The 55,552-nt window shown below is 71.5% G+C and carries 55 protein-coding genes, 1 tRNA gene and 1 pseudogene (1 of these 57 cut by a window edge); 30 read left to right on the top strand and 27 right to left on the bottom strand.

The genetic code is table 11. The features are described 5' to 3' along the window. The 3 genes in view from ABZU91_RS04375 to ABZU91_RS04365 are tightly spaced (at most 36 nt apart) and all read right to left on the bottom strand, a layout consistent with a single transcriptional unit that may run on beyond the window. Window positions 1–458: the 5' portion of a universal stress protein gene (locus ABZU91_RS04375; protein WP_355233804.1), read on the bottom strand. It extends 388 nt beyond the left edge of the window; only the first 458 of its 846 coding nucleotides appear in the window; it begins with the start codon at window positions 456–458; its stop codon lies off the left edge, out of view. A gap of 11 nt (window positions 459–469) precedes the next feature. Continuing rightward, complete coding sequence (locus ABZU91_RS04370) at window positions 470–2,863, bottom strand: phosphoketolase family protein (protein ID WP_355233802.1); 2,394 nt, start codon at window positions 2,861–2,863, stop codon at window positions 470–472. A gap of 36 nt (window positions 2,864–2,899) precedes the next feature. Next, on the bottom strand, window positions 2,900–3,760 hold the full coding sequence (locus ABZU91_RS04365; RefSeq protein ID WP_355233800.1) for a universal stress protein: 861 nt from the start codon (window positions 3,758–3,760) through the stop codon (window positions 2,900–2,902). A 193-nt stretch (window positions 3,761–3,953) separates the two neighbouring features. Between ABZU91_RS04365 and ABZU91_RS04360 the strand changes: the two genes are divergently transcribed. The 7 genes from ABZU91_RS04360 (at window position 3,954) to ABZU91_RS04330 (ending at window position 10,377) form a co-directional block, all read left to right on the top strand. Next, window positions 3,954–4,190, top strand: coding sequence for an HTH domain-containing protein (locus ABZU91_RS04360; RefSeq protein WP_278151289.1), 237 nt, complete (start codon window positions 3,954–3,956; stop codon window positions 4,188–4,190). Beyond that, complete coding sequence (locus tag ABZU91_RS04355; RefSeq protein WP_355234782.1) at window positions 4,190–4,768, top strand: Clp protease N-terminal domain-containing protein; 579 nt, start codon at window positions 4,190–4,192, stop codon at window positions 4,766–4,768. Before ABZU91_RS04360 ends, ABZU91_RS04355 begins: the two co-directional genes overlap by 1 nt. A 93-nt stretch (window positions 4,769–4,861) precedes the next feature. Beyond that, on the top strand, window positions 4,862–5,866 hold the full coding sequence (locus tag ABZU91_RS04350; RefSeq protein WP_355233798.1) for a diacylglycerol kinase family protein: 1,005 nt from the start codon (window positions 4,862–4,864) through the stop codon (window positions 5,864–5,866). After that, entirely contained in the window at window positions 5,859–6,860 is a 1,002-nt protein-coding gene (locus tag ABZU91_RS04345; RefSeq protein WP_355233796.1) for a YihY/virulence factor BrkB family protein, read from the top strand. Before ABZU91_RS04350 ends, ABZU91_RS04345 begins: the two co-directional genes overlap by 8 nt. A gap of 70 nt (window positions 6,861–6,930) precedes the next feature. Next, window positions 6,931–8,421 carry a phosphatase PAP2 family protein gene (locus ABZU91_RS04340; RefSeq protein ID WP_355233794.1) on the top strand — a complete coding sequence of 497 codons (1,491 nt, stop codon included), beginning with the start codon at window positions 6,931–6,933 and terminating at the stop codon, window positions 8,419–8,421. A gap of 9 nt (window positions 8,422–8,430) precedes the next feature. Continuing rightward, window positions 8,431–9,231, top strand: a complete 801-nt coding sequence (locus ABZU91_RS04335) for an endonuclease/exonuclease/phosphatase family protein (protein ID WP_355233791.1) — start codon at window positions 8,431–8,433, stop codon at window positions 9,229–9,231. A gap of 48 nt (window positions 9,232–9,279) precedes the next feature. After that, the gene (locus ABZU91_RS04330) at window positions 9,280–10,377 is read left to right on the top strand and encodes a hypothetical protein (protein ID WP_355233789.1); all 1,098 of its coding nucleotides are present in this window, start codon (window positions 9,280–9,282) and stop codon (window positions 10,375–10,377) included. A gap of 113 nt (window positions 10,378–10,490) precedes the next feature. Here ABZU91_RS04330 and ABZU91_RS04325 read toward each other — a convergent pair whose 3' ends face one another. Both ABZU91_RS04325 and ABZU91_RS04320 read right to left on the bottom strand, forming a co-directional pair. Further along, window positions 10,491–11,348, bottom strand: a complete 858-nt coding sequence (locus tag ABZU91_RS04325) for an alpha/beta fold hydrolase (protein WP_355233787.1) — start codon at window positions 11,346–11,348, stop codon at window positions 10,491–10,493. Next, window positions 11,345–12,307, bottom strand: a complete 963-nt coding sequence (locus tag ABZU91_RS04320; protein ID WP_355233785.1) for a TIGR03557 family F420-dependent LLM class oxidoreductase — start codon at window positions 12,305–12,307, stop codon at window positions 11,345–11,347. Before ABZU91_RS04320 ends, ABZU91_RS04325 begins: the two co-directional genes overlap by 4 nt. 377 nt (window positions 12,308–12,684) lie before the next feature. On the opposite strand from ABZU91_RS04320, the gene ABZU91_RS04315 reads away from it, so the two are divergent. Next, window positions 12,685–14,079, top strand: a complete 1,395-nt coding sequence (locus tag ABZU91_RS04315; protein WP_355233783.1) for a cellulase family glycosylhydrolase — start codon at window positions 12,685–12,687, stop codon at window positions 14,077–14,079. Window positions 14,080–14,157: 78 nt separating this feature from the next. Here ABZU91_RS04315 and ABZU91_RS04310 read toward each other — a convergent pair whose 3' ends face one another. The 7 genes from ABZU91_RS04310 to ABZU91_RS04280 all read right to left on the bottom strand — a co-directional run bounded on the left by ABZU91_RS04310 (window position 14,158) and on the right by ABZU91_RS04280 (window position 21,669). Next, window positions 14,158–14,481, bottom strand: a complete 324-nt coding sequence (locus tag ABZU91_RS04310) for a multidrug efflux SMR transporter (protein ID WP_355233781.1) — start codon at window positions 14,479–14,481, stop codon at window positions 14,158–14,160. Between the two features lie 71 nt (window positions 14,482–14,552). After that, window positions 14,553–15,851, bottom strand: coding sequence for a sigma-70 family RNA polymerase sigma factor (locus ABZU91_RS04305; protein ID WP_355234779.1), 1,299 nt, complete (start codon window positions 15,849–15,851; stop codon window positions 14,553–14,555). A gap of 3 nt (window positions 15,852–15,854) precedes the next feature. Next, on the bottom strand, window positions 15,855–16,256 hold the full coding sequence (locus ABZU91_RS04300) for a YciI family protein (RefSeq protein ID WP_355233779.1): 402 nt from the start codon (window positions 16,254–16,256) through the stop codon (window positions 15,855–15,857). Between the two features lie 96 nt (window positions 16,257–16,352). Continuing rightward, a complete protein-coding gene (locus tag ABZU91_RS04295; protein WP_355233777.1) occupies window positions 16,353–18,488 on the bottom strand; it encodes an alpha-galactosidase in 2,136 nt (711 codons plus the stop codon). Beyond that, a complete protein-coding gene (locus tag ABZU91_RS04290) occupies window positions 18,485–19,366 on the bottom strand; it encodes a carbohydrate ABC transporter permease (RefSeq protein WP_355233775.1) in 882 nt (293 codons plus the stop codon). The genes ABZU91_RS04295 and ABZU91_RS04290 overlap by 4 nt, the downstream gene beginning before the upstream one ends. After that, a complete protein-coding gene (locus ABZU91_RS04285) occupies window positions 19,363–20,319 on the bottom strand; it encodes a sugar ABC transporter permease (RefSeq protein ID WP_355233773.1) in 957 nt (318 codons plus the stop codon). Before ABZU91_RS04285 ends, ABZU91_RS04290 begins: the two co-directional genes overlap by 4 nt. A gap of 21 nt (window positions 20,320–20,340) precedes the next feature. Further along, entirely contained in the window at window positions 20,341–21,669 is a 1,329-nt protein-coding gene (locus tag ABZU91_RS04280) for an ABC transporter substrate-binding protein (protein WP_355233771.1), read from the bottom strand. A 284-nt stretch (window positions 21,670–21,953) separates the two neighbouring features. On the opposite strand from ABZU91_RS04280, the gene ABZU91_RS04275 reads away from it, so the two are divergent. Further along, the gene (locus ABZU91_RS04275) at window positions 21,954–23,945 is read left to right on the top strand and encodes a beta-galactosidase (protein WP_355233769.1); all 1,992 of its coding nucleotides are present in this window, start codon (window positions 21,954–21,956) and stop codon (window positions 23,943–23,945) included. A 37-nt stretch (window positions 23,946–23,982) separates the two neighbouring features. Beyond that, window positions 23,983–24,756 (top strand): DeoR/GlpR family DNA-binding transcription regulator, encoded by a 774-nt coding sequence (locus tag ABZU91_RS04270; RefSeq protein ID WP_355233767.1) that lies wholly within the window; start codon window positions 23,983–23,985, stop codon window positions 24,754–24,756. A gap of 84 nt (window positions 24,757–24,840) precedes the next feature. On the opposite strand, the gene ABZU91_RS04265 is transcribed toward ABZU91_RS04270, so the two are convergent. After that, a complete protein-coding gene (locus ABZU91_RS04265) occupies window positions 24,841–25,098 on the bottom strand; it encodes a hypothetical protein (protein ID WP_355234776.1) in 258 nt (85 codons plus the stop codon). A gap of 92 nt (window positions 25,099–25,190) precedes the next feature. Next, window positions 25,191–25,439 (bottom strand): DivIVA domain-containing protein, encoded by a 249-nt coding sequence (locus tag ABZU91_RS04260; RefSeq protein WP_355233765.1) that lies wholly within the window; start codon window positions 25,437–25,439, stop codon window positions 25,191–25,193. A 335-nt stretch (window positions 25,440–25,774) separates the two neighbouring features. Here ABZU91_RS04260 and ABZU91_RS04255 point away from each other — a divergent pair, with 335 nt between their 5' ends. From ABZU91_RS04255 to ABZU91_RS04240, 4 genes are all read left to right on the top strand, one after another. Beyond that, window positions 25,775–26,644 carry a helix-turn-helix transcriptional regulator gene (locus ABZU91_RS04255; RefSeq protein WP_355233763.1) on the top strand — a complete coding sequence of 290 codons (870 nt, stop codon included), beginning with the start codon at window positions 25,775–25,777 and terminating at the stop codon, window positions 26,642–26,644. Next, window positions 26,641–26,862, top strand: coding sequence for a DUF397 domain-containing protein (locus ABZU91_RS04250; protein WP_355233761.1), 222 nt, complete (start codon window positions 26,641–26,643; stop codon window positions 26,860–26,862). The genes ABZU91_RS04255 and ABZU91_RS04250 overlap by 4 nt, the downstream gene beginning before the upstream one ends. A 118-nt stretch (window positions 26,863–26,980) precedes the next feature. Then, the gene (locus tag ABZU91_RS04245; RefSeq protein ID WP_355233759.1) at window positions 26,981–28,012 is read left to right on the top strand and encodes a HEAT repeat domain-containing protein; all 1,032 of its coding nucleotides are present in this window, start codon (window positions 26,981–26,983) and stop codon (window positions 28,010–28,012) included. Between the two features lie 206 nt (window positions 28,013–28,218). After that, complete coding sequence (locus ABZU91_RS04240; RefSeq protein WP_355233757.1) at window positions 28,219–29,181, top strand: sporulation protein; 963 nt, start codon at window positions 28,219–28,221, stop codon at window positions 29,179–29,181. Between the two features lie 71 nt (window positions 29,182–29,252). Here the strand turns inward: ABZU91_RS04240 and ABZU91_RS04235 are convergent, their stop codons facing one another. Beyond that, complete coding sequence (locus tag ABZU91_RS04235) at window positions 29,253–29,624, bottom strand: hypothetical protein (protein ID WP_355233755.1); 372 nt, start codon at window positions 29,622–29,624, stop codon at window positions 29,253–29,255. A 429-nt stretch (window positions 29,625–30,053) separates the two neighbouring features. Here ABZU91_RS04235 and ABZU91_RS04230 point away from each other — a divergent pair, with 429 nt between their 5' ends. After that, on the top strand, window positions 30,054–30,479 hold the full coding sequence (locus ABZU91_RS04230; RefSeq protein ID WP_355233753.1) for a hypothetical protein: 426 nt from the start codon (window positions 30,054–30,056) through the stop codon (window positions 30,477–30,479). 55 nt (window positions 30,480–30,534) lie between these two features. On the opposite strand, the gene ABZU91_RS04225 is transcribed toward ABZU91_RS04230, so the two are convergent. Both ABZU91_RS04225 and ABZU91_RS04220 read right to left on the bottom strand, forming a co-directional pair. After that, window positions 30,535–32,754, bottom strand: coding sequence for an ATP-binding domain-containing protein (locus tag ABZU91_RS04225; RefSeq protein WP_355234773.1), 2,220 nt, complete (start codon window positions 32,752–32,754; stop codon window positions 30,535–30,537). A gap of 257 nt (window positions 32,755–33,011) precedes the next feature. Continuing rightward, window positions 33,012–34,115 (bottom strand): sigma-E factor regulatory protein RseB domain-containing protein, encoded by a 1,104-nt coding sequence (locus ABZU91_RS04220; protein ID WP_355233751.1) that lies wholly within the window; start codon window positions 34,113–34,115, stop codon window positions 33,012–33,014. Between the two features lie 97 nt (window positions 34,116–34,212). Here ABZU91_RS04220 and ABZU91_RS04215 point away from each other — a divergent pair, with 97 nt between their 5' ends. Then, on the top strand, window positions 34,213–34,869 hold the full coding sequence (locus ABZU91_RS04215) for a response regulator transcription factor (protein ID WP_355233749.1): 657 nt from the start codon (window positions 34,213–34,215) through the stop codon (window positions 34,867–34,869). 80 nt (window positions 34,870–34,949) lie between these two features. Continuing rightward, entirely contained in the window at window positions 34,950–36,308 is a 1,359-nt protein-coding gene (locus ABZU91_RS04210) for an ATP-binding protein (protein WP_355234770.1), read from the top strand. Between the two features lie 12 nt (window positions 36,309–36,320). On the opposite strand, the gene ABZU91_RS04205 is transcribed toward ABZU91_RS04210, so the two are convergent. Both ABZU91_RS04205 and ABZU91_RS04200 read right to left on the bottom strand, forming a co-directional pair. Then, on the bottom strand, window positions 36,321–37,934 hold the full coding sequence (locus ABZU91_RS04205) for a tetratricopeptide repeat protein (RefSeq protein WP_355233747.1): 1,614 nt from the start codon (window positions 37,932–37,934) through the stop codon (window positions 36,321–36,323). Window positions 37,935–37,991: 57 nt separating this feature from the next. Further along, on the bottom strand, window positions 37,992–38,453 hold the full coding sequence (locus ABZU91_RS04200; protein ID WP_355234767.1) for a MarR family transcriptional regulator: 462 nt from the start codon (window positions 38,451–38,453) through the stop codon (window positions 37,992–37,994). A 49-nt stretch (window positions 38,454–38,502) separates the two neighbouring features. Between ABZU91_RS04200 and ABZU91_RS04195 the strand changes: the two genes are divergently transcribed. Together ABZU91_RS04195 and ABZU91_RS04190 are read left to right on the top strand one after the other, a co-directional pair. Then, entirely contained in the window at window positions 38,503–39,024 is a 522-nt protein-coding gene (locus tag ABZU91_RS04195) for a VOC family protein (RefSeq protein WP_355233745.1), read from the top strand. A 24-nt stretch (window positions 39,025–39,048) separates the two neighbouring features. After that, window positions 39,049–40,038: a hypothetical protein gene (locus tag ABZU91_RS04190; RefSeq protein ID WP_355233743.1), complete on the top strand. Its 990-nt coding sequence runs from the start codon at window positions 39,049–39,051 to the stop codon at window positions 40,036–40,038. Window positions 40,039–40,269: 231 nt separating this feature from the next. On the opposite strand, the gene ABZU91_RS04185 is transcribed toward ABZU91_RS04190, so the two are convergent. Continuing rightward, window positions 40,270–40,449: a DUF4236 domain-containing protein gene (locus ABZU91_RS04185; protein WP_355051826.1), complete on the bottom strand. Its 180-nt coding sequence runs from the start codon at window positions 40,447–40,449 to the stop codon at window positions 40,270–40,272. Between the two features lie 249 nt (window positions 40,450–40,698). On the opposite strand from ABZU91_RS04185, the gene ABZU91_RS04180 reads away from it, so the two are divergent. The 3 genes from ABZU91_RS04180 to ABZU91_RS04170 are packed head-to-tail and all read left to right on the top strand — an operon-like array spanning window position 40,699 to window position 42,205. Further along, a complete protein-coding gene (locus ABZU91_RS04180) occupies window positions 40,699–41,040 on the top strand; it encodes a hypothetical protein (RefSeq protein ID WP_355233741.1) in 342 nt (113 codons plus the stop codon). Continuing rightward, on the top strand, window positions 41,037–41,597 hold the full coding sequence (locus ABZU91_RS04175; protein WP_355233739.1) for a flavin reductase family protein: 561 nt from the start codon (window positions 41,037–41,039) through the stop codon (window positions 41,595–41,597). Before ABZU91_RS04180 ends, ABZU91_RS04175 begins: the two co-directional genes overlap by 4 nt. After that, complete coding sequence (locus ABZU91_RS04170) at window positions 41,594–42,205, top strand: malonic semialdehyde reductase (protein ID WP_355233737.1); 612 nt, start codon at window positions 41,594–41,596, stop codon at window positions 42,203–42,205. Before ABZU91_RS04175 ends, ABZU91_RS04170 begins: the two co-directional genes overlap by 4 nt. A 7-nt stretch (window positions 42,206–42,212) precedes the next feature. On the opposite strand, the gene ABZU91_RS04165 is transcribed toward ABZU91_RS04170, so the two are convergent. Both ABZU91_RS04165 and ABZU91_RS04160 read right to left on the bottom strand, forming a co-directional pair. Beyond that, window positions 42,213–42,668, bottom strand: a complete 456-nt coding sequence (locus ABZU91_RS04165; RefSeq protein ID WP_344356913.1) for an Rrf2 family transcriptional regulator — start codon at window positions 42,666–42,668, stop codon at window positions 42,213–42,215. Window positions 42,669–42,675: 7 nt separating this feature from the next. Beyond that, window positions 42,676–43,659, bottom strand: a complete 984-nt coding sequence (locus ABZU91_RS04160; RefSeq protein ID WP_355233735.1) for an AraC family transcriptional regulator — start codon at window positions 43,657–43,659, stop codon at window positions 42,676–42,678. 189 nt (window positions 43,660–43,848) lie between these two features. Between ABZU91_RS04160 and ABZU91_RS04155 the strand changes: the two genes are divergently transcribed. Beyond that, a complete protein-coding gene (locus ABZU91_RS04155) occupies window positions 43,849–44,625 on the top strand; it encodes a glucose 1-dehydrogenase (protein WP_355233733.1) in 777 nt (258 codons plus the stop codon). Between the two features lie 102 nt (window positions 44,626–44,727). Here ABZU91_RS04155 and ABZU91_RS04150 read toward each other — a convergent pair whose 3' ends face one another. Further along, window positions 44,728–45,159 (bottom strand): SsgA family sporulation/cell division regulator, encoded by a 432-nt coding sequence (locus tag ABZU91_RS04150; RefSeq protein ID WP_007457244.1) that lies wholly within the window; start codon window positions 45,157–45,159, stop codon window positions 44,728–44,730. 273 nt (window positions 45,160–45,432) lie between these two features. Here ABZU91_RS04150 and ABZU91_RS04145 point away from each other — a divergent pair, with 273 nt between their 5' ends. Then, a complete protein-coding gene (locus ABZU91_RS04145; RefSeq protein WP_355233730.1) occupies window positions 45,433–46,011 on the top strand; it encodes a TIGR02611 family protein in 579 nt (192 codons plus the stop codon). Window positions 46,012–46,061: 50 nt separating this feature from the next. Further along, a tRNA-Val gene (locus tag ABZU91_RS04140) sits at window positions 46,062–46,133 on the top strand. Between the two features lie 58 nt (window positions 46,134–46,191). Here the strand turns inward: ABZU91_RS04140 and ABZU91_RS04135 are convergent. Beyond that, the gene (locus ABZU91_RS04135) at window positions 46,192–47,175 is read right to left on the bottom strand and encodes an FAD-dependent monooxygenase (RefSeq protein WP_355233728.1); all 984 of its coding nucleotides are present in this window, start codon (window positions 47,173–47,175) and stop codon (window positions 46,192–46,194) included. Window positions 47,176–47,271: 96 nt separating this feature from the next. On the opposite strand from ABZU91_RS04135, the pseudogene ABZU91_RS04130 reads away from it, so the two are divergent. Then, window positions 47,272–47,616: pseudogene (locus tag ABZU91_RS04130) on the top strand (MarR family transcriptional regulator); the annotation flags it as partial. A gap of 204 nt (window positions 47,617–47,820) precedes the next feature. On the opposite strand, the gene ABZU91_RS04125 reads toward ABZU91_RS04130, so the two are convergent. The 3 genes from ABZU91_RS04125 to ABZU91_RS04115 are packed head-to-tail and all read right to left on the bottom strand — an operon-like array spanning window position 47,821 to window position 50,851. Further along, complete coding sequence (locus ABZU91_RS04125; protein ID WP_355233726.1) at window positions 47,821–48,591, bottom strand: ABC transporter permease; 771 nt, start codon at window positions 48,589–48,591, stop codon at window positions 47,821–47,823. After that, window positions 48,588–50,105 carry an ABC transporter permease subunit gene (locus ABZU91_RS04120; RefSeq protein WP_355233724.1) on the bottom strand — a complete coding sequence of 506 codons (1,518 nt, stop codon included), beginning with the start codon at window positions 50,103–50,105 and terminating at the stop codon, window positions 48,588–48,590. The genes ABZU91_RS04125 and ABZU91_RS04120 overlap by 4 nt, the downstream gene beginning before the upstream one ends. Then, window positions 50,102–50,851, bottom strand: coding sequence for an ATP-binding cassette domain-containing protein (locus tag ABZU91_RS04115; RefSeq protein ID WP_355233722.1), 750 nt, complete (start codon window positions 50,849–50,851; stop codon window positions 50,102–50,104). The genes ABZU91_RS04120 and ABZU91_RS04115 overlap by 4 nt, the downstream gene beginning before the upstream one ends. 117 nt (window positions 50,852–50,968) lie before the next feature. Between ABZU91_RS04115 and ABZU91_RS04110 the strand changes: the two genes are divergently transcribed. The 4 genes from ABZU91_RS04110 (at window position 50,969) to ABZU91_RS04095 (ending at window position 55,458) form a co-directional block, all read left to right on the top strand. Continuing rightward, entirely contained in the window at window positions 50,969–52,120 is a 1,152-nt protein-coding gene (locus ABZU91_RS04110) for a HAMP domain-containing sensor histidine kinase (RefSeq protein ID WP_355233720.1), read from the top strand. After that, a complete protein-coding gene (locus tag ABZU91_RS04105) occupies window positions 52,117–52,788 on the top strand; it encodes a response regulator transcription factor (RefSeq protein ID WP_355233718.1) in 672 nt (223 codons plus the stop codon). The genes ABZU91_RS04110 and ABZU91_RS04105 overlap by 4 nt, the downstream gene beginning before the upstream one ends. Before the next feature lie 1,005 nt (window positions 52,789–53,793). Continuing rightward, complete coding sequence (locus ABZU91_RS04100) at window positions 53,794–54,324, top strand: hypothetical protein (RefSeq protein WP_355233717.1); 531 nt, start codon at window positions 53,794–53,796, stop codon at window positions 54,322–54,324. Between the two features lie 291 nt (window positions 54,325–54,615). Continuing rightward, window positions 54,616–55,458: a hypothetical protein gene (locus ABZU91_RS04095; RefSeq protein WP_355233715.1), complete on the top strand. Its 843-nt coding sequence runs from the start codon at window positions 54,616–54,618 to the stop codon at window positions 55,456–55,458. The last annotated feature ends 94 nt before the right edge of the window (window positions 55,459–55,552 follow it).

Below are 55,552 nucleotides of genomic sequence, written 5' to 3'. Positions count from 1 at the left end.
TCGGCCGGGCCGTGGGCCGTGCCGTCGCGGACGATCACGACGGGACAGTGCGCGTGCGCGGCGACCGCCACCGCCGTCGATCCGGCCAGCAGCCCGCCGAACCCGCCGTGGCCCCGGCTGCCGAGCACCAGCATTCCCGCCTCGGCCGAGCGTTCCTGCAACACCAGGGCGGGCGGCCCGTCGTACACCTGGCCGGTGACCGTCAGGTCGGGATGCGCGGCGGCTGCGTCCGCGGCGGCCTTGCGGACCAGGTCGTCGGCCTGACGGCGGGCGGTGTCGTCCGGCCAGATGCCGGGCGCCACGCCTGGGCCGACCCAACTGGCCACGGTCAGCCATTCGAAGATGTACGCCAGCCGCACCGGCTGGCCGCTGTGCTCGGCCTCGTCGAGCGCCCAGTCCAGGGCCACCGACGCGTCGGTCGAGCCGTCGTAGCCGACCAGGGTCTCCGCGTCCCGCACGTCGTCCTCCTTCAGGGGTTGGTCAGGTCGGTCTCGCGGACCCACCGCCACTCGGCGACCTGCGGGTCGTCCTCGCCGAACCGGCGGGTGTAGTCGCGGGCCGCCTGCCGGGCGTCGACCATCCGCTGGCGCAGGTGCGCGGCGCGTGCGCCGAGCCCGGGCACCCGGTCGATGACGTCGATGACCAGGTGGAACCGGTCCAGGTCGTTGAGCATCACCATGTCGAACGGTGTGGTGGTGGTGCCCTCCTCCTTGTAGCCGCGTACGTGCAGGTTGTCGTGGTTCGAGCGGCGGTAGGTCAGGCGGTGGATCAGCCACGGGTAGCCGTGGTAGGCGAAGATGACCGGTCGGTCCGCGGTGAAGATGGTGTCGAACTCGTTGTCGGGCAGGCCGTGCGGGTGTTCGGTGTCGGGTTGCAGGCGCATCAGGTCGACGACGTTGACCAGCCGCACCCTGAGCTCCGGCAGGTGTTCGCGCAGCAGGTCGGCGGCGGCCAGGGTCTCCAGGGTGGGTACGTCGCCGCAGCAGGCGAGGACGACGTCGGGCTCGCTCTCGTCGTCGTTGCTGGCCCACTCCCAGATGCCGAGGCCTCGGCGGGTGTGCTGGATCGCCTCGTCGACGGTGAGCCAGTTCGGCGCTGGCTGCTTCCCGGCGACCACGACGTTGATGTAGTGCCGGCTGCGCAGGCAGTGGTCCATGGTTGCCAGCAGGGTGTTGGCGTCCGGCGGCAGGTAGACGCGTACCACCTCGGCCTTCTTGTTGACCACGTGGTCGATGAAGCCGGGGTCCTGGTGGGAGAAGCCGTTGTGGTCCTGCCGCCAGACGTGGCTGGACAGCAGGTAGTTCAGCGACGCGATCGGCTGTCGCCAGGGAATGGCTCTGGTCACCTTGAGCCACTTGGCGTGCTGGTTGAGCATCGAGTCGACGATGTGGATGAACGCCTCGTAGCTCGTGAAGACGCCGTGCCGGCCGGTCAGCAGGTAACCCTCCAGCCAGCCCTGGCACAGATGCTCGGACAGCACCTCCATGACCCGGCCGTCGGGGGAGAGGTGGTCGTCGCCGGGGACCGTGGCGGCCATCCAGGCGCGGTCGGTCACCTCGAAGGCGGCGCCCAACCGGTTGGACGCGACCTCGTCCGGGCCGAACAGCCGGAACGTCTGCGGGTTGGCGGCGATCACGTCGCGGATCCACGGCCCGAGCACCCCTGTCGCGCCGGCCATCGGCTGACCCGGCTCGGGGACGTCCACGCCGTAGTCGCGGAAGTCGGGCAGGGCCAGGTCGCGCAGCACCACTCCGCCGTTGGTGACCGGATTTGCGCTCATCCGCCGGTCGCCGCGCGGCGGCAGCGTCCGCAGTTCGTCGACCGGCGCGCCGGTGGCGTCGAACAGCTCCTCCGGTCGGTAGCTGCGCAGCCAGCGCTCCAGTTCGGCGAGGTGCGCGGGGTTGTCGCGTACGCCGGACAGGGGCACCTGGTGGGCGCGGTAGGTGCCCTCGACCTCGGTGCCGTCGACCTCACGCGGGCCCGTCCAGCCCTTCGGCGTCCGCAAGATGATCATCGGCCAGCGGGGACGCTCGACGACTCCGCCGGAGCGGGCCCTGCGCTGGATCGCGGCGATGTCGTCCAGCGCCCGGTCCAGGGTGGCCGCGAGGATGCGGTGCACCACGCCCGGGTCGTCGCCGGCCACCACGTACGGCTCGTAACCGGAGCCCCGCATGAGGTCGAGCAGGTCCGCCTCGGGTATCCGGGCCAGCACGGTCGGGTTGGCGATCTTGTAGCCGTTGAGGTGCAGGATGGGCAGCACCGCACCGTCGCGCGCCGGGTTGAGGAAGACGGTGGAGAGCCAACTGCCGGCCAGCGGGCCGGTCTCCGCCTCACCGTCGCCCACCACGCAGGCGACCACGAGATCCGGGTGGTCGAACGCGGCGCCGTAGGCGTGGCTCAGGGCGTACCCCAGCTCGCCGCCCTCGTGGATCGAACCCGGCACGTCCGCCGCGACGTGGCTGGGGATGCCGCCGGGGAACGAGAACTGCCGGAACAGCCGGGACATCCCGGCCTCGTCGCGTGCGACGTCGTGGTAGCGCTCCGACCAGGTGCCCTCCAGCCACGTGTTGGCCACGATCGCCGGGCCGCCGTGCCCGGGACCGGTGACCAGCATGGCGTTCAGGTCGCGGGCGACGATCACCCGGTTGAGGTGGGCGTAGATCAGGTTGAGCCCGGGACTGGTGCCCCAGTGCCCGAGCAGCCGAGGCTTGATGTCGTCGGGGGTCAGCGGCTCGCGCAGCAGGGGATTGTCCAGCAGGTAGATCTGCCCGACGGTGAGGTAGTTCGCGGCGCGCCAGTAGGCGTCCAGCCGGCGCAGCTCGTCGTCGGTGAGTGCGCGCTGCACGTCGAGAGCGGTGTCCATGATGCTGCCTCTCGCGGGTAGGGGGTGGGTGTCCGGTCAGGGTCGTCGGTCCCGGGTCGGGCGGGCGGCGGGCCCGGTGAGCGGCACCTCGGCGAGACCGCGTACGACGACCACCGGGGCGGGGGAGTGGTAGAGCAGGGACTGGGCGACCGCGCCGAGCATGGCGCGTCCCGGTTCGTCGCCGCGGGCGGCGACCAGTGCCACCTGGGCCGACCGTGAGGTGTCGATGAGGACCTGGGCGGGGTCGCCGCGCACGACCCGGCACTCGGTGGGCACCCCGGTGTTCCGGTCGACGTGGCGGGCCAGCGCCTCGCCGAGCTGCTCGGCGACCGCGTCGGTGTCCTCGTCGCTCTCCACCACCCGCAGGGCCACGAGGCGCGCTTCGCGTTTGGCGGCACACTCCACAGCCCACCGTAGGGCGAGGTGGGAGCTGGGCGAGCCGTCCACCCCGGCCAGGACCGGGCCCTGCGGCGGCGGTTCGCGGCGGACCACCAGAAGCGGGCAGTTGGCCCGCGCGGCCAACTGCACGGCGGGCGTCTCCGCCGGGACGCACTGACCACTGCCGGCCATTCCGCTGTCGCCGACCGCCAGCAGGAAGGCCGTCTCGGATCGGCGGATGAGGGTGGGCAGCATGGCGCTCTCGACGATCTCGGCGCGCACGGTCAGACCCGGTTCGACCTGGTGGGCGAGCTGGGCCGCACGGGTGATCAGACTCTCGGCCGCGTCGCGGGGCGCGGCGACGCTCTCCGCCGCGAAGGCCGCCTGCCAGTCGAAGGTGTGCACCAGGTGCAGGGGCCGACCGTGACCGGCGGCCTCCTGGGCGGCCTGCTCGACGACCGGGAGGTCGCCGTCCGAGCCGAGGCCCACCAGCACCTCCGCGCCGGCCGATGCCGCCATCCGATACCACCTCCCGGGCGTCGCGCCCGGCACGACCGCGCTGTTCCTTTACCGAGGGTAGTCGCGTGGTCGCGGTGCGCGGGCCGGATCGGTCCGGGCCGCCGAAGGGTCCAACCCTCGTGGAGTACGCGGACCCGAGGCGTTCTGTCAACAAATGTTGACAGCAGTGGCGTTGTCAACGTATGTTGACGACATGAGTCAGGCGACGGAACTCGCGGCGGCAGCCGGCAGCACCGACCCTCGGGTCGGGCTGCGTGCCGTCCGCGCGCTGCGCCGGCTGCTCGAGCGACTTGAGGTGGTGCAGGTGGACAACGCCCGTCGACAGGGCTGGTCCTGGCAGGAGATCGCCGACGCGCTCGAGGTCAGCCGGCAGGCCGTGCACAAGAAGCACGCCGGGCGACCGGCGGTCAACACATCCTGGGAGGCGTGATGTTCGAACGGTTCACCGACCGGGCACGTGACGTGGTCCGGCGGGCGCTGGAGGAGGCGCGGGCCGAGGGCCGGCGGCCGATCGGCACCGAACACCTGCTGCTCGCCCTGCTCAGCGACGAGGACGGCCTCGCCGGCCGCGTGCTGGCCGACGCCGGGGTACGCGCCGACGACCTGCGCGACCGGGTCCGCCGGCACACCACGGGCGGGGGTGCCGGCCTCGGCGACGCGGACGCGGCCGCGCTGCGCGAGATCGGCATCGACCTGGCCGCGATCGTGGCCCGCATCGAGCAGTCCTTCGGCCCCGACGCGCTGCGCGAGGCGGTACCCGCGCCGCGTCGCCGCTGGGGGCGTCGCCGCTACCTGGGCGGGCCGTTCTCGCCCCGGTCGAAGAAGGCCCTGGAGCTGTCGCTGCGCGAGGCGATACGGCTGCGCCACAAGCACATCGGCACCGAGCACATCCTGCTCGGGGTGCTGCGCGAGGGTCAGGGGCTGGGCGCGCTGGTGCTCACCGAGGCAGGGGTCGACCTCGACGATCTGCGTCGCCGGGTGGAGACCGCGCTGCGGACGGCGGCGTGACTGTCGCGTACGCGTTGAAACCTGTCTGTGGCACTTCCGACGCCGGCGGCTCGCCGGGTCGCTGACGGCGGCCCGGTGCTGCACACTGACGCCGTGGATGCTGGACAGGACAGGCGCCCCTCGGGTGGCGACGGTGGGCTGCGCTCGGCAGTGGTGGTCAACCCGGCGAAGGTCGCCGATCTCGACAAGCTGCGCCGCACCGTGAACGACGCTCTGGCTGTCGCCGGGTGGCCCGAGCCGCAGTGGTTCGAGACGACCGTCGACGACCCGGGCCGGGGCCAGACCGAGCAGGCCGTCAAGGCCGGCGTCGACCTGATCTTCGCCTGTGGCGGCGACGGCACCGTGATGTCCTGCGTCAGCGCGCTCGTCGGCACCGACGTGGCCCTCGCCGTGCTGCCGCAGGGCACCGGCAACCTGCTCGCCGCCAACCTCGGTCTCTCCACCGACCTCGCGGCGGGGCTCCAGGTCGCCGTCGAACGCGGTCGGCGGCTGCTCGACGTCGGCGCGGTCGAGGACCAGTACTTCACCGTGATGGCCGGCATGGGCTTCGACGCCAAGATGCTCGAGGCCACCAACGAGACCACCAAGGCCCGCATCGGCTGGCCGGCGTACGTCGTGGGTGCCATGAAGCACCTGCGCGACCGGCCGATGCGGGTGCAGATCCGCATCGACGACCGCCCGCCGGTGCGTCGCCGGGTCCGCTCGGTGCTGATCGCCAACGTCGGCCGGCTGCAGGGCGGCGTTCACCTGCTCACCGAGGCCGAGCCGGACGACGGCTGGCTCGACGTCGCCGTCCTCACCCCGCGTAACCTGCGCCACTGGCTCGCGCTCGGCTGGGCCGTGATCCGCCGCAGCGGCCAGGTGCCGCAGATGGAGGTCTTCCGCGGCCGGACGGTGGTGGTCACCAGCAACCGCCCGCAGCCGCGGGAGCTCGACGGCGACCTCATCGCCCCCGGTCGGCGGTTGCACGCCGAGATCCGGCCACAGGCGCTGTGGCTCTGCGTCCCGCAGCCCGAGGACGCCCCCGACCTGTCCGACGACGCGCAGAGCGCCGGGGAGCGGGGCGAGCGGCTGATCGAGGAAGCCCGCCGTGAGTAGCACCCGGATCGTTCCGGAGACCCGGATGATGGCCGACGAGGAGCTGTCGGCCGACGACGCCTGGCGCACACTGCGCCGCAAGGGCGGCTGGCACCTGCTGCGCGACGCGTTCATCCGGTTCCGCTACGGGGACGGGTTCAGCCACTCCCGCGCGTTCGCGTTGCAGCTCTGCCTCGCCGTCGTGCCGTTCCTCATCGCGCTGACCGGTCTGATCAGCGAGCTGGGCGTCGAGGAGGGCGGCCGGGTCGTCGCCGACACCGTGCTGGCCCTCACCCCCGGCCAGAGCTCCGAGGTCGTCGGCGAACTGCTCGGCGAGGGCGAACGCGTCGAGGACGCGGGGGAGCTGGCCCTCACCCTCGGTCTGCTCACCGGCCTGGTCGCGCTGACCACCACGATGGCTCAGATCGAGCGCGGGGCCAACCGCATCTACGGCGTCGAGCGGGACCGCCCGGCCCTGTGGAAATACCTGCGGGCGGCCGTCCTGGCGGTCACCGCCGGTCTGCCCGCGCTGGCCGGCTTCCTGATCCTCGTCGGCGGCGGGGCGATGGGCGACTCGGTGCGCGAGCACTACGAGTGGGGTGAGCTGGCCAACGTCGTCTGGAACGTGATCCGGTTCCCGTTGAGCCTCGGCTTGACCGTGCTCGCCGTGGCGGTGCTGTTCCGGCACGCGCCGCGTCGCAACCAGCCGGGCCTGTCCTGGCTGTTCTTCGGCGCGGGCATCGCCACGGCCCTGTGGTGGCTGGCCAGCCTGCTGCTCGCCGCGTACGTCAAGTTCAGCGACGGCTTCGGCCAGACCTACGGCGCGCTGACCGGCATGATGGCGCTGCTGCTCTGGGCCAACCTGACCGGTATGGCGCTCTTCGGCGGGCTGGCCTTCGCCGCCCAGTTGGAGGCGCTGCGCATCGGCGTGCAGGAGCCGGCGCAGCCCGACCTGTGGGAACCCGAGGCCGACCGGGCCGAGCTGTTCGACACCGGGGACATGTCGGCGCTCTGAGCGCGTTCGGGTGTACGCCGCACGCGGATCGGGTACCTCGCCTCGCCAGGTACGACAAGGGAGGTGCGGGGTGACCGCGGTCAAAGAGGTGGCTCGGCGTCCGATCGGTCACTTCGCCGAACGGAGCATCGCCGGGCTGGTCGCCGTCATCGGCGCCGGTGCGGCGTTCGGATTGTTGCTGTTGCTCGTCCGGGTGCGGTGGAGCCCGTTGCAGGACGCCGACCACGCGGTCGCCGAGTGGTTCAACTCGCTCGTCGCCCCACACCATGCGCTGGTCACCGTGCTCCAGGCGGTGACCGACCTGGGTGGCCGGCCGATCCTCATCTGGCTGGTCGCGATCCCCGCGATCGGTCTGCTGATCCGGCGGCAGCCGCGGCTGGCCGTCTACCTGATCGTCACGGGCGTCGGCGGGCTGATCCTCGACCCGTCGCTCAAGACGCTCGTCGGTCGGCTCCGCCCGGTGGTGGACGCCCCGGTAGCCAGCGCTCCCGGCAACAGCTTCCCGAGCGGGCACGCGCTCGGCTCGATCGTCGCGTACGGGGCGCTGCTGCTGGTGTTCCTGCCGGCGATGGCACCCCGCTGGCGTAAGCCCGCGATCGTCGGCGTCGGCGTGCTGGTGGTCCTGATCGGGCTGACCCGGATCGCGCTGGGCGTGCACTTCGTCTCCGACGTGCTGGCGGCCTGGCTGCTCGGGGCCGCCTGGCTGGGCGTCACCGCGTACGCCTTCCGGCTCTGGCGGCGTGAGCGCGGCAAGCCGGTGCCGCCGCTGACCGAGGGCCTGGAGCCGGAGGCGGGGCACGACATCGCCATCGCCCCGGCCGAGGAGCGCGTGCTGGCCCACCCCCGCTCGGCGGTGGCCGAACTGCTGGTCGGCTGGGTGCTCGTGTTCGGCGCGCTGTACGGCTTCGGCACGTACGTCAGCTTCCACGCCAAGGGCACCTTCTTCGACACGCTGGACACGGAGGTGCCCCGCTGGTTCGCCGACCGGCACACCGACGTGCTGACCGACGTGAGCTGGTGGTGGAGCAAGTTCGGTGACACCCACGCCATCCTGCTCATCTCGCTGGTGTTCTGCCCGCTGGTGCTCGCGGTGTGGCGGCGGTGGCGGCCCGTGCTGTTCGTGGTGCTGGCGATGGTCGGTGAGCTGACCCTGTTCCTCGCCGCGGCGCGGGCGGTCGACCGGCCGCGCCCGCCGGTGGAGAACCTGGACGGGCAGATGCCCACCTCCTCGTTCCCGTCCGGGCACATCGCGGCGACGATCTGCGTCTGGCTGGCGATCACCCTCATCGTGTTCCCGCGTACCGACCGCTGGTGGCGGTGGATCTTCGTGGCGCTGGCCGTGATCATGCCGGCCGGGGTGGCCACCTCCCGGATGTACCGGGGGATGCACCACCCGACCGACTTCATGGGCGCGATCCTGCTCTCCGCGCTCTGGATCGGCCTGCTCTACCTCGTGATCCGCCCCAACGCCGACCTGGCGGAGGGCAACCAACCGGCCATCGAGTCGGAGGACGTGGACACCCTCGACGACGAGCTGGCCCGCGCCGGCCGACCCGACTGAGGTACCGCGATGCTGCGGGTGATGACCTGGAACATCCGCACCGGCGGACGGGACCGTGGCGGCCCCGACCGGCTGGATCGGGTGGTCCAGGTCGTCAACCAGCAGATGCCGGACGTGCTGGCCCTGCAGGAGCTGCGCGGCTTCGACCAGGCCGGGCTGATGGCGAGCGTGGCGGATCGGGTCGGGATGACACCCCACCTGGCCCGATCCTGCTTCGGGCAGCCGGTGGCGGTCCTGGTCCGGCCGCCGTACCGGGTCGTCGACGCGGGGACGCTGCGTCGGCCGTTCCACCAAGCCGCCGCCCGCGTCGTGGTGTCCACCGCCGCCGGGCCGCTCACCGTGCTCGGCACCCACCTCTGGCCGTACTCCGGGGGACGCCGACGGATGGAGGTCGACTGGCTGGTCGCTGCCCTGCGCCGCGCCCCCGGGCCGTTGACGCTGCTCGCCGGTGACCTCAACTCGCTCGACCCGACTGTCGACCACGCCGCTCGTCTCGCCGGTCTGCCCGCCCTCTACCGCAAACGGCACCTGCGCAGACGCGGTGAGGCCGTGGACACCCGGGCAGTCGCCCGGCTGCTCGCCGCCGACCTGGTCGACCTGTGGCCGTCCGCCAACGCCGGCGCGCCGGAGGCCGCGGGCCTGACCGTCCCCACCCGCTTCGGGGGCGCGGAGTTCGCCGGGATGCGGCTGGACTACCTGTTCGGCAGCCGTGCGGTGGCCGAGCGGGCGCGGGACTGCCGGGTGATCCGTGACGCGGCCACGGACACCGCCTCCGACCACTATCCACTTCTGGTCACCCTCGATCTGTGACCAGAAGGGGCACTCGGCGAATGGCGCCGCCGGGCTACCGTGCGCATCGTGACCGACCGCCCCGCCATCCGCTCGTCGCTGCCCGGGCCGCCGGCCGAGCCGCCGGAGACGCTTGGGGGCCGAGGCCCGGCGGCTGTGCGCACGATCGAGCCGGCCGCCGTCGAGTTCCCGCTCGTCGCGGCCCTCGCGCGCGGTGTCGCGCTGGTCCTGGTGCTGCCGGTACGCCTGCTGTGGGAGTTGTTCGCGGCTGCCGGTCGGCTGGTGCACCGGCACCTGCTCACCCCGGCGGGGCGATTCCTGCGCGACTGGCTGGTGGCCCCGCTGGTCTGGGCCCTGCACCGGCTGCTGTGGCGTCCGCTGCTCTGGTGCGCCCACCACCTGCTGTGGCGTCCGCTGCGCTGGATGGCCCGCAATCTCGTGTGGCTGCCGCTGGTGTGGCTGGGGCGGGGTGTGGCGTGGGTGGCTCGTACCCTCGTGTGGCTGCCGCTGGTGTGGGTGGCCCGCACGCTTGTCTGGCTGCCGCTGGTGTGGCTGGCGTCCGCCCTCGCCTGGGCGGTCCGCACGGTCCTCTGGTCGCCGCTGGTGTGGTTGGTCCGCCACGGGTTGCGCCCGCCTCTGGTGGCCCTCGGACGCGTGCTGGCCTGGCTCGTCGAGCACCTGGTCCTGCGGCCGCTGCGCTGGCTGAGTGCCACCCTCGCCCCCGCCGGACGGCTGCTGTGGCGCGGCGTCGTCGCGCTCGCCGGGGCGGTGGCCGCCGCGCTCGTCGCGCTGGCGCGTGGGGCCTGGTGGGTCGTCGCCGCGCTGGCGCGTGGGGTCTGGTGGCTCGTCGTCAGGTTCGTCCGGCTGGTCGTCGCCGCGCTGGTGGGGGCGTGGCGGGCCGCCGGCTGGCTGCTGCGGTGGGTCTACCGACTGCTGCTGCGCCCGGTCGGGCTCGGGCTGCGCTGGCTGTGGCGGCACACCGTCCGTCCACTGCTGTCGGGCATCCGCTGGGTCCTGTCGGTGACGGTGGTGCCGGCGGCGCGCGGCCTGCGATCGGTCTGGCGGGCCACCGTGACGCCGGCGGCCCGCTGGACCCGCCGCGCGGTGCTCGACCCGGCCCGGGTGGCCTCCCGCGAGGTGCTCGGCGCGCTGGGGCTGCGCCGCTGACCACGACTCACAGCACCAGGTTGAGCAGCACGGTCAGCACCACCGAGGCCACGATCGAGAAGAGGATCATCAGGAGGCAGCCGAGGCCACCACCGAGCGGGCGGATCTCCGTGTTACCGAAGCGCATGCGGTTCACCTTCCCTGAGTGCGGGTTGCGGGCTGAGCAGATGGCGGATCGTGTCCGCGACGGCCGTCGGTGCGGTGGTGACCACGTTGTGCGCCGCACCCGGCACGACGGTGAGGTGGCCGTCGGGCACGAGCCGGGCCGCCTGCGCACGCCACCGCGTCGGTGCGATTGGGTCACGACCGCCGGTCACCACGAGCGTCGGCGCGGCGATCCGCACGAGGTCGGCCTCGATCGCGTTGCGCACCGAGTGCGACAGGGTCGCGAAGACCCGCCAGGGCCGGGCGTCCCAGATGTCCCGGACCAGGATCGGCGCCTGCAACGCGGCCTCGAGCAGGGTGTCCACCAGCCACCTGCCGAACAGTGCTCGTCGGGACCGGGCGACCGGGTCGCTGGTCGGCCCGGCCAGGACCAGCGCGCGTACCGCCTCCGGGTGGGTCGCCGCGAGCGCGGCGGCGACCTCCGCGCCGAACGAGTGCCCCACCAGGCAGACCGGCGGCAGTTGGTACGCGGCCAGCCAGGCGGCCAGGTGCTCGGCGTGCCGGGCCACGTCGTACGCGCCCCGGGGGTGTTCGCTCAGACCGAAGCCGGGCAGGTCCGGGACGTACACCGGGTGGGTGGCGGCGAGCGCGACGGCCAGCGGGGTGAGATAACGGTGCGATACGGCCAGGCCGTGCACCAGCACCACGGGCGGCGCCCCGGTGCCCGGATCGGCGCCGCGACGCGTGTGGGTGCGCAGTCCGTCGACGAGCCGCCAGTCGCTGGTGAGACCGGCGGCCGGCCGGGGAGCGGCCAGGGCGAGCCGCAGCTCGGCCACTCCGAAGCGGCCGGGCGCCGTCGACCTCACAGCTCTCGGAGCCGGGGCAGTAGCTGATCCTGCGCCCAGTCCAGGAACATCGGCTGGTTCTCCCCGCCGACCTGGATGATCGCCACGTGTGTGAAGCCGGCGTCGACGAACTTGCTGAATGCCTCGACATGGGCTTCCACGTCCGGGCCGCAGGAGATGCCCTCGGCGACGTCCTCCTCCCGGACGAACTGGGTGGCGGCGGCGAAGGACTCCGGCCCCGGCAGGTCGGCGTTGACCTTCCAGCCCATTCCGAACCAGCGGAACTGGTCGTGCACGATCTTGCGGCACTCGGCCTCGTCCGGGCCGTAGCAGATCGCCACCTGCCCGTAGCGGGGCTGACCGGCGCCGCCGGCGTCGTCGTACATCTCGATGATGTGCCGGTCGGGCTCGGTGGAGACGAGACCGTTGCCGTACTCCGCGGCCAGCGTGGCCGACTGCCGGCCGGAGGCGGCGATCGCCATCGGGACCGGGCGCTCGGGGCGGTCCCAGACGTAGGCGTCGGGGACGTCGAAGTGGTTGCCGGAGAAGGTCAACGTCTCGCCGTTGAGGAGCGGGCGGATGATCTGCAGCGCCTCCTCGAACATCTCGTGGCGCTGCTGCACGTGGGGCCAACCGCCGACCACGTGCTCGTTGAGGTTCTCCCCGGCGCCCAGGCCGAGGGTGAACCGCCCGTCCGAGAGCGCTCCGATGGTGCTGGCCTTCTGGGCGACCACGGCCGGGTGGTAACGGCGGATCGGGCAGGTCACGAAGGACATCAGCTCCGCGCGGGAGGTGGCGTGCGCCACCGCGCCGAGCACGGACCAGGCGTACGGGGAGTGGCCCTGGGAGTCCAGCCACGGGTAGTAGTGGTCAGAGATCACCAATTGGTCGAAGCCGGCCGCCTCGGCCCGCACCGCGTGGTCCACGAGTTGCTTCGGACCGGCCTGCTCGCACATCAGGGTGTAGCCGACGCTCACCATCCCGGTATCTCCTTCTCGCTGACGGTTCGTCCCGGGATACCCAGGTCAGCAACGGTCAACCCTCCCGTCCCGTTATCCTCGGGTGCTGCTTGACGGATGCTCCGGACCCGCCTACGGTCCTCTTAACCGGTTAAGACCCTCGGTGTGGCGCACATCCTGTGGTGGGGATGACCGCCCCGTGACGGCCTGCGTTCGCGCGGGCCGTCACGGCTGTCCGCCCCTTCGAGGCGCCTACTGAACCGGTTGCGAGGACCGATCCATCGCCCTAGGCTGATGCGCGCCGCCGGGAGCCGGGCGGCGGCTGCCGGGCTGCAGCCGCCTTCCCCTGTCGCATCCCCACCCCTGCCGGGCATCGGGGGTCCTCCCTGAGGAAGGCCATGAAGACTCGACTCTCCGCCGTCGGCGCCGCCCTGCTCGCGCTGCTCCTCGCCGTGCTGGCGTTCGGCCAACCGGCGTACGCCGCAGCCGGCTTCTCCGTCGCGGGCGGCAAGCTGTACGACGCCAACGGCGCCGAATTCGTCATGCGCGGCGTCAACCACGCGCACACCTGGTACCCGCAGCAGACCAGTTCGTTCGCCGACGTCAAGGCGCTCGGCGCGAACACCGTGCGGGTGGTGCTCGCCAGCGGTGACCGCTGGACCCGCAACACCAACGCCGACGTCGCCAACGTCATCTCACTGTGCAGGGCCAACCGGCTGATCTGTGTGCTGGAGGTCCACGACACCACCGGGTACGGCGAGCAGAGCGGCGCGATCACCCTGGACCGTGCCGTCGACTACTGGCTCAGCCTGAAGGACGTGCTGGTCGGCCAGGAGCGGTACGTCATCGTGAACGTCGGCAACGAGCCGTACGGCAACCAGAACTACGCCTCGTGGGCCACCGACAGCGCCAACGCGATCAAGCGGCTGCGGGCTGGCGGCCTGACCCACACGATCATGGTGGACGCCCCGAACTGGGGCCAGGACTGGTCGTTCACGATGCGCGACAACGCCGCGTCGGTCTTCGCCGCCGACCCGGCCCGCAACACGCTCTTCTCCATCCACATGTACGGCGTCTTCGACACCGCTGCCGAGATCACCGACTACCTGGGCCGATTCCGTACGGCGGGGCTGCCCATCGTGGTCGGTGAGTTCGGCTTCAACCACTCCGACGGCGACCCGGACGAGGACACCATCCTCGCGTACAGCCAGGCCAACGGGATCGGTTGGCTCGGTTGGTCGTGGAGCGGCAACGGCGGCGGCGTCGAGTATCTCGACATGGCCACCGCGTTCAACCCGGCCAGCCTGACCAGTTGGGGGCAGCGGGTCTTCAACGGCGTCAACGGCATCCGGCAGACCTCCCGCGAGGCCACCGTCTTCGGCGGCACCCCACCGCCGACCACCCCGCCTCCGACGACGCCCCCTCCGACGACGCCTCCTCCCACGACGCCTCCTCCGACCACGCCCCCGCCGACGACCACTCCGCCGCCCGTCGGTGGCTGCACGGCGACCTACACCGTCACCAACCAGTGGCAGGGCGGCTTCCAGGCAGAGGTACGCGTCACCGCCGGCGCGTCGGCGATCACCGGGTGGACCACCCGGTGGACCCTCGCCAACGGCCAGAGCGTCACGCAGTCCTGGAACGCGACGGTGACCAGCAGCGGCTCCACGGTGACCGCGCGGAACGTCGACTACAACGGCCGACTGGCCGCCGGTGCGAGCGCCAGCTTGGGCTTCCTCGGCGCGTGGACCGGAACCAACCCGACACCGCAGGTGAGCTGCACCGCGAGCTGAGCACGTCAGGCGACCGACGCCAGGTGGCCGGGCCCGTACCGGGCCCGGCCATCGCGTCCTTCGGCAGCCCGAGCCCGGTCAGTGCTGCGCGCCGGTCAGGTTCACGATGACCACGCCGGCGATGATCAGGGCGATGCCCACGAGCTTGACCAGCCCGACCGACTCGCCCAGGAACACCGCGCCGATCGCCACGATGGCCGCGGTGCCCAGACCCGACCAGAGGGCGTACGCGACACCGACCGGTATCTCCTTGACCGCCTGGGCGAGCAGGAGGAACGCCAGCGCGTAGCCGGTGAGGCAGCCCAGTGTCGGCCAGATGCGGCTGAACCCGGCGGTGCTCTTGATCAGACTGGTGGCGATCACCTCGGCGAGGATGGCGATTCCCAGCAACACGTACGCCATCAGCCCTCGCCGTCCTCGGTGGTCGGTGACACCGTCGGTGCCAGGCTAACGCCGCGGTGAGCCGGTCGGCTTCAGGGCGTGTCGAGCCGGTGCGCCGCCTCGGTGGGTGCTGGTCCGCCCCGGGGCTCGGCGGCGAGGCGGGCGGCACGCATGGTGAGGTAACGCTGTTCGGGAAGGCTGCTGGTGCGGCCGGCGGCGTCCCGGTAGTCCGCGACTGCCCGCTCCCGGTCGCCGGCCATCTCGTGCAGGTGCGCGCGGACGGCGGGCAGCCGATGGTGTCCGACCAGTCGGGGATCGTCGGCCAGCGCGTCGAGGGCGCTCAGGCCGGCTGCGGGTCCGTGTGCCATGGCGATCGCGACGGCCCGGTTGAGCGCCACCACCGGGGTGCCGGCCAGCCGATCGAGCACGTCGTACAGCGCCAGGATCTGGGGCCAGTCGGTCGCCTCGGTGCTGGGGGCCTCGTCGTGCAGCGCGGCGATGGCGGCCTGCACCTGGTAGGGGCCGACCGGGCCGCGCGGCAGCGCCCGCGTGACCAGTGCGATGCCTTCGACGATGGCCGCCGCGTCCCAGCGGCTGCGGTCCTGTTCGGCCAGCGAGATCAGCTCTCCGGAGGGCCCGGTCCGCGCCGGACTGCGGGCCTCGGTGAGCAGCAGCAACGCGAGCAGTCCGGTGGTCTCGCTGTCGTCGGGCAGGTGCGAGTGCAGCGCCCGGGTCAGCCGGATCGCCTCGGCCGCGAGGTCGACACGGCGCAGGTCCGGGCCGGCGCTGACGGTGTGCCCCTCGGTGAAGATCAGGTAGAGCACCTGCCGGACGGCGGCCAGCCGATCGGCCCGCTCCGCCTCCTCGGGCATCCGGAACGGCAGCCCGGACGCCCGGATCCGCTGCTTGGCCCGGCTGATCCGCTGGGCCATGGTCGCCTCGGGCACCAGGAACGCGCGGGCGATCTCGGCCGTACTCAGTCCGCCGACCGCGCGCAGGGTCAACGCGACCGCCGACGCGGGGGCGAGTGCCGGGTGGCAGCAGAGGAAGAGCAGGACCAGGCCGTCGTCCCGCTCGGCGGTCAACTCCTCGTCCGGGGCCGGCGCGTACCGCCGGTCGTCCGGGTCCTGGCGGGTGACCAGGTCCTCGCGGCGACGCCGGGCCTGCTCCCCGCGGATCAGTTCGATCATCCGGCGGTAGCCGACCTGGATCAGCCAGCCGCGTGGGTTGGTCGGCAGCCCGTCGGCCGGCCACTGGGTGACGGCGGCGAGCAGCGCCTCCTGTACGGCGTCCTCGGCGGTGGCGAAGTCACCGAACCGGCGGGCGAGCACGCCGAGGACCTGCGGCGCCAACTCGCGCAGCAGGTCCTCGGTGCGAAGGTCGGTGGGCAGCGCTCACAGCTCCTGCGACGGGGCGGACATCACCGGGTGTACCTCGATCGGCATGTTCAGCGGCCGACCGCCGGGGCCGGGCGCGGTGGAGATGTGCGCGGCCAGCTCCACCGCCCGCTGCGGGCTGTCGACGTCGACGATCCAGTAGCCGGCGAGGAACTCCTTCGTCTCGGCGAACGGCCCCTCGGTGACGACCGGCGCGCCGCCCTCGCCGGCGCGTACGATCCGCGCCTGCTGCGGGCCGCCGAGGCCCTGCGCGTCGACCCACTCGCCGGCGGCGGTGAGTTTCTCGTTGACCTCACCCATGAACGCGACGTGCGCGCGGACCTCGTCCTGGGTCCAGGTGTCGATGCCCGGGAAGTCGGTCCCGCTGGCGCTGAACTGCATCAACAGCATGTACTTCATCGTCTCGCTCCTCACCGCTGCGCACCATCGTCGGTGCTCTCACCCTGAGGTAGAAGCCGACCACACCGTTCTCGACACCCCGGAGGAAAGAAATTTCTAGCCGACCTCGTCGACCTCCAGGAGCAGGCTCTGCTCCGGGTGCAGCGCGGGCAGTTGTACGCCCACCCGGGCCAGCGCCGCACCGCTGAGCGTGACGCCGGACGCCAGCCAGGGCGGCGCGGACCGCTCGATGGTCGCCGGGGCCGGCACGCCCGCCACCGGCCGTACCCGGTAACGGAGCGCCGGGTCGAGGCCGGGCAGCCGTACCGCGCCGGGGGTCTCCGCCACCGACGTGGTCAGCCGGGCCACCGCGTACACCGCTCGGGTCCTGTCCTGGTCGATGACGCCGTGCGCCCAGACGGCCGGGTCCGGGTGGTCGACCCGGACCACCCGCCCGGCGTGCAGCAGCGGGCGCAGCCTCTTGTGCAACGCCACCCAGGCGGTCAGCTCGGTCTGTTCGTCGGCGCTGATCGAGGCGATGTCCCACTCGATGCCGTGGTGACCGAACAGCGCCGTGGCCGCCCGGAAACCCAGGTCGTGTACGCGGTGGGTGGTGTGCGAGCGCTGCGGGCCGACGTGTGTGCCGACGAGTTCCGGTGGCAGCAGCAGTCCGGTCCAGCGCTGGATGCTGAGGCGTTCCAGCGCGTCGTTGCAGTCGCTGGCCCAGACCCGGTCGGTGCGGGCCAGGATGGCCAGGTCCACGCGGGCGCCGCCGGACGAGCAGCTCTCGATCTCCACGCCGGGATGGCGTCGGCGCAGCTCGTCGAGGAGGCGGTAGACCGCGAGGGTCTGCCCGTGGACGCCGGGCCGGCCGTCGTGCCCCGCCTCGGTGAGGTCCCGGTTGTGGTCCCACTTGAGGTAGCTGATGGCGGGATGCTCGGTGAGCAGCGCGTCGAGGCGTTCCAGCACGTGGTCGTACGCCTCGGGGCGGCCCAGGTCGAGCACCTGCTGGTTGCGCCACGCGGGCGGCAGCCGCCCCGGCACGGTCAGCAGCCAGTCGGCGTGCGCGCGGAACAGGTCGGAGTCGGGGTTGACCATCTCCGGCTCGACCCACAGGCCGAACTGAAGCCCCTGACCGGTCACGTGGTCGATGAGCGGTTGCAGGCCGTCGGGCCACACGCCCTCGTCGACGTACCAGTCGCCGAGCCCGGCGGTGTCGTCGCGTCGGCCGCGGAACCAGCCGTCGTCGAGTACGAACCGTTCCACGCCGATCTGCGCGGCGCGGTCGGCCAGGGCCCGCAGCCGGTCCAGGTCGTGGTCGAAGTAGACCGCCTCCCACACGTTGAGGGTCACCGGGCGGGGGGAGCGCGGATGTCCGGGCCGGGCCCGCAGGTGCGAGTGGAGGACGTGACTGAGCCCGTCCAACCCCTCGTCGGACCAGACGGCGTAGAGCAGCGGAGTGTCGTACGCCTCGCCGGGAGCGAGCCGGATCTCGCCGGGGGCCAGCAGTTCCCCGCCGCCGAGGGTGGACTCGCCGGTGGGTCGGCGTTCGGCGACGGTAACGTGGTCGCCGCTCCACGCGGTGTGCACAGCCCACACCTCGCCGCTGCCGAAGCCGAACCCGGCGGTGCCGGCCACCAGCAGCAGTGTGGCGTCGTGCCCGGTGCGACCGTGCCGCCCCTCGCGGACCCACGCGCCGTGCTGCCACGGGTGCCGCTGCGGGGAGCGTTCCCGGCACCAGCGGCCGGTCAGGTCGAGCAGCTCGGTGGCGACCGCCGGCACCGGGAGCACCGGCGTCAACTCCCGCAGCTCGTACGCGCCGTCGCCGTCGTTGCGGAGCCGGTGCCGGATGGTCAGCAGGCCGTGCGGGTCGAGCGTGATCTCGATGGTCAGGGCCAGCCCGGCGGCCGGGTCCGACGCCCGCACGGTGAGCAGCGCCGGAGCGTCGGCGGGCTCGTCGACATCGAGTCCGTCGAGCCGGAAGGCGGTGGACCAGTCCCGTCCGTCGCGGTGCCCGGCCAGGCCCGGTCGACCGCTCCAGCCGGCGCTCGCCTCCGGCAGCAGCGACAGCGCGGGTGGCTCGTCGAAACTGCTCGGCACCACCGGCGGCACGGTCGCTGCCACGAGCTGGCGCAGGGCGTCGTCGTCCAGGTCGCCGATGTCACCACCCCAGTGCGCCACCCGGGGCAGCCCCGGGCCGCGCGCGTCGAGCACCAGGCTGGTCCGAGCGCGGCGCAGGTGCAGGATCGTCATCCTTTGGAGGCTCCCAAGGTCAGGCCCCGGACGAAGTGTCGCTGGAGCATAAAGAAGATCACCAGGGTGGGGATCGCGACGAGCACGCTGCCCGCCGAGACCAGGTTGTTGTCGGTGAAGAACTGGCCGCGCAGGTTGTTGAGCGAGCTGGTCACCGGGAACTTGTCGCCGGTGCGCATGAGGACGGTGGCCCAGAAGAACTCGTTGTAGATCCAGGTCACCTCCAGGGTGGCCAGCGCGGCCAGGGCCGGCCGACACAGCGGCATGGTGATCTGCCAGTACTGCCGCCAGACGCTCGCCCCGTCGACCATCGCCGCCTCGTAGAGGTCGTGGGGCAGCGCCTTCATGTAGTTGCTGAGCACGAAGACGCAGAACCCGCACTGGAAGGCGACGTTGATCAGGATCAGGCCCCAGTAGCTGTCGTAGAGCAGCTCCGAGTCGCTCATGAACTCCGGCAGCGGCACCTCGGTGAAGAGCCGGAACAGCGGGATGAGCAGCGCCTGTTGTGGCAGCAGGTTGGCGGCGGTGAAGATGCCGAGCAGGACGAGGTTGATCTTCCAACTGAATCGGGCGATGACGAACGCCACGCAGGAGGCGAGAAAGAGCGTCAGCAGCACCGCCGGCACCGTGATGTAGACGGAGTTGAGGAAGTGCTTGCCGAACTCCGCCTGTTCCCAGGCCGTGACGTAGTTGTCGATGGTCCAGCCGCCGAACGAGACGTAGCCGTGGGCGGCGGTGTACTGGTACGAGCGGAACGAGGTGAGCACCGCCCAGGCGATCGGGAAGAGCCAGATCAGGGCCACGGCGATGAGGAAGCCGTGCAGCAGCATCCGCAGCGGGGTCAGCCTGCGTCGGCGGATCGGGGTGTCGACGCTCATTCCCGGTTCTCCCTCATCACGGTCGCCAGGTAGATGGTGATGAAGACGAGCGAGACGACCAGCATGATCGTCGCCAGTGCCGAGCCGAAGCCGATCCGGCTCGCCTCACCCACCACGTTCTGGGTGACCAGTGCGGAGATCAACTCCAGGCCGTTGCGGCCCTTGTTGACGACCCACACCAGGTCGAACGCCCGCAGCGACTCGATCACGGTCACCACCAGCACGATGATGTTGATCGGTCGCAGCACCGGGAAGACGACCCGGAAGAACGTCCGGACCTCGGAGGCGCCGTCGACCGCGGCGGCCTCGCGCAGCGACGGGTCGACGCCCTTCAGCCCGGCCAGGTAGAGCAGCATGATGTAGCCGACGTGCCGCCAACCGGAGGCGAGCATGACCGCCCAGATGTTGACGTTCGAGTCGCCGTACCAGTCGGTGTCGGTGCCGAGGACGGCGTTGATCAGACCCTGGTCGCGGGAGTAGAGCAGCTGCCAGACGAAGCCGATCAGCGCCAGCGAGAGCACCACCGGCAGGTACAGCGCGGTCTGGTAGAAGCGGCTGCCGCGCAGCTCCTTGTCGAGCAGGACGGCCAGGAACATGCCGAACGGGGTCGCGACCACGAACAGCACGGCCAGCCACAGCAGGTTGTGCTGGACCGCCGGCACGAACGGCGGGTAGATGTTCACCACGTCGCTGTAGTTGCGCCCGCCGACGAACTCGATCTCGTTCAGAGGGCCGATGCCGTCCCAGTCGGTGCCGGACAGCACCACGGTCGCCAGCGCCGGCAGCCAGACGAGCGCGGTGACGAGCAGCAGTGGGACGACCACCATCAGCGTGATGACCACGCGGTCGGTGGGGGACAGGAGCCGTAGCCGCCGGCGACGACCACCCGTGGAGGTGGTCGCGGCCGGCGGCGGCACGGCGTGATCCGCTTGGATCAGGGGCAGGTCGGACACGATGTCCTCCCCCTTCCGCCGTCAGTCAGTGAAGATCGACTTCTTCTGGTTCTCGATGGACGTCGTCAGGCCGTCGATGTCCTTGGGGTTCTTGATGAACTGCTGGATCGCCGGGATCATCACCGTGGACGCGAAGTCCGGCCGGGTGTCCCGGTCGAGGAACTGCGCGATCTCGGTGGCCGACCCGACCAACTCGGCGGCCTTCTTCTGCAGGGCCGTGTAGCCGCCGACGTCCGCGCCACTGTTGGCGACGAGGACGGCCGGGTCGTTCTTGAGGTTGATGTCCGCGGCGGCCTTGCCACCGAAGTACTCCAGCAGCTTGCGCGCGTTGTCCTCGTTCTTGGGCTTGCGGGCCATCATGTAGCCGTCGATCGGGGCGTCCAGTGCCTTCGCGCCGATGGCCGGGTCGATCTCGGGGAAGGTGAAGAAGTCGAGGTCGTCCTGCTCGTCGTTGCTGAACTGCTGACCGACGAAGAGGCCGAGCAGGTACATGCCGCTCTTCTTCTGCTGCAACGACTGCGCGGCCTCCTGCCAGGTGCGGCCGAGGCTGTCCGGCTGGTGCAGGGGGAGCAGGCCGGCCCAGGTGTCGAAGACCTTCTTGACCTTGTCGGAGGTCCAGGCCTCCTTGCCGGCCATCAGGTCGACGTGGAACTGGTAGCCGTTGATGCGCAGGTTGAGGATGTCGAAGGTGCCCATCGCCGGCCAGCCGTCCTTGTCGGCGAACGCGATCGGGGTGAGGCCGTCCTTCTTCATCTGCGCGCCGAGCGCGGTGAACTGGTCCAGGGTGGTGGGCACCTGGTAGCCGTGCTGCTGCCACACCGACTTGCGGTAGAAGACCGCCCACGGGTAGTACGTCGCCGGGACGAAGTACTGCTTGCCGTCGTCGCCGGTGGACGCCTTCTTGAAGGCGTCCGAGTAGCCGGAGAGCTTGCCCCACACGTCGCTGATGTCGCTGGCCAGGCCCTTCTGCGCGAAGAAGCGCATCCGGTAGCCGGCGAACCAGGTGAAGACGTCGTCCGGCTTGCCCTGTAGGTAGTTGTTGATGTTCTCCTGGAACGTGTTGTGGTCGACCGTGTTGGTCGCGACCTGCACGCCGGACGAGGTCTTGAACCCGTCGGTGACCTTGGCGAGGACGTCCTTGGGCTTCGGGTCGGACTGGTTCGATCCGAGCGTGACGTCCTTACTGGACCCACCGGAGTCGGAGTCGTCGCCGCAGCCGGCGAGCAGACCGGTGCTGAGCAGCGCGCCCGTGCCGGCCGCACCGGCCAGCAGCGACCGTCGGTTGATGCCGGCGACGGAGGGCGGTACGAGCCGAGCCAGATATTCGGCTTGCGATCGGGGACGGGACATCTGTGCCTCCTGCGGATGAAGAGGTGCTACGCCCTGGGGCCGTCAGGTGTGGTGAGGAGCGGTCCGGCCTGATGAATACGCATCGTGATCCACCGAGAATCCACATTGGCGAACACGATCGGCCAGTTGGGGCCTCAAGCTACCCCTCCATAGGCCGCTGTCAAGAGGTCTGTTCGCCTCTGATAACCCAGTCGTGATACGCCCGTTACGAGGTAAACGTTGGAAAGCAAGTCGATGTTGGAACCTGTTGACTTCGGTGAGTGGCCGGTGCACCCTCACCTGTCATGCGGCGATGGCAGGGTGACGGCATTTACTTCGGTGGCGACTACAACCCCGAGCAGTGGCCCGAGCAGACCTGGTCGGAGGACGTCGAGCTGATGCGACGGGCCGGGGTCAACCTGGTCTCCGTCGGCATCTTCTCCTGGGCGCTGCTGGAACCCCAGCCGGGTCGGTTCGAGTTCGGCTGGCTGGACCGGGTGCTCGACCTCCTGCACGACGGGGGCATCCAGGTCGACCTGGCCACCGCCACCGCCAGTCCGCCGCCGTGGCTGGCCCGCGCGCACCCCGAGACGCTGCCCCGCCGGGCCGACGGCGCGATTCTCTGGCCCGGTGGACGGCAGGCGTACTGCCCCAGCTCCCCGGTGTTCCGCGAACGGTCCCTGGAGTTGGTACGCGCGATCGCCGGCCGGTACGCCGAACACCCCGCCGTCGTCATGTGGCACGTCTCCAACGAGCTGGGCTGCCACAACGTGCATTGCTACTGCGACGTCAGCGCCGAGGCGTTCCGGGGGTGGCTGCGCGAGCGCTACGGCGACCTGGACCGGCTCAACGACGCCTGGGGCACCTCGTTCTGGAGCCAGCGCTACGGCGACTGGGCCGAGATCAACCCGCCGCGTACCGCGCCGACGTTCGCCAACCCCACGCAGCAGCTCGACTTCCTGCGCTTCTCCTCCGACGAGCAGCGCGCCCAACTCCGCGCCGAGCGTGCGGCGCTCACGGAACTGGTCCGCCAGCCGATCACCACCAACTTCATGATCGGTATGGACGTGAAGCATCTGGACTACCACTCCTGGGCCGACGACGTGGACCTCGTCTCCAACGACCACTACCTGACCGCCGCCGACCCGCAGGCCCACCTCGGGCTGGCGCTTGCCGCCGACCAGACCCGCGGCGTCGCCGGCGGCGAGCCCTGGCTGCTGATGGAGCACTCGACGAGCGCGGTCAACTGGCAGCCACGCAACGTGGCGAAGCTCCCCGGCCAGCTCCGCCGCAACAGCCTGGCCGACGTCGCCCGGGGCGCCGACGGCGTGCTGTTCTTCCAGTGGCGCGCCTCCCGGGCCGGCGCCGAGAAGTTCCACTCCGCGCTGGTGCCGCACGCCGGTCCGGACACCAAGGTGTTCCGCGAGGTCTGCCAGCTCGGCGCGGACCTCAAGGCCCTTGCCGAGGTACGCGGCAGTCGGGTCGACGCCGACGTGGCGATCCTGTTCGACTGGGAGGCCTGGTGGGCGGTCGAGCTGGACTCCCACCCGAGCGTCGACGTCACGTACGCCGACCGGCTCAACGCTCTCTACGGGGCGCTGTGGCGGGCCGGCGTGACCACCGACATCGTCCATCCGTCGGCCGACCTCAGCGGCTACCGGCTGGTCCTCGTACCGACCCTGTACCTCGTCCGTGACAGCGATGTCGAGGCGCTGCACCGGTTCGTGGAGGCCGGTGGCACGGCGGCGATCACCTACTTCAGCGGCATCGTCGACGAGAACGACCACATCCGCCTCGGCGGCTATCCGGGAGCGTTCCGGGACCTGCTCGGCGTACGCACCGAGGAGTTCTTCCCCCTGCGCGAGGGCGAGCGGGTCGAACTCGACGACGGCAGCACCGCCGACGTGTGGACCGAGTGGCTGCACCCCGACGACGCCGAGGTGCTGGCGTCGTACACCGACGGGCCCTTGCCGGGTGTGCCGGCGCTGACGCGACGGCCGGTCGGCGCGGGCGCCGCCTGGTACGTCGGCACCCGGCTGGACGAGCCGGCCACGGACCGGCTGGTCGCCCGACTGCTCGACGAGGCCGGCGTCCGCCCGGCGGCGCAGGCGCCGACCGGAGTGGAGGTGGTACGACGCCGCGACGGCGAGCGAAGCTGGCTGTTCGCGATCAACCACACCGACACCGAGGTACGCGTCGCCGTGCGCGGCACGGAGTTGTTGACCGGGACGCAATGTACGGGTGAGCTGACCGTGCCGGCCGGCGAGGTGGCCGTGGTCCGCGAGGCCCGGTCGTAGTGTGGTCGACGGCCACGGCGCGAAGGAGGTTCCCCAGATGCTGGCCCAGCAGCGGCAGAGCGCCATCCTCGACCTGATCCGCCAGCGCGGCGGGGTCCGGGTGAGCCACCTGGTCAGCCGGTTCGGCGTGTCCGACATGACGATCCGGCGCGACCTGGAGGTGCTGGCCGAGCGCGGCCTGGTGGACAAGGTCCACGGTGGGGCGACACTGGCCGGGCCCGGCTCGGCCGACGAGCCCGGCTTCGCCGCGAAGTCGATCCGCCAGCAGGCGGAGAAGCGGGCCATCGCCGAACGGGCGGCGACGATGGTGGAGCCTGGGATGGCCATCGCACTGTCCGCCGGCACGACCACCGCCGCGCTGGCCACCCTGCTGTCCGACGTGCACGGGCTGACCGTGGTGACCAACTCGATCCCGGTGGCCGACGCGCTGTACCAGAACCCGCGCGCCGACCAGACTGTCGTCCTCACCGGCGGCATTCGTACCCCGTCCGACGCGCTGACCGGCCCGGTGGCCGAGGCGGCGATCAGCGCGCTCAACGTCGACCTGCTCTTCCTGGGTGTGCACGGCCTGAGCCCGCGAACGGGCTTCACCACGCCGAACCTCCTGGAGGCCGGTGTCAACCGCTGCCTCATCGGGGCCGCCCGCCGGCTGGTGGTGCTCGCCGACCACACCAAGTGGGAGACGATCGGCATCGCCACCATCGCCCCGTTGGAGGCCGCCGACGTCCTGATCACGGACGTCGGCCTACCCGCCGAGGCCCGCACCACGATCGGCGAACAGGTAGGCGAACTGGTCGTCGTCGACCCGTGACGTGATCGACCCGGATTCCTGTAAGTCGGGGTGTTCTCTTCGGCGGAACACCCCGATTTTCAGGAACACGAATGGATCACCCGTTCACCGGCTGGCGGGCGGCGGCCAGGGGTCGTCAACGGGCAGGCAGGCGCCGCCGTGGTCCGCCTGCCGCGCGCACCGCCGGCGGTCCGGCATGATCCGGTCACAGAAAACCCACTGTCGTACGTGCTGCGCGTCCTCGGCCGACACGCTGATGCCGGCGACGTCGACCTCTGGCATCGAGGCCAGCGATCGGGCGAGTGTGCGGGCCAGATCCAGTGTCCCGGCCAGGTCGGGAACCGTCACCGGCAGGTGGATCACGTGCCGGGGTGGCGGTTCGGCCCAGTCGGTCGGCTCGGTGAAGGCCAGCACGGCGGCCCGGGGCAGCGGTACGAAGATGCGGTCCGGTGGGATCACCACTGCCGCCTCTCGGGCCAGGCACCCTGCCGGGCCCGCAGCGCACGCTTGACCCGCGCGTTCTCCTCGCTGAGCAGCGCCAGATCGTGGTGCAGCGTGGTCAGGTCGAGCGCGATCCGGTGCAGGAACCGCCGCACCTCCCGGGGGTCGAGGCCCCGCCGGCCGAAGCCCGCGGTGGCGAACTGGTGGTCGCGCACGTGCCGTGGATGCAGCCGGCCGCCGTCGTAGAGCGTGCCTCTGGTCATCGGTCACCTCCCTGTCGTCGGGCCCGTGGACGCGTCGGGGTCGCGGACGCGTCCTTTTTCGTGGTAGGTATTCGTGCAAGTCGGTTCGGAGCCGGGATTCAGTCATCCCGACGCTCTAGTTGAGACCCGACGAGAGCCGGTATGCGACTGCCACTCGCGAGGCCGCCTCTCGTCACCTTCTCGGCTGTTGGCACAGCCGCGGTTGCCGTGTTTGCACCGGGCTTCCCCGGGGGCCGGCGATCACCCTCACCCGCAGGCCACGTTTCCAGTGGCCCCGGTATTGGTGCAACGACACCAACGAAGTTCGTCATGAGGGACGTCAAGAGAGGGGACCCATGCCCGCCAGGCGTGAATCGTTCGTCCAGACATTGCGTGCCCAGTGGCTCGGCCAGCAGATGCGACAGTTGCGGGAGCAGCGCGGCATCACCCTCAAGCAGGCGGCCGAGTTCCTGGAACGGGACTTCTCGTCCATCGCCCGGTGGGAGCGTGCCGAGTGGCCGTTTCGCCGGGGAGTCGTCGAATCGCTACTCGACCTCTACGGCGAGCACGACGGGCGGGAGCGCAATCGTTTTCTCCAACTCGCCGAAGATGCCTGGCGGACCGATCGGTGGGACGACGACTACGACGAGTTGGTGGACGCCTCCTTCATCGATTTTCCCTGGCTGGAGACCAGAGCCGAGCACATCTGTTCGTGGGATGCGTTCCTCATGCCGGGGCTCATGCAGACGGCTGCCTACGCGGATGCCGTGATCCGTAACGCCGAGGGGGAGCAGGCGACGGACTTTTCGATCAGCAAGTGGTTGCAATTGCGGATCGACCGTCAACGTGTGCTCACACGTGATCCTGTCGTCCGTGTGGCAGCGGTCATCGACGAAAGTGTCCTGCGACGGCCGGTCGGAAGCCCCGCCGTCATGCGTGGCCAACTACGACACCTCGCCGAGCTGATGCGACGGCAGAACATCGATGTTCGCGTGCTGCCAACGCGAGTCGGCCTGCACGCCGGGCTTGATGGTTCGTTCGTCCTCTTCCGGATGCCCAAGCCGTATCCCGAGGTGGCCTATGCGGAGACGCTCGGCGGGCGTCGATTCATGGAATCTCCGAAGTCGAAACGCTACGCGCTTGCGTACCATCGCCTCCAGGATGTCGCGCTCGATCGGCGCGAGGCGGCCGAGCTGATCGCGAGGATCACGGAGGAACTGCCATGAACGAGTCCTTGCCGGCCGTGGCCTGGCACATCAGCACCCGAAGCAACAGCAACGGCGGGAGTTGCGTCGAGGCGGGGCCTGTTCTCGACGGGTCTGGTCGGGTGGCGGTGCGCGACAGCAAGGACCGGGCGTCCGCGACCCTCGTCTACGGCGTCAGCGGCTGGACGGCGTTCGTCAACGGGGTCAAGGACGGCGCGTTCGCGCGCACCGAGCCGTGATCGACTCGGCATCGCCGATGTCGGGGTGTCCCGTCGAGCTGATACCCCCATATCGGTGATGTCGAGTTGATCAAAAGTCGGTGGCGTCACCCATTGGCCGGCGGGCACCATGCCGGTCGTGGAGGCGCACGAGGTGGCGGACCTGTTCGACCGGGCGGTGCGGCGGCTGCGGCGCACCGTCGAGAATGGCGACTCCGACGACGGGTCGGAGCTGCTCCGGCAGGCGGCGGGCGAAGGCGCCCTGGCCGTCCGGCTGGCCGTCGACCGACTCGTCGATCCGGACCGCGTGGTACGCGCGGCGGCATGCGACCTGCTCGGCTCCGCGAGCGCCGTGCACGGGAACGACCTGCGCGCGGACGCCGCGACGGCCCTGATCTCGCTGGCCGCCACCGAAGTAGATCCGGAGGTGCACTGGTCGATCGCCAGCGCGTTGGGTGCGACCTGCGACCCCCGCGCGCTGCCGACCCTGGTCACCCTCGCGGACAGCCCCGACAGCGACGTGCGGTTCCAGGTCGCCGTCGCGGTGCCGGCGGTGCTCGACGACCCGCCGGTCGAAGCGGGCGAGGCGGTGCTGATCGACCTGTGTACCGACCCCGACGCGAGAGTGCGGGAGTGGGCCACCTTCGGGCTCGGCTGGGTGAGCACCGCGGACGGGAACGCCGTCCGGCAGGCGCTGTGGGACCGCACCCGCGACGTCGACCCGGAGGTACGCGCGGAAGGCGCTCGCGGGCTGGCCCGGCGGCGGGACGCACGAGCGCTCCCACTGGTACGTGAGCTGCTCGCCCAGCACGAGGTCCACCCGTTCACCATCTGGGCCGCCGCCTACCTCGGTGACCCGTCACTGCTGCCGCTGCTGAAGGGCTTCGATCCGGACGCCGACCACGTCGCCGATGCCCTGCGCGAATGTGATCCGCCGCGCCGCGACCGGCGGAACGACCTGGCCTGGCAGCTACTGCTCGCCGTGCACCGGCGTCAGCCCGACTGGGCGGTCAGCGTGGCTGGCGAGCGGTGCGACCTCGACCTTCAGCTCGACATCACCGATGGTGCCGACCGTTCGGGTTACTGGTGTGTCGACGGGCTGCTCCGCCGGGCCGGCGACGATCCCGAGCGCGCGGCCGAGGAGGCGATCGCGGACCTGAGCCCGACATAGCCAGGCCTCGGCGGTGATCGACTCGGATTCCCGGAAGTCGGGGTGTCCCGACCGTGGTGACGACCCGACTTGCAGGAAGTCGAGTCGATCAAGCGGGGCCAGGCGCGGCGCGCTCACAGCCACCTCACAGGGGGTCTGGATAGGGTGCGCGGTGAGTCAACGTCCGACTCCATGGTGGAGCGGTCGGCTGTCGCACAGGAGTTCCGATGGTCTTCAAGAAGATGTTGAGCGCGTTCGGTGTGGGTGGTCCCAGCGTGGACACCGTGCTGACCAACCCCAACACCCGGCCCGGCCTGACCCTCGACGGGCAGGTCAACCTCGTCGGCGGTGACAACCCCGCAGCCATCGAGCAGGTGGTGATCGGCCTGGTCACCCGGGTCGAGGTCGAGGGCCACGACACGGAGTACGCGGGCACCATGGAGTTCCACCGGATGGCCGTGAGCGGGGCGTTCCAGCTCGCGCCGAAGCAGGAGCTGTCGATCCCGTTCCAGCTCCCGGTGCCGTGGGAGACCCCGATCACCGACGTGTACGGCCAGCGCCTGCACGGCATGACGATGGGCCTGCGGACCGAGCTGTCGGTGGCCCGCGCGGTCGACAAGACCGACCTGGACCACGTGGCCGTGCACCCGCTGCCGGTGCACGAGCGGATTCTGGAGGCGTTCCAGCGGCTCGGTTTCCGCTTCAAGCACGCCGACCTGGAGCGTGGCCACATCCGGGGCGTGCAGCAGACGCTGCCGTTCTACCAGGAGATCGAGTTCTTCGCCTCGCCGCAGTACGCGGGCACGATCAACGAGGTCGAGGTGACCTTCGTGACCAGCCAGCGTGGCGTCGAGGTGATCCTGGAGTGTGACAAGCGGGGTGGCTTCCTCAGCGCCGGTCACGACGCGTTCGGCCGCTACCAGGTGTCGCACGCCGACGTCGACCGGGTGGACTGGGCGCAGGTCGTCGACGGGTGGCTGCGCGAGACCACGTCCCGCTACGGCAGTCTGCGCTCGCAGTACGGCCATGGTCACGGCTACGGCCCGAGTCACGGTCACGGCCGGGGCGGTATGGGCGTGGGCGGGATGGTCGCCGGCGCGGCGCTCGGCGTCGCCGGTGGCATGATCGCCGGCGAGGTGATCGAGGACGCGTTCGAGGGCGACTTCGGCGACTTCGGCGGCGACGAGTAGCGCGTTCCACAGACGACGGTGGCCTCCGGGAGATCATCCCGGAGGCCACCGCGCGCTGTGCTGTCACCCGGTCAGTGCCGGGCCTTGCGCTCCTCGCTGCTGCGCCAGTTGCTGCCGGCCTTGGCCAGGCCGCGGCTACCGAGGTAGCCCAGCGTCAGCAGGGTGATCAGGAACCAGGCGTTGTCGGCCCGGAAGATGTCCACTCCGGCGGAGTTCCGACCGACGACCTGCGACGCGCCCAGTACGGCGGCCACCGCGATCAGGTAGATCCAGAACTCGGTGGTCTTGAACGCCTGCTTGGTCTCCGTACCGGGAGCCTGCATGTCGTTCCGACGCCCGTCGTGCATGACCGGCATCTGCTGCGTGTCCCGCATCATGGCGGGGTTCTGCGGGTCGTTCATGGGCCGGTTCATCGGCCTGGTGGAAGCAGCCTGCGTGCTCATCTGGTCCTCCTCAGGATGCGATGAGTCGTACCTGCCTTCCCTCGCCCCGGTACCGCGTTTCGGCCACGGCACGGTTCGCTTGCACGGCGGGGACGCCCACCGACTACCCGAGGCCGCCGACCAGGTAACACTCCCCGGCCCGAAAAAGAATCGACGACGACCGGGCCACGCGTGTCCCCGCGGCCGGAGGCATCCGACCCAAGATTGTGCACGATCCAGGAAACAGTGCCCTTGCGGCACGGGCGAGGCCACTACAACAGTGATCGAGCACGATCATGGAGGTGGGGCGGGCGCTCGCGCCGCCCGAGCGTGGCGTGATGTGCTCAATGCGGCGGATGTCCGTTTCGGGCTGCCGCACGAGCGCTACGGGTTTGGTCGACCGACGGTCGGGCACGCAGTCAGTTCCACAGCTTCTGCGAGGTGATGGACGTGCGTGAGGACGACATGCGGCAGGAGGCCGCCCGCCAGGCCGAGAACCGGATCGCCGGCGGCGTGTACGGCGAGGGCGCCCTCGACGAGGTGACAGTGCCCCGCACCGACGTGGAGACCCAACTCCAACGCGACGACCCGCTCGACCCCGCACACGAGCGGATCGACCCGCGGGTGTTGCACGACGGCGGCCCGGTCGGCGGGCAGGGCGCGGTGACCACGACCGGTGGCACCGCCGGGCCGGCGAGCGTACGCCGGGTGGCCCGCCAGCCGGAGCGGCATCCCGGCAAGGTGGCCCCGACGACCACCGGTGACGCCACCACGGGCGGCATGAGCACCCCGACGGGTGGCGGCACCAGCGACCAGTCCACCTCGGCGACCGGCCCGGGCAAGTCCATCCGGGACCGTTCTACCGACCGACGGTGAATCCCACCCGCGCCCCCGCCGACCAGCCGGTCAGCGGGGGCGACGGGGTGGTCGGTCAGCGGCAGGGGCGCAGGATGCCCAGACGCTGCGTGGCCCGGGTGAGCGCGACGTACAGGTCACTGCGCCCACGCGGCGACTCGGCCACCATCCGGTCCGGGTCGACCACCAGCACCGAGTCGAACTCCAACCCCTTGGCCTGGGCGACGGTCAGCACGACCACCCGGCTCTCCAGCTCCGGGTGCTCGCCCACCGTGGCCTCGGGCAGCGCGGCGGTCAGCGCCGCACCGAGCGCGTCCACCCGGCCGGCCGGCACGATGACACCGAGCCGGCCCTCGGCGAGCCCGGCGGCCTCGCGGGTCACCGCCGCCACCAACTCCGCGGGTAGCTGCTCGTCGGGCACCGCGCGGTCCCACGGGGGTACGCCGCTCTCCCGCACCGAACGGGGCGGCCGCAACTGGGGGTCGATCTCGGTGAGTACGTCGGCGGCGACCGCCATGATCTCGGCCGGCGTGCGGTAGCTGACCGTCAGCTCGGTCAGCCGCCAGCGCTGTGCCACGTACGGGGCGAGCGCATCGGCCCAGGAGGGCGTCCCGGCGAGCGCGCCGGTCTGCGCCACGTCTCCGACGATCGTCATCGACCGGCTCGGGCAGCGGCGCATCAGCAGCCGCCATGCCATCGGCGACAACTCCTGCGCCTCGTCCACGATCACGTGGCCGAACGCCCACGTGCGGTCGGCGGCGGCGCGCTGCGCGGTGGTCAGGCGGTCGGCCTCCTCCTGCCGTTCCAGCAGCCGGTCCGCGTCGATGAGGTCGGTCACGCCGAGGATCTCACCGCCCTCGGCCTCGTCCTCCACGTCGATCGAGCGGGAACCGCGGGCGATCTCCAGCACGCCCTCGGCGTACTCCCGCTCCATCACGCGGATGCGCTCGCGCCGGGCGGCGGCGGCTCGTTCGTCCTCGCCGAGCAGTTCGGCGGCCTCGTCCAGCAGCGGCACGTCGGCGGGTGTCCAACCGCCCGGCTCGCGGTGCAGCCGTGCCCGCTCGTCGTCGGTGAGCATCGGCGCGGCAGCGGCGATCCGGCCGGGGTCCGCGTACAGGTCGGCGAGCAGGCGCTGCGGGGTGAGCACCGGCCACAACCGGTCGAGTACGGCCTGGACCTCCGTCTCTTCGCGTAACTCCCGGCGGATCTCGGCGCGGTCGGCCTCGTCGAGCAGGTTGTCCCCACCGAGCGGGTCGGCGCCGATCCGCTCGGCCACCTGGTCGGCGAGCGCGTGCACGATCTCCACGTCGAACAGCGCCCGCGCCAGGTTGTGCGGGCGCTCGGTGCGGCGTACCCGGTCCCGCGCGGCGCGCACGGTCTCCGGGTCGAGGGTCAGCACCTCGCGCTCGATCTCGATCTCCAGTGGCTCGTCCGGCACCCACTGCCGGTCCCGCACGGCCAGGGCCAGCACCTCGGCGAGCACCGCACGACCCTTGAGCGCCGCGGTCCGGGCCGGCTCGGCGCGCCGGGCGCTCACCCCGGGAAACAGATCCCCCTGGGTACGCAGCAGCACGCCGGTCTCGGCCAACGTGGGCAGCACCTGGGAGATGTAGCGCAGGAACGTCGCGTTCGGGCCGACCAGCAGCACACCGCGGCTGGACAGCTCCCGCCGGTGTGTGTAGAGCAGGTACGCCGCCCGGTGCAGCGCGACGGCGGTCTTGCCGGTGCCGGGGCCACCCTGGACGACCATCACGCCGGGCAGGTCGGCTCGGATGATGCTGTCCTGTTCGGCCTGGATGGTCTCCACGATGTCGCGCATCCGGCCGGTCCGACCGGCGTTCAGGGCGGCGAGCAGGGACGCCTCACCGGTCAGCTCCTCGTGCCCGCCGGGGGAGGCGCTGTCGATGTCGAGGACCTCGTCGTTGAGCCCGGTCACCTTGCGCTGACGGGTGCGCAGGTGCCGGCGACGGCGTACGCCCTGCGGGTTGGCGGCGGTCGCGAGGTAGAACGGCCGAGCGGCCGGGGCCCGCCAGTCCATCAGCAGCGGGTCGTAGTCGCCACTGGTGTCGAAGATCCCGATCCGACCGATGTAGCGGCGGGAGTCGTCGTCGCCGTCGAGCCGTCCGAAGCAGAGGCCATTCTCCACGGCGGAGAACTGCTCGACCTGGTCGGCGTACATCGCCACGGAGCTGTCGCGCTGGGAGCGGTCCTGGAGGGTGCCGCCGGTGTTGCGCAGTTCGGCGGTGAGCCGGCGGGTGGCCTGCTCACGCAACCCGTCCAGCCGGCCGTAGAGCATCGAGACGTACTCCTGCTCGCGGCCGATCTCGTCGTCGAGCGGCAATTCACCGGTACCGCCGGAGTGCCTTGACAAGCCGTCTCCCTAAAGATTAGAATGCAATGCAGGAACGGCTTTTAAGCCGTTCTTTTTTGTGCCCTCGAATTGTCGAAGATAGCGCGGTCGGCCCGCTGTCACCAAGCCGACCGGGCCGATACGAGTCACACAGAACGCCGGGCCGACCATCTGGTCGACCCGGCGTACGCGTATCGGGGACGTCAGTCGCGGGCCACCTGGTAGAGCCGCTCCGGGGTGACGGCTCCCGCGAGTACCCGCCCGTCGTCGGTGAGCAGCACACTGAACAGCTTGCCGGTGAGCAGTCGCCCGGTGCCCCACTCGCCGCTGACCGCCGGCAGCCCACCGAGCAGCTTCGAGACGTTCGCGTCCGGTGCGTCGCCGGAGGGCTTCTGACCCGGGGCCGCGCCGAGGCGGGCGACCAGGACGGTGGTCCACCCCTCGCCGACCGTACGCACCTGCGGGTTCCGATCCGGCGCGGCGTGCGCCGGCCTGTCCCCGGTCGGGCGCTCGGCGGTCTCCTCGGTGACGGTCACGCCCGGGGGCGGGTTGAAGGCGAACTGGTCGGCGTCGGGGCGGCGGTAGTCGACCTGGGTGAAGGCCATCTCGAACGCCGGCTGGTCGCTGCCCTTGGCGAGCACCTCGAAGCGCAGCGGCACGTGCTGCTTCGCGTCGATGGCGATCCGTAGCTGGTGCACGAGCGAGTCGCGGTCACGCGGCTGGAGCACCAGCTCGTAGGCGTCCCGACCGGCGACGGTGGCCGAGCGGCCGACGCTGACCTGGGTGCTCGGATCGATGGCGCCCAACGCCAGGTCGGCGGCCTCCTGCGGAGTGGCGGGCAGGCTCGGTTCAGCCTCGGGCGTCGCCTTTCCGGCGTCCTTCGCCTCGCCCAGGGTGCGGTGGCGGGCGGTGTTGCTGCGGCTTTCCCAGGTCCACACGTCCCGCCCGTTGCGGATCACGTCCTGCTGGCCGAGCGTGTCCACCAGGGCGACGCGCTGCCGGTCCGGGCCCGAATACCAGACCCGCAGGGTGTGCGTACCGGTCAGCAGGGTCGTCAGGTCGTTGCCGGGGATCAGCCCGACGAGCGGCGGCAGGCCGAGGTCGGCGCGCTGCACGACGGTCCCGGACAACCCCTCCAACTGCGAGGTCTGCAGGTCCACCAGAAGCTGGGCGGCGGTACGCGGCGGCAGGCTCGGCTCCGCCTCGGCGGCGAACGTGCCGACCACGGCGCCTCCACCGATGACGGCGACGCCGGCGGCCACCGGGACCAGCCAACGCAGGACGGGACGGCTTCTCAGGATCGACATGGTGGCTACCTCCTACCCGACATCCTGCCTCCTCGGCGCTGTGAGGGCGCTGAGGACGCCGAACTCGCGGCATTGACCCAGGTGGCACCCTTGAGCCGTGCGGTTGTTGGTGGTGGAGGACGAGGCCCGTTTGGCGGCTGCGCTGCAACGTGGCCTACAGGCGGAGGGGTTCGTGGTCGACGTGGCGGCGACCGGCCCTGCCGGCCTGGACGCGGCACGGCACGGCGGGTACGACGCGATGATCCTCGACGTGATGCTGCCCGGCCTCTCCGGTTACGAGGTGGTGCGCCGGCTCCGGGCCGAGCAGCACTGGCTGCCGGTGTTGATGCTGTCGGCCAAGGACGGCGAGTACGACCAGGCCGACGGCCTGGACTGCGGCGCCGACGACTACCTGACCAAGCCCTTCTCGTACGTGGTGCTGCTGGCCCGCCTGCGGGCGCTGCTGCGCCGGGGAGCGCCGGAGCGTCCCACCGTGCTGGCGGTCGGCGACCTCCGACTGGACCCGGCCCGCCGACGGGTGACCCGGGCCGACGCCGAGGTGGCCTTGACGGCCCGCGAGTACGCGCTGCTGGACTACCTGATGCGCCGCCCCGGCCAGGTGATCTCCAAGATCGAGCTGCTGGACCACGTGTGGGACGCCAGCCTGGAGACCGCGCCCAACGTGGTCGAGGTGTACGTCGGCTACCTGCGCCGCAAGCTCGGCCGGGATCGGCTGGAGACCGTCCGGGGCGCCGGCTACCGGCTGGCGACGTGACACCCGCCGACCCGGGGAGCGGCCGGAGCGGCTGGTCACCCCGTTGGGGTCTGCGCGGACTCGGCCTGCGGGGCAGGCTCCTGGCGCTCGGCGTGTTCGGGCTCACCATCGGCCTCGCCCTCGGCGGAGTGGTGCTGCTGGGCGCGCTCCGTTTCGTGCTCCAGCGCAGTGTGGACACCGAGGCGTTCCGGACCGCCGACGCGGTGGCCCTGCTCGCCGCCGAGGACGCGCTGCCCGACCCGCTGCCGGTGGCCGGTGGGCAGGTCCGGGTCCAGGTGATCGACGCGCAGGGCCGGGTCCGGGCCGCCTCGATCGACGCGGACCGGCTCGTGCCCATCGTCCGCCCCGAATGGTTGGACACCGGCCAGCGGCAGCGCCTGGACGTTCCCGCCGAGCGGGTCGGGCTCCGCGGACCGGTCCGGGTGGTCGCCGTACCCGCCGGCTCGGCCGCCGATCCGCTGACCGTGCTGGTCGCCCGCTCGATGGCCGACGTACGGCAGAGCACCCACGTGGTACGCACCATCCTGCTGGTGGCGTTCCCGCTGCTGGTGGTGGTCCTGGCCGGGGTGGCGTGGCGGGTTGTCGGCGCGACGTTGCGTCCCGTGGAGGCGCTCCGCCGGGGCGCTGAGGAGATCACCGGTCGGGCCGGCGCCGGTCGCCTGCCGGTGCCCGCCTCCGCCGACGAGATCCACCGGCTGGCGGTCACCCTCAACGGGATGCTGGACCGGCTGGAATCGGCCCGGGCCCGGCAGCGGGCCTTCGTCTCCGACGCCGCGCACGAGCTGCGGAGCCCTCTCACCAACATCCGTACCGAGCTGGAGGTGGCCCAGCGACTCGCCGATCGGACGGACTGGACGGCGGTGACCGTCAACCTGCTCGCCGACACCGAGCGGTTGAGCCGACTGGTCGACGACCTGCTGCTGCTGGCCCGCCTGGACGAGATGCCTCCGGCGCGGGGGACCGGCCCGGTCGACCTGACCGCGCTGCTGACCGAGGTCGCCGCCCGGTATCCGTCGCCGCCGGTGCGGGTCGTGCCGTCCCCCGGGCCGTTGTGGACGGCCGGCAACGAGACCGAGCTACGGCGGGTGCTGGCCAACCTCGTCGACAACGCGGTCCGGCACGCGGGCGGCAGCGTCATCCTCACGGCCGAGCCGCAGGACGCCGCGTACCACCTGGTGACGGTGACCGACGACGGCCCGGGGATTCCGGCGGCCGACCGGGGCCGGGTCTTCGACCGGTTCACCAGGCTGGACGACGGTCGGGGCCGCGACGATGGCGGTGCCGGCCTCGGCCTCGCCATCGTCTGGGAGTTGGTCCGTCGCGCGGGCGGCACCATCTCCCTGACCGACGCCGACGGGCCACCCGGCCTGCGAGTACGTCTGCTGCTCCCGGCGCTGCCGACCGGGGCCGAGCCGCACCGGGTGGTCGCCCGACCGTGAGCGTGCGGGACGTCAGCGGCGGCGGGTGCAGACCTGGCTGGCGCTCGCCACCGTGTCGGTGGACCAGACGACGGCGACGGTGAAGCAGTAGTCGTTGGCGCGGTTCAGCGCGTACACGATGTAGCTGTCGGTGCCGGCGGGCAGCGTGGCGATGGCGGTCTTGTCCTGCCCGGCGCGGCCGGCGGAGACGACCACCGGGCCCTCGCCGCCGGCCGGGTACGTCCACCGCAGAGCGATGTTGTCCCGGTTGTCGCGCAGGGACACCGTGCCGGGCGGGGTGCCCGGTGCGGCGGCCGGCACGGCCGTGCCGGCGGCCGGGGTGCCGGTGCTGGGCGGCGCGCCCGTGCCGCTCGGACCGGCGCTCGGGGAGCCGTTGACCGGCCCGGACTTCGGGTCGTCCCCGTCGCCGACGCGCGCCACGCCGGCGATCACCGCCACCGTGCCCAGCAGCACCACGACCACGCCGGCCACCAGCACCGGCACCAGCCGGTTACGGGCCGGCGTCGGCGCCCGGTGCACGGGCACCGGCAACAACCGCGACGGCGTGTACGGCGTCAGCGGCGCGGAGGGCCGATCCGGTTCGGCCGACGCGCCGGGGCGGTACAGCCGGTAGACGCCGGACGCCTCCTCGGTGCCGCCCGTGAACCCGGCGACCGACGGGGGCACCGGCGGGACGGTGGGGTGCGGGGCAGGGGCGTCCGACGGGTCCGGCGGCCAGCGGAAGCCCGGTGAACCGTCCGGCTCGTCGGCCGGCGCCCGCGGATTCGGGACCGGGCCGCTGTGGGTGACCCCGGGGCCGGCCAGACCCTCGGTCAGCTCCGGCTCGACCGGCGCGGACGGATGGTAGGCCGCCTCGAGCGGCGGGTCGCTGGGCGTCGGGGTACGCGCCGCCGGCACCACCGGGGCGTCCCGGACGGCGGACGGGTCGTCGGCGCAGACGTGATCGGGGTTGGCCGCGGCCCGGGCGAGTGACGCCACCTGTAGCGCCAGCGGGTCGTCGGCGGACAGGTGCTGCCGGCACAGCTCGCGGGCCAGTGCCAGGTTGTCGTGCGCCTCGGCGAACTGCCCGCAGTCGCGTTGCATGGAGCCGAGCCGGGCCAGCATCTTGATCCCGCTGGGGTGGCCGTCCCCGTACACCTCGCGGTGCAACTCCCACGCGTCCTGGAGACGGTCGCGGGCCACCGTGCACTGGCCGCGCGCGTACTCGACGGTGGCCAGGTCGGCGTGCGCGGCCAGCACCCGCAGCGACTCGGGACCGTCCTGAGCGGTCAGCTCGATGATCACGTCCTGGTAGAGCCGGGCGGCCCGGGAATGGCTGCCCACCCGGTGCAGCACGGCGGCCAGGGTCGCCGCGGCGGCCACGGTGCGGGGATCGGAGCGGCCGTGCAACCGGGTCGTGGCCGCGTACGCGAAGGCCGCCCAACCACGGGCGGAGTGCGGCTCCCCGAGCGCGACGAGCACCCGCGCCTGCAGGCTCGCCGCCTCGGCCAGCTCGGGCGTGGCGTTGGCCGGGCGAGGGTCGGCGTCGGTGAGCGCATCGGAGAGCAGCCGTTGCGCACCCGCCATGTCGCCAGCGGACACGAGGTGGTGCGCCTGGTCAGTCAACTCGTCGAAGCCGGAGGACACGCCCCATCGTGCTCATCCGACGACGGTAAGTACAAGACCCGCGCCGGTGTCGATCGGTCAGGATCTGCTCAGATGCTCGGCCAACGTCTCGCTGATCCGGCGTAACTGGTCGATCTGGGCGGGGCTCAACGCGTCGAACAGGTGCCGACGTACCCCTTCGACATGGCCGGGCGCGGCGGCGGCGAGGGTGGCGAAACCGTCGTCGGTGAGCACCGCGATCTGCCCGCGCCGGTCGGTGGGACAGTCCTCGCGGCGCACCCAGCCGGCCTGCTCCAGGCGGGCGACGGCGTGCGAGAGTCGGCTGCGCGACGACCCGGTGACCTCGGCCAGTTCGCTCATCCGCAGTTGCCGACCCGGCGCCTCGGAGAGCCGGACCAGGATCTCGTAGTAGGCGTGCGGCATACCGGCATCGCGTTGCAGCTCACGGTCGAGCGTGTCCATCAGCGCCCGGGAGGAGGCGAGGAACGCCCGCCAGGTGCGCTGCTCGTCGGGGTTCAACCAGCGGGTCATGACGCCCATCATACTCCCGATGATTGAACGCTCAACCAAATCGCGCTAGTGTGGGGTCATGGGTATTCACCGGCTCAACCACGCGGTTCTGTACGTCAGTGACCTCGCCCGCAGCGTCGCCTTCTACCGCGACGTGCTGGGCTTCACCCTGGTCGAGATGACCCCGGACAACTTCCGGGGCGCGACCTTCCTCCAGGCCCCCGACTCCACCAACGACCACGACCTCGGCCTCTTCGAGGTCGGCGCGGGCGCCGGGCGCTCGACCGCCGGCCGGGCCACCGTCGGGCTCTACCACCTGGCGTGGGAGGTCGACACCCTCGACGAGCTGGCCGCCACCGCCGAGCGGCTCGCCGCCGCCGGGGCACTGGCCGGCACGTCCGACCACGGCACCACCAAGAGCCTCTACGGGCAGGACCCGGACGGTCTGGAGTTCGAGGTGGTCTGGCTGGTCCCGGCCGACCGGCTCGACGACACCACTCTGGCCGCCCGCAAGCGCATCGGTCGGCTCGACCTGGCCGCCGAACAGCAGCGTTACGGCGGGCAGACCCGCGGCGGTGTGGGGATCTCCGTCCCGGCCTGAACGGCCATAGGGTAGAACGGACCGGTGCCAACCAACCGGACCGCCGACTTCCTCCGCGAGCTGCTGGTCCGCCACCTGGCGACCTGGCTGCCCACCGCTCTGCACCGCTCCCGTCGGGTGACCGTCGCGCTGGCCTGGGCCGGCGCCGACGGCGGCGGTGCCGAGGCGGTGCTGCGGGTGGTCGCCGACCACGCCGCGCAGGTACGCGGCCGACAGGTGACGATCCTGGTGCTGGCCGACGAGGCCGCCGACCTGCCGGCCCGGCTCGGATCGGTGGAGGCCGAGCTGCCTCCCGAGGTGACCGTGCACCTGCTGCCCGGCGGCCCCGGCCGGCTGCCCGTCGCACTGAAGGCGGCCTCCGTGGCCGGATCGCCGCTGTTCTGCTTCCTCGACCTGACCGGCCCGGCGCACGCGGAGGTGCTCCGGGCCTGCGCCAACGGCCGCAACGGCGAAGTGTTGCTGCACGCCGCCAGCAGCGCGCGCCCCGCTCTCGGCCTCGCCGGCTTCCCGCTGGTCGCCGAGGTCACGCCGGTGCTCCCGGTGGACGGGGGAAGGGGCGATGTAGAGGCCGGCGCGGGCGACGTGGCGGCTGGTGCGGGCGACGTGGCGGCCGGGATGGGCGACGTGGCGGCCAGTGCGGGCGACGTGGCGGCCGGAGTGGTCGCGTTCGGCAGCCGGTCGGACCGGAGCCTGGAGGCGGTCCGTGACGCACTCTGGACGGTCGGGGCGGACCTCGGTGTGCGTTACCGCGACCCCGCCGACCCGGCGGCCCCACCGATGGACGTGTCAGGGGGCGTGGCCCTTGAGCCGCTGGCCCGAAATCTGCTGGCCGAACTACGCCGGAGTGGGCCGCAGCCGGTCACCGACCTGCGGCGGTACACCCTCACCACGACCGCCTACCGAGCCACCGACGCCAACCAGGCACTCGCCACCCTGCTGACCACCGGTGAGGTGACCCGAGAACGCGAATCAGGCCGCCTGGCCGGCGACGAACTAATCACCCCAACCCCCTAACCCCTGTCTCCCCGCCCTTGTCTCCCGGCCCTTGTCTCCCCGCCCTTGTCTCCCCGCGATCTTGCACTTTCGGTGGCGACACAAGGGGTGTTCCCGCGCAAAACGACAACCGAAAGTGCAAGATCGACGCGGGCGAGCGCGGGGCGCGCGGGCGAGCGCGGGGCGCGGGTGGGTGGAGATGCCGAGCGGGGTGCCGGTGAATCACCGGCACCCCGCTCGACTCCCGGGTCGTTACGACCGGGCCTTGTCCTGCTTCCAGGACAGCGGTCCCGGCAGGTCGACGCGGTGTGCCCGGGCCTTCGAGTTCCAGGACCAGCGGCCGATCTTGATGCTCCACGAGGAGAAGCCGTTCTCGGTGAAGTTCAGGATCAGCGGACCGATCTTCTTGCGCTTGCGAAACATGAGGCCCATCGGAGCACTCCCCTCGTCATCGTTCCCTGCCGTGTCGAGATCGAACATTCCCGAACGGGCGAATTCCGAAACCACCTCGTCGTCCCGGATGGACGGTGCGGTGCCACGGCACATGAATCTCTATCCACCAGATAGGTGTTGCGCCCCGGTAAACGCTGCTAGTGGCGCTCCGTAACATCGGCAGCGATGCAAGTCTCACCTTCTGGAAGACCGTTGACCGGCCGCTCCCACCGCCGGCAGCATGAGTTCATGTCGCAGCGGGATGAGCTTCTCCTCATCGCTTGCGTGCACGTCGACCTGGTCCGGCACGCGAGCGCGCTCTGTTCCCGCACCGACCCGAGCCGGGTCACCGCCGCCGGTCGGGACCCCGACCTGGTGAAGGTGCTGCCCGGCATCGCCCCGGTGATCGGCGGCACCGAGGCCGAGGCGCTGACGCTCGCCGCCGAGTTCGAGGAGCTGAGCGTGCCCGACTACGCCCTCGCGCAGCTCTGCCGGATGCTCGGCATCGACCTCACCGGTCTGCCACTGGACGGGCACGGCCTGCCCCGGTCGGCCAGCGCGTACGCCGCGTCGACCCTGGTGTCGGCATGACCACCGTGGAGCGTCCCACGACGGACGCGACCGAGTTGCGGCCGGTCGACCGGAACCTGTTCCGCGCGCTGCTGCGTCGGCAGGCCACCAGCGTCACGGTTGTCACCGCCGTGGCGCGGGCCACCGACCCGGCCTGCCTGGGCGGCATCGGCGCGCCGATCCGGGCCGGGTTCACCGCCACCTCGTTCACCTCGGTCTCGCTGGACCCGCCGCTCGTCTCGTTCTGCCTGGGGACGGCGTCGTCGAGCTGGCCGGTGCTGGCCCGCGCCGAGCACGTCGCGGTCCACCTGCTGGCCGCCGGGCAGCGGGAGGCGGCGTCGGTCTTCGCCACCAGCGGCATCGACCGCTTCGCCGCCTACCCGGACTGGACCGCCGGACCGTTCGGAGTGCCCCTGCTGACCGGGGTGCTGGCCCGGCTGCTCTGCCGGGTGGTGCACCGCATCCCGGCCGGCGACCACGCGCTGGTGATCGCCGAACCGCTCGCCCTGGGCGACGGCGGTGACGGCGCCCCGCTGGTGCACCACCGGGGCGGCTACACCACCGCGGCCGGCGCGTGAGCGCGCCCGTCGCGGCCGACCTGCTCGCGTTGGACCGGGCCGCCCAGGACCTGCTGTTCCGGGCGGCCCGCACGGCCGACACGTTCACCGACGAGCCGGTCACCGACGCCCAGGTCGCGGCGATCCACGACCTGATCCGGTACGGGCCGACCGCGTACAACGGTCAGCCGTTGCGGGTGCTGCTGCTGCGCTCGCCGCAGGCCCGGGCCCGGCTGCTGCCGTACGTGTCATCGAGCAACCGGGCCAAGACGGCCAGCGCGCCGCTGGCGGCGGTGCTCGCCGCCGACGTGGACTTCCACGAGCGGCTGCCCGAGCTGTACCCGCACCGGCCGCAGGCCCGGGACTGGCTCGGCGACCGGGCCGCGCGCGCCGAGCAGGCCCGGTTCAGCGCCACCCTCCAGATCGGTTACCTGCTGGTGGGGGTACGCGCGGCGGGGCTGGCCGCCGGTCCGATGGCCGGGTTCGACGCCGCTGGGGTGACCCGGGAGTTCTTCCCCGACGGTCGGTACGAGGCGCTGCTGCTGCTGAACGTCGGCCGCCCCGGCCCGGACGCCTGGCGGGAGCGACTGCCCCGGCTCACGTCGGAGGAGGTGGTGTGGACGGTGTGAGCGGGTGTCAGCGCGGCTCCCACGCGTCGGGCAGCGCGGTGAGCTTGCGGACGTGGGCGGGCAGCCGACCGCTGATGATCTCGGCGAGACTCACCTCGTCGACGACCCGTCGTACGGCGGCACGCACCGCCACCCACAGGCCGGGCAGGTTCTCGGCCGCGCCCTCGTAGCGGGTCTCCTCCGGGCGCAGGCCGCGCACGCCCGCCAGCGGGCCTTCCACCGCGCGCAGCACCGCGCCGACGGTCACCTCGCGGGGCGGTCGGGCCAGGGTGTAGCCGCCCTCGGCGCCCCGTTGGGCGCGGACGATCCCGGCTCGGCGCAGATCCGCGAGGACCGCCTCCAGGAACTTGCGGGGCATGTCCTGTTCGGCGGCGATGGCCTGGGTGGACAGCAGCGACGGGTACGCGGTCGCGAGGCTCAGTGCCGCCCGTACCGCGTAGTCGCCGCGCGCGGAGATCTGCACCCCGTCATCATGCCCGTCCACTCGGGCCATGAGGGCCACCGGGCCGGGTGGTGTGACCGGAGTTGGTGGGCTCGCTGTGCGCGCCGGAGCGGAATCGGCCGCCGTTGGCGCTCGTCGGCTCGGCCGGCGGACGGGGTCGGACGACCCGTCCCACGGCCGGCTGGTCGCGGGCGGCACGGAAGGCGCCGGGGCTGACCCCGATCTCCCGGGTGAAGAACCGACCGAAGTTGGTGGGCTCGGAGAAGCCGAGCCGACGGCCGATCTGCGCGATCGGTTCGTCGCTCGCCGCGAGCAACCGGGCGGCCTGCAACGCCACACGCTCGTCGATGACCTGCTTGGCGCTGTGGCCGGTGACGGCCAGACAGGCCCTGGTCAGGGTACGCACCGAGCAGCCGAGCGCGGCCGCGTAGTCCTCGACCCGCCGGGTCACCTGGTAGCCGTGCTCCACCTCCCGGCAGAACCGCTGGAACGTCTCGGCCTCGTTGCGCTGCCCGGACCGGTTCGCATCCGGCAGCGTCAACCGCAGCAGCAGGACGGCGAGCTGGTGGCGCAGCAGCGCGCGACCGGCCGGGCCGTCGCCGTGCCGCTGGCAGTCCACGGCCAACTGGCTCACCTCGTTGATCACCGCGTCCTCGTCCTCGCCGGCCAACTGCCGCCACGTCGGCGCCGCGTCCGGGTCGACGGCCAGGCCGTTCAGCGCCGCGGTGGTCCAGCCGACCACCGTCGCGTCGAACTGGGGGCCGGCGCAGCGCAGCACCTGACCGGCGCGGACCCGCAGCAGCGTGCCCGGCCGGCACGGCAGGAGGTGGAAGTCCAGCTCGGCGTCGCCGTGGCCGCGGGTGGTGAGGATCAGCAATTCCCGTTCGACGAACACCGGCCGACGCCAGCCGGGATCACCGGCAAGGTCGGCCAGCGCGAACGTGGAGATCTCGTCGGGTACGGGTGATGCCGTTCCGATCGATGGCGCGGGGGAGGGATCGGTGGAGACCATCGCCTGCGACGGTAGCCCGAAGCGCAGGTCACCGCATCCCGACCTCTGTACGCGACGGCGCCGAGGCTTGTCGCGATCCCTGCGGCCGGGCTACGTTACCCGGCGGTAGCGCCGTCCGGTCCCTGGCCGCCCGGCGCCCCGCCGGCCGCTCGCCGGACGGCGGACCCGCCGACTCGCGATGGGATGGGCATGACGCAGCTGTTCTCGGTCGAAGGCAAGACGGTCCTGGTCACCGGCGGGTCACGAGGAATCGGGCTCATGATCGCCCAGGGTTTCGTCCGGGCCGGCGCCCGCGTGATCATCTCGTCCCGCAAGGCGGACGTCTGCGAACAGGTCGCCAGCGAACTGTCGGCCGAGGGCCAGTGCGAGGCCATCCCCGCCGACCTGAGCGCCGACGACGGCGCGCAGGCCCTCGCCGCCGCCGTACGCGAGCGCGTCGACAAGCTTGACGTGCTGGTCAACAACGCCGGCGCTACCTGGGGCGCGCCACTGGAGAGCTACCCGGAGGCCGCGTTCGACAAGCTCTGGGCGGTCAACGTCAAGGCCGTCTTCCGACTCACCACCGCGCTGCTGCCGGCGCTGCGCGCCGCCGCCAGCGTCGACGACCCGGCCCGCGTGATCAACATCGGGTCCATCGACGGCATCCGGGTGCCGTCCATGGAGGTGTACGCCTACTCGGCCACCAAGGCCGCCGTGCACATGCTCACCCGCAGCCTCGCCCACCAGCTCGCCGGCGAGCAGATCACCGTCAACGCGATCGCGCCCGGCCCGTTCGAGAGCAAGATGATGGCGTTCGCCCTCGACGACCCGGGCAGTCGTGCCGCCATCGAGCAGCAGGTGCCGCTGGGCCGCATCGGCCGCCCCGAGGACATGGCCGGCACCGCCATCTACCTCTCCTCGCGGGCCGGCGCGTACCTCACCGGAGCCGTCATCCCCGTCGACGGCGGCATCACCACGCACGGCTGAGCACGGGCCAACCCGGGTCGGGCTGTGGTCGTACCCCCGGGGGTGGATGTGCCGGGGCCGCGCGGACTCGGCAGATCCGCGCGGCCCCGGTGTTGATTTTTCTCAGCGGCCGGCGAGCAGCCGGTTCACCGCCGTGTCGACGTCCAGGTGCTCGGCCTCACGACCGCGCGGGACGACCACGTACGTGCGTCGAAGGAATCGCACCAGGACGCTGCGCGGCACCTCGAAGAGGGCGTTGCCGTCCGGTGACGAGAGGGCCAGCGCGACGAAGTCGCCGCGCGGTGTGGCCCAGGGCCAGACCCGCACATCCCCGATGCCGGCCGGCTCGTCCAGGCCGGTGACCAGGAGTTCACGAGCGAACGACCAGCTCACCGCCTCGCCCCCGGCCGATTCGGCATGGAACAGGACATGGACCGCATACGGGTCAGCAGGGTCGTAACGCAGACTGGCACGCACCGGCAAGGCGGTGGCGTCAGGCGCGACGAGCCTTAGCGACGTCTCGACCTCTACGGTCGTCGGTCGGATGACACTCATGGACGTTCTCCCCCCGGCACCGCTGCGGAACGCGCGTGTCCCGCTTTTCCCATACTCAGGTGCTACTCCTGGCTACGCTCCGCCATACGCTGACTTCACCCAGTGGTGGGAAGGGGGACGGAAGCGCCTCGTGAATGTGAACATTCATGTAGGATTTCCGGTTCTGCCCAGTGTGTGATGCCGCCCGGCGTCGGGTGGCTCAGTCGTCGACTTACTCCGGTAACGTCCAGTCGGCCGTTGCAGTGACGGGCCCGGGCGACACTGGGGGGTGAAATGGTCACGAACCGATCCTCAGTGGATCCGGTGGCCGCGCCAGGCCCGCCGAACGTCGCGGTCCGAGCAGCCGAAAAGCGGGGGTACGACGTGCCGATTGAGCAGCCCGAGCGACCCGGACGGTCGACGCCAGAGACGGGCCGTCCCGGCGGTGTCCTCGTCGTCGGGGAGCCGCCGCGGCGCCCCCACTGGCGGCAGCGGATCTCGACGACACTCGACCTCATCCGGGCCAACCCCACCGGCCGGATCGCCCTCAAGATCTTCATCGCGGTCGCCGGCGCGCTGGTGGTGACCATCGGCATCGCCCTCATCCCGCTACCCGGCCCCGGCTGGCTGCTGGTCATCGCCGGCCTCGGCATCTGGGCCGTCGAATTCCACTGGGCCCGCCGACTGCTCGGCTTCACCCGCCGACACGTCCACGGCTGGACGCGCTGGGTGACACGACAGTCACTGCCGCTGCGACTCGTCCTCGGTGCCGTCGGCCTGGTCTTCGTCGGCGCGGTGGTCTGGCTCTCCCTCAAGCTCAGCCTCGGCATCGACGTGGTGGCCGAGGCGAGGCAGTGCCTCGCGGCGCGCTGACCCCGGATTTTTGGTCTCGTTCCACGATCGGGTAGAGTCAACGGCGCTGAGGGCGATTAGCTCAGTGGGAGAGCGCTTCGTTCACACCGAAGAGGTCGCTGGTTCGATACCAGCATCGCCCACTCTCAGTTCGTGCAGTTCAGAAGCCCGTTGCCGAATCCGTCGGTAACGGGCTTCACCTTATGGACGCTGCTGATCGTCTATCGGTCGGTCGAAGTCGATGCGGTGGTCGTACAGCCAGGCAAACGCCTCAGGGGTGCTGAATTTCCTCACGAACAGGGGGAACGTCACGTCGCGCAGGACTCGACTCACGCCGGTGGCCGCTTTGCTGCGGTTGACCTGCTTGGCTCCCGCCAGCACCTTGCTGACTCGGTCGGCGCGCAACCGTTGGTACGCGTGGAACGCCGCAGGCGGATCGTCTCGGTCTCGCAGACAGCGGGCCAGTTGCACGGCGTCCTCGAAGGCCATCGACGCGCCTTGGCCGGAGCTGGGTGAGCTCACGTGTGCGGCGTCACCGATCAGGACGACGCGTCCGCGGTGCCACCGCTTCGGGGCATGCATGTCGTGCATGGGAAACCACGTGTAGTCCGGCGGTGTCGCGCGGATGAGCTGCGCGGCCGGCGACCTGTCCCCGGCGAAGACTTGCAGCAATCGCTGTTGCCACTGCGCGCCGGAAGTCGCGGCAAGGTCGGCTGCGGTGGGTTCGTCGGCCCGGGGCAGATTGGCGAACCACCAGACGCTGCCGTCCGGACTGGCCATGGAGGCGAAGAACGCCCGCCTGCCGAAGACCATATTCATCACACCGGGATCGGACTGGGGTGTGGCCATGCGGGTGATCCCGCCCGTGCCGACGAGCCCGACGTATCGGGGTTGTGGTGCGTGCGGGTCGACAAAGTGCCGGGTCGTCGAGCCGATGCCGTCGGCGCCGATGAGCAGGTCGCCGACAGCTTCCGTGCCGTCGGTGAAAACTGCGGCGACCCGGTCACCGCGTTGTCCGATGTGGGCCAGGCGCTTGCCGTGGTGGATGGGCACGCCACGACGGAGGGCCTCCTGACGCAGCGCGGCGTACAGGTCGTAGCGGCCGATGACGATGGGGAGTGTCCCGTCGGGCAGCGGAGTGCCGGTGTGTCCTTCGCCAAGGCATCTGCCGTTGCCGAGCCACATGACGCCGCGGGGTACGGGAAATCCGGCGTCGCGGACGACTGTGTGCGCGTCGAGGGTGCGTAGCGCGTCAGCGCGGGTCTTGCCGTCACACCCACCCAGCTCGCCGAACGGATGGGCATGACCACCGGCGCGGTGAGCAAGATGCTCGACCGGATGGAGGCGCAGCGCCTGGTCCGCCGCAAGCATGATCCGCACGACCGCCGCCGGATCACCGTGCACGCCAGGCCCGACCGGACCGACGAACTGTCCGCGCTCTACCAGCCGATGGCCGCGTACCTGACCGAGCGCATCGCCGGGTTCACCGACGACCAACTGCGCCTGCTAACCGACTTCGCCCGTACCGGCCGCGAAGTGGCGCTGCGCGAGGCCACCCGGCTCCGCGAGGGCGGCAGGCCACATTCCACGCGGAAACGCCGGCGGTCGGATGGTCTACCAAGCTGAACGTGCGAGGTGTCGCAGGTTTCGATCAGCAGACCTGGAGCGAACACCGCTCCGCTAAACGGCGTTGCTGCTGTGCGGACTCCGTGCGCGAAGGAACGCGGTGGCCATCCTGCGCTGCGTCGGCGTGCCGACCGCGGCCAGGGCGCCCAAACTGAGTCCGACAGGGCACTGGTCGGCGAGGCCCGACGGATGCGGGAGGGCGGGTCAGGGGTCGCGGTGGTGGAGGAGGAGAGCGCCGAGCAGGAGGGACGCGCCGGACCAGGCGGCCAGGACGGCGAGGCCCGCCCAGGGACCGATCGGGAGGTCATCCAGGTCGGTGGTGGCCTGGACGGCGAGGCCCGCCGTCATCGGCGCGAACCGGCGCAGCGTCCGTTGGAGTTCCGGGTCGTTGATCGCCGCCGCGACGAGCGGCACGGCGTAGAGCAGGGCCAGCACCGCCCCCATCGCGGCCGCCGAGTCCCGGATCGCGGCGGCGACGCCGAGCGCGAGCAGCCCGATCAACACCAGGTAGAGCACCGACCCGACGACCGCCCGCAGCGTGGGACCGTCGGCCAGCGACGGCGCGGCGTTGCCGTTGCCGTTGCCGTTGCCGGGCAGGATCGCCCGGCCGGCGGCCACGCAGCCGAGCACGGCAACGGTCCCGGCGGCCAGGGTCAGGCCGCCGGTCAGGACCGCCTTCGCCGCCAGGACCACCATCCGGCGGGGCGCGGCGGTGAACGTCGTGCGGAGCAGGCCCGTGCCCTGCTCGCCGCCGATCGCCAGCACGGCCAGCATCACGACGACGGCCTGGCCGAGCTGCACCCCGGCCAGGCTCAGCGCGACCGGATCGAGGCCGCATCCGCCCCCTTCGCAGCTCGCCGCGGCAATCGCGAGCAGGCTCACCAGCACCGTCGCCACCACGATGGTCGGCAGCAGCCAGCGGGCTGTCGGCTCGGTCCGCACCTTCGTCCACTCGGCGTGCAGCACCCGGTTCACGCGTCGCTCCGGCGCAGTCGCGCGGACGCCAGGCCGAGGGCCAGCGCGGCGTACCCGGCCATGACCGCGAGGCCGCCCCATGCCGGCAGCGGGTAGTAGCCGGACCCGGGCGTATAGCTCGCCAGCACGTGCGCGTACTCGGGAGTGACCTGTTGGATCGCGAAGGCCGCAGCCGGAGTCAGCCGCAGCAGCCATTCCGACGCTGCGGTCGGCAGGCCGCCGACTACCGCCGCCAGGTACGGCAGCACCACGACCGCCACCGCGATGCCGACCGCGGCCAGCCCGCGCCGGAGCAGCGCCCCGAGCCCCAGGGCGAGCAGTGCCGCGCCGGCGACCAGCAGACCTGCCTCGAGGGCCACCCGCGCGATGGTCGGCAGCGGCACCCCCGGCTGTCGGAAGCCGTTCGACCGCAGCGCAGCCCAGGCAAGCGGGATGACCAGCGCGGCGGCGGCCGTTCCGGCGACGAAGGTAACAGCGCCGAGCACGACAGCCTTCGCCGCCAGGACGCGGCCCCGTCGCGGGCTCGCCAGCAGCGTCACTCCGATCACGCCCCGCCTGAGTTCCGTCGTGATGAAGAGGGCGGCCACCACGATCACCACGATCAGACCGATGACCAGTCCGATCAGGGCAAGCTGAATAGCGGGCCCGGACTCGCCGGTGAGTGGTGCGATGTCGCCGTTGCCGGACACCGTCATGACGCCACCCGCCTCCTCGACGCTGCCCGGATGGTGCAGGGTGCCGTCCGGGTTCGGCTCGACCCCGATGTCGTCGCGGAGCCAGTCGCCACCCGGCGCGGTGCCGGTCAATCCGACGCTGTCGAAGGTGGCGGTCGCCTTGGCCAGTCGGGCCTGGAAACCCCCACCTCCGACACCGCCGTGCACGGTGAGGTCGCTGGGCGAGGTGACGAAAAGCCCGATCTCGACAGTGCCCGCCAGCTGAGCGGTGCCGACGCTGGTCCAGGAGGCGCCGTCGGCCGACTCCTCCCCGGTGAGGGTGTCACCCACGCGGGTCAGCCGCAGCCAGCGCGGGGCGTCGGCGGATACGGCGCCCGGCTTGCCCGCGGTGTCGTGGACGAAGTCGTGCTGCATCCGGACACCGTGCTTCGCGGTGACCATGAGGGCCACGTAGCGGGATCCCTCGGCGGTGCCGTCCTTGACAATGACACCGGCCTTCGCCCACTCCACCAGGCCCGGGACGATCTCGTCGTGATCCGGCGGCGGGTAGGTGATCAGGCCGGTCATCGACGTCACCCGTACCGTGATGGCGCCGTCCCCAGCCAGCGGCTGGTGCACGAAGTAGAACTTGTCCCGCACCGGCTGGCCGTCCGGGCCGACCGGGGAGGTCGGGCATTCGACGTCGACAGTCCCCTTCGAACAGACCGAGTGGCTGTTCGACGCGACGAACAGCCCCAGCAGTACGGTCACCAAGGCCGCGGCCACGGTGCCGAGCACCCAGCCGCGGACCGTTCGGAACTTGGTCCATTCGGCCCGCACGAGCCTTCCGAAGTCGCTCATCGGGCCGCCTCCCCGCGGAACTCGACCGCGTCGCGGGTCAGCGCGAAGTAGGCATCCTCCAGCGAGCCCGCGCCTTCCCCCGGTGACGCCGCCAGCAGTTCGGACATGGTGGTGTCGGCGAGGACCTTGCCCCGGCCGACAATCACCACGTGCGCGGCGATGTGCTGGAGTTCGCTCATCAGGTGGCTGGAGACCAGCACGGCCCGGTCCTGGGCGGCGAGGGTCCCCAGCAGCCCGCGCATCCACACGATTCCCTCCGGATCGAGGCCGTTGAACGGCTCGTCCAGCATCAGTATCGGCGGATCGCCGAGCAGCGCGGCGGCGATCCCGAGCTGCTGCCGCATGCCCAGCGAGAAGCCGCCGGCCCGCCGGCGGCGGACCTCGCCCAGCCCAGCCTGCTCCAACACCTCGTCGACCCGCCGGGTGGCGAGGCCCTGCGAATGGGCCAGCCAGAGCAGGTGGTTGCGGGCGGAGCGGCTCGGTTGCAGCGCCCCGGCGTCGAGCAGCGCCCCCACGTGCGTCAGAGGCCGGCGCAGCGTCCGGTAGGGCACGCCGCCGACGAGCGCGGTGCCGCCGTCCGGGGCCGCGAGGCCGAGGACCACCCGCATGGTGGTGGACTTGCCGGCGCCGTTCGGGCCGACGAAGCCAGTGACGTGCCCCGGTCGTACCGTGAAGGACATGCCGTCCAGGGCGACGGTGCGCCCGTACCGTTTGCGCAGGTCTGAGACCTCGATGCTGGATGCCATGGCCCGGTTCTACCGAGCACGCCATAACAGCGGCCGAACGCGTACCGTCACTCCGTTGTTAGGTCCGGGCCGGCATGCTGGTCACGTGCCGGTCGGCGGCGCGGCGGGGGGAACGGGATGCGGACGGCTCGACTGCGGTTCACGATCATGTACGTGGCGCTGTTCATGCTCTCCGGCGTCGCGCTGCTCGGCCTAACCGGCGTAATCACGATCGCCCGCAGCAGCACCGCGGTCGCTCCCGGACAGCAACAGCAACGACAGCCGGCCGCCTCCGCCGCGAGGGTCGCCGAGCTGGAGGCCCGGCTGGAGGCCGTGCACCAGGACCAGGCCCGGCAGCTGCTGGGGGGCTCGGCGATCGCGCTGACCGTGATGGGGGCGGCCTCGGTGCTGCTGGGGCGGTCGGTCGCCGGGCGGGTGCTGCGTCCGCTGCGCACGATCACCGCCGCCACCCGTCGGATCACCGCCGACAACCTGCACGAGCGGCTCGCCGCCGCCGGCCCCGACGACGAGGTCAAGGCGCTCGCCGACACCATCGACGAGCTGCTCGAACGTCTGGAGCAGGCGTTCGCGGCGCAGCGCCGGTTCGTCGCCAACGCCTCCCACGAGCTGCGAACCCCGCTGGCCACGATGCGCGCGTCGCTGGACGTCGCGCTCGCGAAGCCCGGGCCGGTGCCGCCGCAGACGGTCGCGCTCGCCGACCGGCTGCGCACCGAGTTGAGCCGGATCGAGGAGCTGCTCGGCGGCTTCCTCACCCTGGCCCGCGCCCAGCACAGCGCGCTCACCGACCGTGCGCCGGTCTCCCTGGGTGCGCTGGTCGCGGAGGCGGTGTCCGCCCGCGCCGCCGACATCGAGGCCAAGCGGCTGACGGTCCACGCCGACGTGCGGCGGGACACCTGGACCGACGGCAACGCGACGCTGCTCACCCAGATGACCGGTAACGTGATCGACAATGCGGTCATCCACAACGTGCCGGACGGTTGGATCCGGGTGGTCGCCGCGCCCGAGACCGGCACCGCGCTGCTGTCCGTCGAGACCGGCGACCCGCCCCTCGACCCGGAGCAGGTCGCTCGGCTCGGCCAGCCGTTCCAGCGGCTCGGCGTGGAGCGGACCGCAGGCGGCGGTGCCGGACTGGGCCTGTCGATCGTGGCAGCCATCGCGGCGGCGCACGGCGGCACGCTGGTGCTGCGCGCCCGGCCCGAGGGCGGCCTGCACGTGGCGATCCGGCTACCGCTGATGCCGTCAGCGCGCCGGGACGACGGGGCAGCATGAGGGTGCTGGTGGTCGAGGACGCGCGGGCGCTCGCCGAGGTGGTCGCGGAGGGCCTGCGCGACCAGGGGATGGCCGTCGACGTCGCGCTGGACGGCCTGGCGGCCGCCGAGAAACTGGACCTCGCGCCGTACGAGGTGGTGGTGCTCGACCGCGACCTGCCGGGCCTGCACGGCGACACCCTCTGCCAGATGATCACCCAACGGGACGACCGCCCGATGGTCCTGATGCTGACCGCGGCCGGCGCGCCTGGCGACCGGGTCACCGGCCTGACGCTCGGTGCCGACGACTACCTGGCCAAGCCGTTCCACTTTCCCGAGTTGGTGCTGCGGATCCGCGCCCTGGCCCGCCGCCGCCCGTCGGCGCAGCCGAGGACGCTGCGGGTGGCCGGCCTCGAGCTCGACCCGGCTCGGCGCACCGCCACCCGCGACGGCCGCCGGCTGGACCTGTCGGTCAAGGAGTTCGCCTTGCTGGAGGTGCTGCTGCGGGCGGCGCCCGCGTTCCTGAGCTCCGAGTCGCTGCTGGAGCAGGTCTGGGACGAAAACGCCGACCCGTTCACCAACACCGTCACGGTCACGATCGGCCGCCTCCGCCGCAAGCTCGGCGACCCGCAGATCATCACCACCAAGACCGGCGTCGGCTACCGCATCGCCGACCTGACAACAGGTTGAACATCAAGGTGTGCCCGTGCCGTGGTCGACGCCACGGTCTTCGCGGCACCGCTGGGCACGGTCCACGAACTCGGCTAAGCGCGCGCCACCGTGCGAGCCACGCGTCCAACAATCTGGTGATTCGCCCCTGACCATTGTCCTGGCCCGACCGGCTTCGCAATCCGAAAGGGCTTACCCGAGCTGCCCCGCGCATGCGCTCATCTGCCGCTGACAAGGCGCGGTGATCGTGGGCGTGCGTTCCCGATCGACCGATGCGGCTGAGGGAGCGTGCCAAGCGTAGCGCTGGGCAGGCAGCCTCACGAGCGGTCGGCGGCCCGGTGCGAGCCCGGTCTGGGGAGCAGGCTGGGAGCAGCGGGGTGCCCTGAACAGCTTTGAACTGCGTCCAATGGCATCGAACAGCCCCCAACTGCACCCACCCCGGCCTGCGGCGCCACGTTCTCCCAGGTCAGAGTAGGTGCGGCGTCCTGTTCCACACCGAAGAGGTCGCTGGTTCGATACCAGCATCGCCCACCAGTTAGAGGCCCAGGTCACATTGATGATCTGGGCCTCTTTCCATTCCTGGGTGACTACGGTTTCACACCGAAGATCGAGGGCCGCCCCTCCAAGCTGCGGGCGAGGTCACGCTGGACATTGTCTTCACCCCCGCGCCGGGGCAGAAGCGGCTCAAGGGCGCTAGGCGTCGCAAGCGACGGCCCTACGGGCCGCCCTTGACCTTGGAGCCTCTGCGACCCTCGGGCGGAAGTCGTGGGCAGGCCGACGGCCTGCCCCTACAAGGTGCGCGCCGCCAACCCCGCCCCCGATTCGTCGCCGGTCAACCCAGGGCGTCACGGCCGCTTGACGTGGCGGGACGGGCGGCGGCCCGCTCCCCGTGTGGGCGGGTTGATGGCAGACGTGATGGCAGGGTCCGCCGTGGTCGAGGCGTCGACGCCCGGCGGACTCAAGCGCCCTTGAGGATATGGTCAGCGATCGAGGAGCAAGGCAGGCAACCCGGCAAGGAGAGCGTTCGTGCGGCGTCCCGGTCGAGTTCCCACTATCGCGCTGACCGTTGCTGCCACGTTGGGGCTCATCGCTGCGACCGGCTGGTGTGCCGTGACAAGCTACGTCGATGCCTTCGTCTATCCCGGTGGCCCTTGCTCAGACACAGAAGCACAGCTGACGGATGAACTCACGTCCGACCCCATGCTGGTTCAAGCCTTCCCAGATTCGAAGCTGCAGACGGCGGACAGTTTCGAACCCTGCAGGGGATGGGGTAGCAACTACTGGGGCGGGGCGTTCGTCACTCGCTCCTATACGAAGACACCCCCGTCAGGGGACACCGCCGTCGAAGGCTTCTACGCCTCATTGGGCAATGCCAACGGCTGGCACATGACGCTGGACGGCACAAGCCGAAGTGTCTGCGGACGGAAAAACTTCGGCGGCCAGGTGGTCACCTTCAACCTGGAGTTTCAACGATCGTCACCGACTACATCGACGGGCTACACAGCCAGCTTGCTCTACGCAGGGCAGCGACAGTCGGTGAACGAGTGCCGTGAGTGATTACGAGTGCGTGCCTCAGGTCAAGGCGGTAAGGAGCCTTTGTTCACTTGGCCTTGCAACTGGGAGCAGGTTGGGTGCACGTGGCGAAGCGGTCTCCGCGTCCGAAGTGCGCCCAGACGGCGGACAGGTTGAAGCTTCGTTGTGAGAGGCCCGCATGTTGGCCGGGTAACGTCCGCTCGTGCCGATGTCAGCGCGTTCGACCAGCTACCGCTAGGAGCGGTATTCCGGAAGATCGTCTCGGTTCCAGCCGCGGGGCGCCAAGTCTGGAATCCGTCTGTATACCCTGTGCGGATGCCTTCAGCGAAGCAGCTTCTGCTGCTCCTCGGGGCCGCGCTGCTCGCCGTCGTGGGCGCGCTGTTCGGATCCCCCTGGGCGACCGGGGCCGGCGGCGTCGTCGTGCTGGGCGTCCTCGCCGTCGACCCCGCGGTGACCGGTCCTGCCGTGCCCCGGTCGACACGTCTGCTGCTGCAGGGTGGCCTGCTCCTCCTCACCCTCGCGGGTGTCGTGGAGATGTGGGGATGGGCGGCCTCGTCATTCGGCGCCGCCTCACCGAGCGCGAGCGAGCTGATCGCGCTGGTGACCGACCCGGTACGGCAGCGGACGCAGTTCCTGCGACAGCTAGCCGTGGCAAGCTGTCTGATCCTGGCCTGCGTCTTCCTCGGCGTCGCTGTCGGGCGGCTGCCGCGGGATCGGCTGCGCCGGATCGGCCTGGCCGCGCCGGTCGTGGGCGTGCTCACGCTGGTCACCCTGGTATTCGTCGCCCTCCTGCCGTCGGGGCTGAGCGCCCTGCTCGGCTCGTTCACCAATGTGGCCGTGGCGGCGTTGCTCGTGCTCGGGGGGTATGCCTGGGTCGTGAGCCGCGCGGTCCGGCGCCATGGCACCGCCCCGATCGCCGTAATGGGTGCCACGCTGCTGGCCACGGAGGCCTGGCTCGCGGTGGACATTGCCTGGCGGAGTCGGCCGGAGCCGCGCGGCAGCGATGCCTTCTACCAGACAGGCGTCAGTGTGTCCGTGGCCGTCGAGACCGGGCCCGACGTCGAGATCGCCGTCGCCGTCGCGGCGCTGCTGCTCGGAGCCGCCCTGACCGTGCTGGCCTGCGCGAGGCTCAGCACGCCCCACAGCGAGACGCTCTGAGAGGGCGTTTCACATTGCTGTCAGTCGGGTGTGTCGAAGGTGAGGCGTTGTTGGCGGGTGGCGGGTTCGCCTCGGGCGAGGCGGCGGAGCATGC

It is taken from the genome of Micromonospora sp. NPDC005174, from assembly GCF_040608495.1.
Lineage (GTDB): Bacteria > Actinomycetota > Actinomycetes > Mycobacteriales > Micromonosporaceae > Micromonospora.
The sequence above is the reverse complement of the archived record's forward strand: the minus strand, read 5'-3'. Positions and strand labels throughout refer to the sequence as shown.

Bases quoted from the DNA above. Each gene is read 5' to 3' on its own strand.
- ABZU91_RS04370 (WP_355233802.1), bottom strand. From the start codon at position 2,863: ATGGACACCGCTCTCGACGTGCAGCGCGCACTCACCGACGACGAGCTG.
- ABZU91_RS04365 (WP_355233800.1), bottom strand. From the start codon at position 3,760: ATGGCGGCATCGGCCGGCGCGGAGGTGCTGGTGGGCCTCGGCTCGGAC.
- ABZU91_RS04360 (WP_278151289.1), top strand. From the start codon at position 3,954: ATGAGTCAGGCGACGGAACTCGCGGCGGCAGCCGGCAGCACCGACCCT.
- ABZU91_RS04355 (WP_355234782.1), top strand. From the start codon at position 4,190: ATGTTCGAACGGTTCACCGACCGGGCACGTGACGTGGTCCGGCGGGCG.
- ABZU91_RS04335 (WP_355233791.1), top strand. From the start codon at position 8,431: ATGCTGCGGGTGATGACCTGGAACATCCGCACCGGCGGACGGGACCGT.
- ABZU91_RS04320 (WP_355233785.1), bottom strand. From the start codon at position 12,307: ATGGTGAGCGTCGGCTACACCCTGATGTGCGAGCAGGCCGGTCCGAAG.
- ABZU91_RS04315 (WP_355233783.1), top strand. From the start codon at position 12,685: ATGAAGACTCGACTCTCCGCCGTCGGCGCCGCCCTGCTCGCGCTGCTC.
- ABZU91_RS04310 (WP_355233781.1), bottom strand. From the start codon at position 14,481: ATGGCGTACGTGTTGCTGGGAATCGCCATCCTCGCCGAGGTGATCGCC.
- ABZU91_RS04300 (WP_355233779.1), bottom strand. From the start codon at position 16,256: ATGAAGTACATGCTGTTGATGCAGTTCAGCGCCAGCGGGACCGACTTC.
- ABZU91_RS04295 (WP_355233777.1), bottom strand. From the start codon at position 18,488: ATGACGATCCTGCACCTGCGCCGCGCTCGGACCAGCCTGGTGCTCGAC.
- ABZU91_RS04290 (WP_355233775.1), bottom strand. From the start codon at position 19,366: ATGAGCGTCGACACCCCGATCCGCCGACGCAGGCTGACCCCGCTGCGG.
- ABZU91_RS04280 (WP_355233771.1), bottom strand. From the start codon at position 21,669: ATGTCCCGTCCCCGATCGCAAGCCGAATATCTGGCTCGGCTCGTACCG.
- ABZU91_RS04275 (WP_355233769.1), top strand. From the start codon at position 21,954: ATGCGGCGATGGCAGGGTGACGGCATTTACTTCGGTGGCGACTACAAC.
- ABZU91_RS04270 (WP_355233767.1), top strand. From the start codon at position 23,983: ATGCTGGCCCAGCAGCGGCAGAGCGCCATCCTCGACCTGATCCGCCAG.
- ABZU91_RS04260 (WP_355233765.1), bottom strand. From the start codon at position 25,439: ATGACCAGAGGCACGCTCTACGACGGCGGCCGGCTGCATCCACGGCAC.
- ABZU91_RS04255 (WP_355233763.1), top strand. From the start codon at position 25,775: ATGCCCGCCAGGCGTGAATCGTTCGTCCAGACATTGCGTGCCCAGTGG.
- ABZU91_RS04250 (WP_355233761.1), top strand. From the start codon at position 26,641: ATGAACGAGTCCTTGCCGGCCGTGGCCTGGCACATCAGCACCCGAAGC.
- ABZU91_RS04240 (WP_355233757.1), top strand. From the start codon at position 28,219: ATGGTCTTCAAGAAGATGTTGAGCGCGTTCGGTGTGGGTGGTCCCAGC.
- ABZU91_RS04235 (WP_355233755.1), bottom strand. From the start codon at position 29,624: ATGAGCACGCAGGCTGCTTCCACCAGGCCGATGAACCGGCCCATGAAC.
- ABZU91_RS04225 (WP_355234773.1), bottom strand. From the start codon at position 32,754: ATGCTCTACGGCCGGCTGGACGGGTTGCGTGAGCAGGCCACCCGCCGG.
- ABZU91_RS04220 (WP_355233751.1), bottom strand. From the start codon at position 34,115: ATGTCGATCCTGAGAAGCCGTCCCGTCCTGCGTTGGCTGGTCCCGGTG.
- ABZU91_RS04200 (WP_355234767.1), bottom strand. From the start codon at position 38,453: ATGGGCGTCATGACCCGCTGGTTGAACCCCGACGAGCAGCGCACCTGG.
- ABZU91_RS04195 (WP_355233745.1), top strand. From the start codon at position 38,503: ATGGGTATTCACCGGCTCAACCACGCGGTTCTGTACGTCAGTGACCTC.
- ABZU91_RS04185 (WP_355051826.1), bottom strand. From the start codon at position 40,449: ATGGGCCTCATGTTTCGCAAGCGCAAGAAGATCGGTCCGCTGATCCTG.
- ABZU91_RS04180 (WP_355233741.1), top strand. From the start codon at position 40,699: ATGTCGCAGCGGGATGAGCTTCTCCTCATCGCTTGCGTGCACGTCGAC.
- ABZU91_RS04175 (WP_355233739.1), top strand. From the start codon at position 41,037: ATGACCACCGTGGAGCGTCCCACGACGGACGCGACCGAGTTGCGGCCG.
- ABZU91_RS04160 (WP_355233735.1), bottom strand. From the start codon at position 43,659: ATGGTCTCCACCGATCCCTCCCCCGCGCCATCGATCGGAACGGCATCA.
- ABZU91_RS04155 (WP_355233733.1), top strand. From the start codon at position 43,849: ATGACGCAGCTGTTCTCGGTCGAAGGCAAGACGGTCCTGGTCACCGGC.
- ABZU91_RS04150 (WP_007457244.1), bottom strand. From the start codon at position 45,159: ATGAGTGTCATCCGACCGACGACCGTAGAGGTCGAGACGTCGCTAAGG.
- ABZU91_RS04145 (WP_355233730.1), top strand. From the start codon at position 45,433: ATGGTCACGAACCGATCCTCAGTGGATCCGGTGGCCGCGCCAGGCCCG.
- ABZU91_RS04135 (WP_355233728.1), bottom strand. From the start codon at position 47,175: ATGTGGCTCGGCAACGGCAGATGCCTTGGCGAAGGACACACCGGCACT.
- ABZU91_RS04120 (WP_355233724.1), bottom strand. From the start codon at position 50,105: ATGAGCGACTTCGGAAGGCTCGTGCGGGCCGAATGGACCAAGTTCCGA.
- ABZU91_RS04115 (WP_355233722.1), bottom strand. From the start codon at position 50,851: ATGGCATCCAGCATCGAGGTCTCAGACCTGCGCAAACGGTACGGGCGC.
- ABZU91_RS04110 (WP_355233720.1), top strand. From the start codon at position 50,969: ATGCGGACGGCTCGACTGCGGTTCACGATCATGTACGTGGCGCTGTTC.
- ABZU91_RS04105 (WP_355233718.1), top strand. From the start codon at position 52,117: ATGAGGGTGCTGGTGGTCGAGGACGCGCGGGCGCTCGCCGAGGTGGTC.
- ABZU91_RS04095 (WP_355233715.1), top strand. From the start codon at position 54,616: ATGCCTTCAGCGAAGCAGCTTCTGCTGCTCCTCGGGGCCGCGCTGCTC.